At 72.7% G+C, this 56,785-nt stretch carries 49 protein-coding genes, 2 tRNA genes and 1 riboswitch (1 of these 52 cut by a window edge); of the genes, 34 read left to right on the top strand and 17 right to left on the bottom strand.

What is annotated here, in order from left to right; genetic code table 11:
- On the bottom strand, positions 1-57 hold the 5' portion of the coding sequence (locus ACZ3ZD_RS35420) for a lysylphosphatidylglycerol synthase transmembrane domain-containing protein (RefSeq protein ID WP_467407009.1). The gene continues 2,841 nt to the left of window position 1, outside the view; the window shows 57 of its 2,898 coding nt (coding positions 1-57); it begins with the start codon at positions 55-57; its stop codon lies off the left edge, out of view.
- A 201-nt stretch (positions 58-258) separates the two neighbouring features.
- Here ACZ3ZD_RS35420 and ACZ3ZD_RS35415 point away from each other — a divergent pair, with 201 nt between their 5' ends.
- The 5 genes from ACZ3ZD_RS35415 (at position 259) to nudC (ending at position 10,830) form a co-directional block, all read left to right on the top strand.
- Positions 259-645 (top strand): MGMT family protein, encoded by a 387-nt coding sequence (locus ACZ3ZD_RS35415; RefSeq protein WP_467407007.1) that lies wholly within the window; start codon positions 259-261, stop codon positions 643-645.
- Positions 646-902: 257 nt separating this feature from the next.
- The gene (locus ACZ3ZD_RS35410; RefSeq protein WP_467407005.1) at positions 903-4,541 is read left to right on the top strand and encodes an ATP-dependent helicase; all 3,639 of its coding nucleotides are present in this window, start codon (positions 903-905) and stop codon (positions 4,539-4,541) included.
- A 113-nt stretch (positions 4,542-4,654) separates the two neighbouring features.
- A complete protein-coding gene (locus ACZ3ZD_RS35405) occupies positions 4,655-8,293 on the top strand; it encodes a UvrD-helicase domain-containing protein (RefSeq protein WP_467407001.1) in 3,639 nt (1,212 codons plus the stop codon).
- A 46-nt stretch (positions 8,294-8,339) separates the two neighbouring features.
- Complete coding sequence (locus ACZ3ZD_RS35400) at positions 8,340-9,743, top strand: dipeptidase (protein ID WP_467406999.1); 1,404 nt, start codon at positions 8,340-8,342, stop codon at positions 9,741-9,743.
- Positions 9,744-9,885: 142 nt separating this feature from the next.
- On the top strand, positions 9,886-10,830 hold the full coding sequence (gene nudC, locus ACZ3ZD_RS35395; RefSeq protein WP_467406996.1) for an NAD(+) diphosphatase: 945 nt from the start codon (positions 9,886-9,888) through the stop codon (positions 10,828-10,830).
- Positions 10,831-10,895: 65 nt separating this feature from the next.
- Here nudC and ACZ3ZD_RS35390 read toward each other — a convergent pair whose 3' ends face one another.
- Positions 10,896-11,138, bottom strand: coding sequence for a mycoredoxin (locus tag ACZ3ZD_RS35390; RefSeq protein WP_467406993.1), 243 nt, complete (start codon positions 11,136-11,138; stop codon positions 10,896-10,898).
- A gap of 206 nt (positions 11,139-11,344) precedes the next feature.
- Between ACZ3ZD_RS35390 and ACZ3ZD_RS35385 the strand changes: the two genes are divergently transcribed.
- From ACZ3ZD_RS35385 to ACZ3ZD_RS35370, 4 genes are all read left to right on the top strand, one after another.
- Positions 11,345-13,564 (top strand): ATP-dependent DNA helicase UvrD2, encoded by a 2,220-nt coding sequence (locus ACZ3ZD_RS35385; protein ID WP_467406990.1) that lies wholly within the window; start codon positions 11,345-11,347, stop codon positions 13,562-13,564.
- A gap of 163 nt (positions 13,565-13,727) precedes the next feature.
- On the top strand, positions 13,728-14,051 hold the full coding sequence (locus ACZ3ZD_RS35380) for a hypothetical protein (protein WP_467406988.1): 324 nt from the start codon (positions 13,728-13,730) through the stop codon (positions 14,049-14,051).
- A gap of 174 nt (positions 14,052-14,225) precedes the next feature.
- The gene (locus ACZ3ZD_RS35375) at positions 14,226-14,594 is read left to right on the top strand and encodes a WhiB family transcriptional regulator (RefSeq protein WP_070026864.1); all 369 of its coding nucleotides are present in this window, start codon (positions 14,226-14,228) and stop codon (positions 14,592-14,594) included.
- The gene (locus tag ACZ3ZD_RS35370) at positions 14,591-14,914 is read left to right on the top strand and encodes a hypothetical protein (RefSeq protein ID WP_467406985.1); all 324 of its coding nucleotides are present in this window, start codon (positions 14,591-14,593) and stop codon (positions 14,912-14,914) included. Before ACZ3ZD_RS35375 ends, ACZ3ZD_RS35370 begins: the two co-directional genes overlap by 4 nt.
- 214 nt (positions 14,915-15,128) lie before the next feature.
- Here the strand turns inward: ACZ3ZD_RS35370 and ACZ3ZD_RS35365 are convergent, their stop codons facing one another.
- A complete protein-coding gene (locus tag ACZ3ZD_RS35365; protein ID WP_467406983.1) occupies positions 15,129-16,571 on the bottom strand; it encodes an ABC1 kinase family protein in 1,443 nt (480 codons plus the stop codon).
- Positions 16,564-17,778: a TOMM precursor leader peptide-binding protein gene (locus ACZ3ZD_RS35360; protein WP_467406980.1), complete on the bottom strand. Its 1,215-nt coding sequence runs from the start codon at positions 17,776-17,778 to the stop codon at positions 16,564-16,566. The genes ACZ3ZD_RS35365 and ACZ3ZD_RS35360 overlap by 8 nt, the downstream gene beginning before the upstream one ends.
- A gap of 297 nt (positions 17,779-18,075) precedes the next feature.
- On the opposite strand from ACZ3ZD_RS35360, the gene ACZ3ZD_RS35355 reads away from it, so the two are divergent.
- The 4 genes from ACZ3ZD_RS35355 (at position 18,076) to ACZ3ZD_RS35340 (ending at position 22,003) form a co-directional block, all read left to right on the top strand.
- Entirely contained in the window at positions 18,076-18,681 is a 606-nt protein-coding gene (locus ACZ3ZD_RS35355) for a M48 metallopeptidase family protein (RefSeq protein WP_467406977.1), read from the top strand.
- 195 nt (positions 18,682-18,876) lie between these two features.
- Positions 18,877-20,538 carry a TerD family protein gene (locus tag ACZ3ZD_RS35350; protein WP_467406974.1) on the top strand — a complete coding sequence of 554 codons (1,662 nt, stop codon included), beginning with the start codon at positions 18,877-18,879 and terminating at the stop codon, positions 20,536-20,538.
- 11 nt (positions 20,539-20,549) lie between these two features.
- Entirely contained in the window at positions 20,550-21,230 is a 681-nt protein-coding gene (locus ACZ3ZD_RS35345) for an AIM24 family protein (RefSeq protein WP_467406971.1), read from the top strand.
- A gap of 17 nt (positions 21,231-21,247) precedes the next feature.
- Positions 21,248-22,003 carry an AIM24 family protein gene (locus ACZ3ZD_RS35340; protein WP_467406968.1) on the top strand — a complete coding sequence of 252 codons (756 nt, stop codon included), beginning with the start codon at positions 21,248-21,250 and terminating at the stop codon, positions 22,001-22,003.
- Between the two features lie 67 nt (positions 22,004-22,070).
- Here the strand turns inward: ACZ3ZD_RS35340 and ACZ3ZD_RS35335 are convergent, their stop codons facing one another.
- The gene (locus tag ACZ3ZD_RS35335; RefSeq protein ID WP_467406964.1) at positions 22,071-22,586 is read right to left on the bottom strand and encodes an NUDIX hydrolase; all 516 of its coding nucleotides are present in this window, start codon (positions 22,584-22,586) and stop codon (positions 22,071-22,073) included.
- Complete coding sequence (locus ACZ3ZD_RS35330) at positions 22,583-24,001, bottom strand: zinc-dependent metalloprotease (protein WP_467406960.1); 1,419 nt, start codon at positions 23,999-24,001, stop codon at positions 22,583-22,585. The genes ACZ3ZD_RS35335 and ACZ3ZD_RS35330 overlap by 4 nt, the downstream gene beginning before the upstream one ends.
- A gap of 192 nt (positions 24,002-24,193) precedes the next feature.
- Here ACZ3ZD_RS35330 and ACZ3ZD_RS35325 point away from each other — a divergent pair, with 192 nt between their 5' ends.
- The 4 genes from ACZ3ZD_RS35325 to ACZ3ZD_RS35310 all read left to right on the top strand — a co-directional run bounded on the left by ACZ3ZD_RS35325 (position 24,194) and on the right by ACZ3ZD_RS35310 (position 27,668).
- Complete coding sequence (locus ACZ3ZD_RS35325; protein WP_467406957.1) at positions 24,194-25,303, top strand: SDR family oxidoreductase; 1,110 nt, start codon at positions 24,194-24,196, stop codon at positions 25,301-25,303.
- A 442-nt stretch (positions 25,304-25,745) separates the two neighbouring features.
- Positions 25,746-26,207, top strand: a complete 462-nt coding sequence (locus tag ACZ3ZD_RS35320; RefSeq protein WP_467406954.1) for a molybdenum cofactor biosynthesis protein MoaE — start codon at positions 25,746-25,748, stop codon at positions 26,205-26,207.
- 139 nt (positions 26,208-26,346) lie between these two features.
- Complete coding sequence (locus ACZ3ZD_RS35315; RefSeq protein ID WP_467406950.1) at positions 26,347-26,520, top strand: hypothetical protein; 174 nt, start codon at positions 26,347-26,349, stop codon at positions 26,518-26,520.
- A gap of 50 nt (positions 26,521-26,570) precedes the next feature.
- Positions 26,571-27,668 carry a YlbL family protein gene (locus ACZ3ZD_RS35310; RefSeq protein ID WP_467406947.1) on the top strand — a complete coding sequence of 366 codons (1,098 nt, stop codon included), beginning with the start codon at positions 26,571-26,573 and terminating at the stop codon, positions 27,666-27,668.
- A 94-nt stretch (positions 27,669-27,762) separates the two neighbouring features.
- Here the strand turns inward: ACZ3ZD_RS35310 and ACZ3ZD_RS35305 are convergent, their stop codons facing one another.
- Positions 27,763-28,305, bottom strand: a complete 543-nt coding sequence (locus tag ACZ3ZD_RS35305) for a PPA1309 family protein (protein WP_467406946.1) — start codon at positions 28,303-28,305, stop codon at positions 27,763-27,765.
- A 164-nt stretch (positions 28,306-28,469) separates the two neighbouring features.
- Between ACZ3ZD_RS35305 and ACZ3ZD_RS35300 the strand changes: the two genes are divergently transcribed.
- The 4 genes from ACZ3ZD_RS35300 to ACZ3ZD_RS35285 all read left to right on the top strand — a co-directional run bounded on the left by ACZ3ZD_RS35300 (position 28,470) and on the right by ACZ3ZD_RS35285 (position 33,613).
- Positions 28,470-31,343, top strand: coding sequence for a UPF0182 family membrane protein (locus tag ACZ3ZD_RS35300; RefSeq protein ID WP_467407037.1), 2,874 nt, complete (start codon positions 28,470-28,472; stop codon positions 31,341-31,343).
- Positions 31,344-31,384: 41 nt separating this feature from the next.
- Positions 31,385-31,458 (top strand) — tRNA-Met (locus ACZ3ZD_RS35295).
- A 207-nt stretch (positions 31,459-31,665) separates the two neighbouring features.
- Complete coding sequence (locus tag ACZ3ZD_RS35290; protein ID WP_467406944.1) at positions 31,666-33,480, top strand: tetratricopeptide repeat protein; 1,815 nt, start codon at positions 31,666-31,668, stop codon at positions 33,478-33,480.
- A gap of 59 nt (positions 33,481-33,539) precedes the next feature.
- Positions 33,540-33,613 (top strand) — tRNA-Met (locus ACZ3ZD_RS35285).
- Positions 33,614-33,722: 109 nt separating this feature from the next.
- Here ACZ3ZD_RS35285 and ACZ3ZD_RS35280 read toward each other — a convergent pair.
- Positions 33,723-34,139: a Fur family transcriptional regulator gene (locus ACZ3ZD_RS35280; RefSeq protein WP_467406941.1), complete on the bottom strand. Its 417-nt coding sequence runs from the start codon at positions 34,137-34,139 to the stop codon at positions 33,723-33,725.
- Positions 34,140-34,284: 145 nt separating this feature from the next.
- On the opposite strand from ACZ3ZD_RS35280, the gene ACZ3ZD_RS35275 reads away from it, so the two are divergent.
- Positions 34,285-35,739, top strand: coding sequence for a catalase (locus tag ACZ3ZD_RS35275; RefSeq protein WP_467406939.1), 1,455 nt, complete (start codon positions 34,285-34,287; stop codon positions 35,737-35,739).
- Between the two features lie 67 nt (positions 35,740-35,806).
- Here ACZ3ZD_RS35275 and ACZ3ZD_RS35270 read toward each other — a convergent pair whose 3' ends face one another.
- Both ACZ3ZD_RS35270 and hisN read right to left on the bottom strand, forming a co-directional pair.
- A complete protein-coding gene (locus ACZ3ZD_RS35270) occupies positions 35,807-36,202 on the bottom strand; it encodes a CBS domain-containing protein (protein WP_467406935.1) in 396 nt (131 codons plus the stop codon).
- A gap of 145 nt (positions 36,203-36,347) precedes the next feature.
- Positions 36,348-37,148 (bottom strand): histidinol-phosphatase, encoded by an 801-nt coding sequence (hisN, locus tag ACZ3ZD_RS35265; RefSeq protein ID WP_467406931.1) that lies wholly within the window; start codon positions 37,146-37,148, stop codon positions 36,348-36,350.
- Between the two features lie 156 nt (positions 37,149-37,304).
- Between hisN and ACZ3ZD_RS35260 the strand changes: the two genes are divergently transcribed.
- Complete coding sequence (locus ACZ3ZD_RS35260; protein ID WP_467406929.1) at positions 37,305-37,910, top strand: TetR/AcrR family transcriptional regulator; 606 nt, start codon at positions 37,305-37,307, stop codon at positions 37,908-37,910.
- 24 nt (positions 37,911-37,934) lie between these two features.
- Here the strand turns inward: ACZ3ZD_RS35260 and ACZ3ZD_RS35255 are convergent, their stop codons facing one another.
- The 4 genes from ACZ3ZD_RS35255 to ACZ3ZD_RS35240 all read right to left on the bottom strand — a co-directional run bounded on the left by ACZ3ZD_RS35255 (position 37,935) and on the right by ACZ3ZD_RS35240 (position 41,443).
- Entirely contained in the window at positions 37,935-38,258 is a 324-nt protein-coding gene (locus tag ACZ3ZD_RS35255; protein WP_355071846.1) for a DMT family transporter, read from the bottom strand.
- 94 nt (positions 38,259-38,352) lie between these two features.
- Positions 38,353-39,363 (bottom strand): ribosome small subunit-dependent GTPase A, encoded by a 1,011-nt coding sequence (gene rsgA / locus ACZ3ZD_RS35250; RefSeq protein ID WP_467406924.1) that lies wholly within the window; start codon positions 39,361-39,363, stop codon positions 38,353-38,355.
- 12 nt (positions 39,364-39,375) lie between these two features.
- On the bottom strand, positions 39,376-40,692 hold the full coding sequence (gene aroA / locus ACZ3ZD_RS35245; protein WP_467406921.1) for a 3-phosphoshikimate 1-carboxyvinyltransferase: 1,317 nt from the start codon (positions 40,690-40,692) through the stop codon (positions 39,376-39,378).
- 28 nt (positions 40,693-40,720) lie between these two features.
- A complete protein-coding gene (locus ACZ3ZD_RS35240) occupies positions 40,721-41,443 on the bottom strand; it encodes a M50 family metallopeptidase (protein WP_467406918.1) in 723 nt (240 codons plus the stop codon).
- A gap of 50 nt (positions 41,444-41,493) precedes the next feature.
- Here ACZ3ZD_RS35240 and ACZ3ZD_RS35235 point away from each other — a divergent pair, with 50 nt between their 5' ends.
- The 10 genes from ACZ3ZD_RS35235 to ACZ3ZD_RS35190 all read left to right on the top strand — a co-directional run bounded on the left by ACZ3ZD_RS35235 (position 41,494) and on the right by ACZ3ZD_RS35190 (position 51,471).
- Entirely contained in the window at positions 41,494-42,309 is an 816-nt protein-coding gene (locus ACZ3ZD_RS35235) for an SOS response-associated peptidase (protein ID WP_467406915.1), read from the top strand.
- 1 nt (position 42,310) lies between these two features.
- Positions 42,311-42,958 carry an alpha/beta hydrolase family protein gene (locus tag ACZ3ZD_RS35230; RefSeq protein ID WP_467406913.1) on the top strand — a complete coding sequence of 216 codons (648 nt, stop codon included), beginning with the start codon at positions 42,311-42,313 and terminating at the stop codon, positions 42,956-42,958.
- A 255-nt stretch (positions 42,959-43,213) separates the two neighbouring features.
- Positions 43,214-43,909, top strand: coding sequence for an RNA polymerase sigma factor SigR (sigR, locus tag ACZ3ZD_RS35225; RefSeq protein ID WP_467406909.1), 696 nt, complete (start codon positions 43,214-43,216; stop codon positions 43,907-43,909).
- On the top strand, positions 43,906-44,217 hold the full coding sequence (gene rsrA / locus ACZ3ZD_RS35220; RefSeq protein ID WP_467406905.1) for a mycothiol system anti-sigma-R factor: 312 nt from the start codon (positions 43,906-43,908) through the stop codon (positions 44,215-44,217). Before sigR ends, rsrA begins: the two co-directional genes overlap by 4 nt.
- A gap of 164 nt (positions 44,218-44,381) precedes the next feature.
- A complete protein-coding gene (locus tag ACZ3ZD_RS35215) occupies positions 44,382-45,686 on the top strand; it encodes an HD-GYP domain-containing protein (RefSeq protein ID WP_467406902.1) in 1,305 nt (434 codons plus the stop codon).
- Positions 45,683-46,966, top strand: a complete 1,284-nt coding sequence (locus tag ACZ3ZD_RS35210; protein ID WP_467406899.1) for an HD-GYP domain-containing protein — start codon at positions 45,683-45,685, stop codon at positions 46,964-46,966. Before ACZ3ZD_RS35215 ends, ACZ3ZD_RS35210 begins: the two co-directional genes overlap by 4 nt.
- Positions 46,967-47,065: 99 nt before the next feature.
- A complete protein-coding gene (locus ACZ3ZD_RS35205) occupies positions 47,066-48,046 on the top strand; it encodes a hypothetical protein (protein WP_467406896.1) in 981 nt (326 codons plus the stop codon).
- 64 nt (positions 48,047-48,110) lie between these two features.
- On the top strand, positions 48,111-48,761 hold the full coding sequence (def, locus tag ACZ3ZD_RS35200; RefSeq protein ID WP_467406893.1) for a peptide deformylase: 651 nt from the start codon (positions 48,111-48,113) through the stop codon (positions 48,759-48,761).
- 242 nt (positions 48,762-49,003) lie between these two features.
- Positions 49,004-50,089, top strand: coding sequence for an epi-isozizaene synthase (gene cyc1, locus ACZ3ZD_RS35195; protein WP_467406890.1), 1,086 nt, complete (start codon positions 49,004-49,006; stop codon positions 50,087-50,089).
- Positions 50,086-51,471 (top strand): bifunctional albaflavenone monooxygenase/terpene synthase, encoded by a 1,386-nt coding sequence (locus ACZ3ZD_RS35190; RefSeq protein WP_467406887.1) that lies wholly within the window; start codon positions 50,086-50,088, stop codon positions 51,469-51,471. The genes cyc1 and ACZ3ZD_RS35190 overlap by 4 nt, the downstream gene beginning before the upstream one ends.
- 19 nt (positions 51,472-51,490) lie before the next feature.
- Here the strand turns inward: ACZ3ZD_RS35190 and ACZ3ZD_RS35185 are convergent, their stop codons facing one another.
- Positions 51,491-52,453: a GlxA family transcriptional regulator gene (locus ACZ3ZD_RS35185; RefSeq protein WP_467406884.1), complete on the bottom strand. Its 963-nt coding sequence runs from the start codon at positions 52,451-52,453 to the stop codon at positions 51,491-51,493.
- Positions 52,454-52,546: 93 nt separating this feature from the next.
- Here ACZ3ZD_RS35185 and ACZ3ZD_RS35180 point away from each other — a divergent pair, with 93 nt between their 5' ends.
- Positions 52,547-52,768 carry a hypothetical protein gene (locus ACZ3ZD_RS35180; RefSeq protein ID WP_467406881.1) on the top strand — a complete coding sequence of 74 codons (222 nt, stop codon included), beginning with the start codon at positions 52,547-52,549 and terminating at the stop codon, positions 52,766-52,768.
- Between the two features lie 36 nt (positions 52,769-52,804).
- Here ACZ3ZD_RS35180 and ACZ3ZD_RS35175 read toward each other — a convergent pair whose 3' ends face one another.
- On the bottom strand, positions 52,805-53,818 hold the full coding sequence (locus tag ACZ3ZD_RS35175) for a ribonucleotide-diphosphate reductase subunit beta (protein ID WP_467406878.1): 1,014 nt from the start codon (positions 53,816-53,818) through the stop codon (positions 52,805-52,807).
- Positions 53,818-56,187 (bottom strand): ribonucleoside-diphosphate reductase subunit alpha, encoded by a 2,370-nt coding sequence (locus tag ACZ3ZD_RS35170; RefSeq protein ID WP_467406876.1) that lies wholly within the window; start codon positions 56,185-56,187, stop codon positions 53,818-53,820. The genes ACZ3ZD_RS35175 and ACZ3ZD_RS35170 overlap by 1 nt, the downstream gene beginning before the upstream one ends.
- Before the next feature lie 125 nt (positions 56,188-56,312).
- Positions 56,313-56,436: riboswitch (cobalamin riboswitch) on the bottom strand.
- Between the last annotated feature and the right edge of the window lie 349 nt (positions 56,437-56,785).

Here is a 56,785-nt window from a genome sequence, read left to right as displayed (position 1 = left end):
GGCGGGGCCGGGGCGCGCGGAGGCGTCAGGAGTGCCCGCCGTTCCATCGGGGTGCACGCCCTGCTCCTTCGTGGTCTCTTCTCGGTCTCGTATCACCAGTCACCGCCCGCACGATGGTGGCATGCCCCACCGACACACACGGGCATCAGGGTCCGGATGCGCGGGCGCACAGTCTGCCCGATGCGTCGCCCGGGGGCGAGAGGACCGTTGCCCGCGTACCCCGCCGGAACGCCCGCGGGGTGCGGCAGGATGGGGGGAATGAGCGAGCACAGCCCTCCCCAGGACGCCCGCGCGGCGCACGCGGACGCGCTGCCGGAGTACGCCGAGCGGGTCCTCGACGTCGCCGAGCGGATTCCGCCGGGGCGGGTCATGACGTACGGCGATGTCGCCGAGTGGCTCGCGGAGGGAGGCCCCCGTCAGGTGGGCCGGGTGATGGCCCTGTACGGCGGTGCCGTCCCGTGGTGGCGTGTGGTGCGCTCCGACGGTGTCCTGCTGCCCGGACACGAACTGCGTGCCCTCGCCCACTACCGCGCGGAGGGCACGCCGCTGAAGCAGGCCGGCAGGAGCACCGAGGGCCATCTGCCGCGGCTCGACATGCGCAGGGCCCGGTGGGACGGTGACGCGGGCGCGGAGGGTCACATCTGACAGCTTCCGCCATCGGATGCCGCCGGGGCAGACCCATGGCCCGTTCGGGTGACACCGGGGACGTCCGTGGCATGCCGTACGTTCGAGGGGTGTGGGACACGCGTGGTCCGAGCGCCCCGAGGGAACGACGGGAAGCCCTGCTTCCGTCCGGAGGGGCGGCGTAGCGTCGGCGGCGCGTGTCCTCCTCACCCCGCGGTCACCGCCTCGCACGCGTGACCGCGCACCCGCCCGCACACCCACCAGGACCGGCCAACCACGTGAGCTCCTCTTCCTCCACCAGGCGCCTGCCGCACCTCCCGGTACGGCAGGGGAGCCGTGGCGCTTACCGACTGGTCCGTACGCCGCCGGCCGTCGTGGATCCCCCTCCTCTGGACGCGCCGCAGCGCGCCGTGGTTGACCACCGGAGCGGACCGTTGCTCGTGCTGGCCGGCCCCGGCACCGGCAAGACCACCACCCTGGTCGAGTCCGTGGCCGCGCGGATCGCCCGCGGCGGCGACCCCGAGCGCATCCTCGTGCTGACGTTCAGCCGCAAGGCCGCCGTCGACCTGCGCGACCGCATGGCCCTGCGCATGGGCGCCGCCCGCGCGCCCAGGGCGACCACGTTCCACTCGTACTGCTACGCGCTGGTCCGCGCCCACCAGGACAGCGACCGGTTCACCCAGCCGCTGCGGCTGCTCTCCGGCCCCGAACAGGACGTCGCCGTCCGTGAGCTGCTCGCCGGCCAGCCCGACCTGGAGCGGCTCGGCCTCACCCACGTGCGCTGGCCCGACGACCTGCGCGCCTGCCTGACCACGCGCGGGTTCGCCGACGAGGTACGCGCCGTCCTCGCCCGCAGCCGCGAACTGGGCCTCGGCCCGGACACCCTGGACGCCTTCGCGCGCCGCATCGGCCGCCCCGACTGGCGGGCGGCGGCCGCCTTCCTCGCCGAGTACCTCGACACCCTCGACCTCCAAGGCGTGATCGACTACGCGGAACTGGTCCACCGCGCGGTCCTGCTCGCCCGCCGCCCCGAGACCGCCGCACACCTCGCGGCCCGGTACGACGCGGTGTACGTCGACGAGTACCAGGACACCGACCCCGCCCAGGTCCGGCTCCTGCACGCCCTGGCCGGAGGGGGCCGCACCCTCGTCGCCTTCGGCGACCCCGACCAGTCGATCTACGCCTTCCGGGGCGCCGACGTGAACGGCATCCTGGAGTTCCCGGCCGCCTTCCCGCGCGCGGACGGCCGCCCCGCCCCCGTCGAGGTCCTGCGCACCTCCCGCCGCTCCGGCGCCGCCCTGCTGGCCGCGACCCGCCTGATCACCCGGAGCATGCCGCTGCCCCGGCTGCCCGCCGACAAGGCCCGCGCCCACCGGGAGCCGGCCGCCGCACGCGACGGCGGTCTGGTCGAGGCCCACACCTATCCGACGCCCGGCGCCGAACTGGACAACATCGCGGACCTGCTGCGCCGCGCGCACCTGGAGGACGGCGTCCCCTGGAGCGACATGGCCGTCCTGGTGCGCGCCGGCTCCCGCCTGCCGACCCTGCGCCGTGCCCTCACCGCCGCCGGCGTTCCGCTGGACATCGACGGCGACGACCTGCCCCTGCGGCACGAGCCGGCGGTGGCCCCGCTGCTCACGGCCCTGCGCGCGGTGGCCACAGCGGAAGCACCCCACCGCGAGGACCCCGCGCCGGGCGACGCCCCTACGACAGCGCCGACCGCCGCCGACCTCGGTACGCAGGCCGTATCCGCCCCCGTTACGCAAGCCGCCGCCGACCCTGAGGCGCAGGCTGCCGCCGACACCGGTACGGAGGCCGCCGCCGACCCTGAGGCACAGGCTGCCGCCGACACCGGTACGCAGGCCGCATCCGCCCCCGCTACGCAAGCCGCCGCCGACCCTGACGCGCAGGCCGCCGCCAACACCGGTACGGAGGCCGCCGCCGACCCTGAGGCACAGGCTTCCGCCGACCCCGGTACGCAGGCCGCCGCCGACCCGGCACCGCAAGCCGCCACCCACCCCGCACCCCAGGCCCCCGATACCTGCTGGCTGGACACCGAGACCGCCCTCACCCTGCTCACCTCCCCGCTCGCCGGCATGGACGCCGCCGACCTGCGCCGTCTCGGCCGGGCCCTGCGCGAGGAGGAGCGGGCCGCCGGGAACCCGCTGCCGCCCCCGTCCGACGAACTCCTCGCCCGGGCGCTCGCCGAACCGGAGCGCCTGGCCGTGCTCGACCCGGTGTACGCGCGCGGGGCGCAGCGCCTGGGCGCGCTGCTCCGCAAGGCCCGTGAGCGCCTCGCGGGCGGGGGTACGGCCGAGGAGGCGCTGTGGGACCTGTGGGAGGGCACGCCGTGGCCGGGTCGTCTGGAGCGGGCCGCCCGGCGCGGCGGCGCGGCCGGCCGCAACGCCGACCGGGACCTGGACGCCGTCTGCGCGCTGTTCGCCACCGCCGCGCGCGCGGAGGAGCGCACCGGGGGCCGCGGCGCCCTGAACTTCCTGGCGGAGATCGAGGCCGAGGACATAGCCGCCGACACGCTCACCCGCCGCGCGGTACGGCCCGACGCCGTCCGTGTCATGACCGCGCACCGCGCCAAGGGCCTGGAGTGGCCCCTGGTCGTCGTCGCCGGAGTCCAGGAGGGCCTGTGGCCCGACCTGCGGCGCCGCGGCTCGCTGCTGGAGGCCGACCGCATCGGCCGCGACGGGCTCGCCGAGCCGCTGACCCCGGGCGCGCTGCTCGCCGAGGAGCGCCGCCTGTTCTACGTCGCCGCCACGCGCGCGCGTGACCGCCTCGTCGTCACCGCCGTGAAGGCACCGGCCGACGACGGCGACCAGCCGTCGCGGTTCCTGAGCGAGCTGGGCGTCGAGCCCAAGGATGTCGCCGGCCGCCCCCGCCGCCCGCTGTCCGTCGCCGCGCTCGTCGCCGAACTGCGCGCCACCACCGTCGACCCGCGCGCGTCCGACGCGCTGCGGGAGGCCGCCGCCCACCGCCTCGCCCGTCTCGCCGCGCTCGCCGACGAGGAGGACCGCCCACTGGTGCCGTCCGCGCACCCCTACCGCTGGTGGGGCATGTTCGAGCCCACCGAGAGCAAGGTGCCGCTGCGCCACCGCGACCAGCCCGTGGTGCTCTCCGGCAGCGCCCTCGACCAGCTCGCCAACACCTGCGCGCTGCAGTGGTTCCTGGGCCGTGAGGTGAAGGCCGACGCCCCCGCCACGGCCGCGCAGGGCTTCGGCAACGTCGTCCACGTCCTCGCCGACGAGGTCGCCTCCGGCCGCACCCCCGCCGACCTCGACGTCCTCATGGAGCGCCTGGACTCCGTGTGGAACGCGCTCGCCTTCGACGCGCCCTGGAAGTCGCAGCAGGAGAAGGACAACGCGCGCGTGGCGCTCGAACGCTTCCTGAACTGGCACGTGCTGGACCGGACCGGCCGCACCCCGGTCGCCAGCGAGCAGGACTTCGACGTCACCCTGGAGACGGGCGGCTACCAGGTCCGCATCCGCGGCCAGATGGACCGCGTGGAGACGGACGCCGAGGGCCGGGCCTACGTGGTCGACTTCAAGACCGGCAAGCAGGCGCCCACCGCGCGCGAGGTGGAACGGCACCCCCAGCTCGCCGTCTACCAGCTCGCCGTCCGCGAAGGCGCCGTCGACACCGCCTTCGACGGCGTACGCCCCGAACCGGGCGGGGCCGAACTCGTCCACCTCAGGCAGGGCGCCGCCAAGCGCGACGGCGGCGAGGACCTGCCCAAGGTGCAGACCCAGGAGCCGCCGTCGGGGGAGTGGGTCGGCGAGCTGCTGGCCACCGCCGCCGGCAAGGTCCTCGACGAGCGGTTCACACCGAGCACCGGCCAGCACTGCACGCACTGCGCCTTCCGCGCCTCGTGCAGCGCGCGCCCGGAGGGACGGCACGTGGTGGAGTAACCGCCCCGTGGCCGGAGTGACGTACGGCACCACCCGCGCTGACCTGCGCTTCTTCCGCCCCGGGCGGTCACTTCGTCCTCGACTGTCAGTGCCCGCCGCTAGCCTCTTTCGACATGTCCGCCCGTATCACCGATCCCGAGCAGCTCAAGGAGCTCCTCGGCATCCCGTTCACCCCGGAGCAGACGGCCTGCATCACCGCGCCGCCCGCCCCGCAGGTGATCGTGGCCGGCGCCGGGTCGGGCAAGACCACCGTCATGGCGGCCCGCGTCGTCTGGCTGGTCGGCACCGGCCAGGTCGCCCCCGAACAGGTCCTCGGCCTGACCTTCACCAACAAGGCCGCCGGCGAGCTGGCCGAACGCGTCCGCAAGGCACTGGTCAGGGCCGGCGTCACCGACCCCGACGGCATCGACCCCGACAACCCGCCGGGCGAGCCCGTCATCTCGACGTACCACGCCTTCGCCGGCCGCCTGCTCACCGACCACGGCCTGCGCATCGGCCTGGAACCCAGCTCGCGGCTGCTGGCCGACGCCACCCGCTACCAGCTCGCCGCACGCGTGCTGCGCGAGGCCCCCGGCCCCTACCCGGCGCTGACCCGCTCCTTCGCCGACCTGGTCAGCGACCTGCTCACCCTCGACTCCGAACTCTCCGAACACCTCGTCGACCCCGAGGAACTGCGCGCCTTCGACGCCGGCCTGCTGGGCACCCTCGCAGGCGCCAGGCTCACCAACGCCGACCTGCGCAAGGTCCCCGAGACAGCCGCGGCCCGCCGCGAACTCGCCGCCCTCGTCCAGCGCTACCGCGCCGCGAAACGCGGGCGGGACCTGCTCGACTTCGGCGACCAGATCGCCCTGTCCGCCCGCCTCGCCCGCACCCCCGAGGTGGGCCGCCTGCTGCGCGAGGAGTTCCGCGTGGTCCTCCTGGACGAGTACCAGGACACCTCCGTGGCCCAGCGCGTCCTGCTCGCCGGCCTGTTCGGCGGCGGCACCGGCCACCCGGTGACCGCCGTCGGCGACCCCTGCCAGGCCATCTACGGCTGGCGCGGCGCCTCCGTCGCCAACCTGGACGACTTCCCCGCCCACTTCGCCCACGCCGACGGCCGGCCCGCCACCCGGCAGGCACTGAGCGAGAACCGGCGCAGCGGCGGGCGCCTGCTCGACCTCGCCAACGGCCTCGCCGCACCCCTGCGCGCCATGCACGCGGGCGTGGAGGCCCTCCGCCCGGCCCCCGGCGCCGAGTACGACGGCACGGTCCGCTGCGCCCTGCTGCCCACCCACGCCGAGGAGATCGACTGGCTCGCCGACTCCCTCGCCCACCTCGTGCGCACCGGCACGCCACCCGGCGAGATCGCCGTACTGTGCCGCACCGCCACCGACTTCGCCGAGATCCAGGGCGCCCTCGTCGCCCGCGAGGTCCCCGTCGAGGTCGTCGGCCTGTCCGGGCTGCTGCACCTGCCCGAGATCGCCGACCTCGTCGCCGTGTGCGAGGTCCTCCAGGACCCCGGCGCCAACGCCTCCCTGGTGCGCCTGCTGACCGGACCGCGCTGGCGCATCGGCCCCCGCGACCTCGCCCTCCTCGGCCGCCGGGCCCGCCTGCTGGTCGCCCACGCGCGCGTGGACGACGGCGACGACCCGGACCGCCGGCTCGCCGAGGCCGTCGAAGGCGTCGACCCGTCCGAGGTGATCTCGCTCGCCGACGCCCTCGACACCTTCCTGGAAGCGCCCCTGGAGGACGCCGCCGCCGACGGGCTGCCGTTCTCGCCGGACGCGCGCGTGCGCTTCGCCCGGCTCGCCGCCGAACTGCGCGACCTGCGCCGTTCGCTGTCCGACCCGCTCATGGACGTCCTGCACCGCGTCCTCGCCGTCACCGGTCTGGAGGTGGAACTGTCCGCCTCCCCGCACGCGCTCGCCGCCCGCCGCCGCGAGACCCTGTCCAACTTCCTGGACGTCGCCGCCTCCTTCGCCGCGAGCGACGGCGAGGCCACCCTGCTCGCCTTCCTCGGCTTCCTGCGCACCGCCGCCCAGTACGAGAAGGGCCTCGACAACGCCCTGCCCGGCGGCGAGAACACCGTCAAGGTGCTCACCGCCCACAGGTCCAAGGGCCTCGAATGGGACGTCGTGGCCGTCCCCGGCCTGGTCACCGGCACCTTCCCCAGCGGCCAGGGCCGCGAGAAGTGGACCGCCCAGGCCAAGGTGCTGCCGCACGCCCTGCGCGGCGACACCGACACCCTGCCCGACGTCGACAGCTGGGACGCGCGCGGGATGAAGGCCTTCCACGAGGCCATGAAGGACCACCAGCACACCGAGGAGCTCCGCCTCGGCTACGTCACCTTCACCCGACCCCGCTCGCTCCTGCTCGGCTCCGGCCACTGGTGGGGGCCCAGCCAGAAGAAGCCGCGCGGCCCCTCCGACTTCCTCCAGGCCCTCCACGACCACTGCGCGGCCGGACACGGCGAGATCGAGGCCTGGGCGGACGAGCCCGCCGAGGGCGAGGAGAACCCGGCCCTGCACACGGCCGACGCCGACCAGGTGTGGCCGCTCCCGCTGGACGCCGCCGCCCTGGCCCGCCGCCGCGCCGCCGCCGAGACGGTCCTCGCCCACCTGGACACCCTCGCCAGCCACCGCCCGGCCCTGCACGACCCCGCCGGCGACGAACACCCGGACTGGCCCGCACCACCGGACGACGACCCGTACGAGGAGCCGTACCCCGACCCGTACGACGAAGAGCCGTACGACGACTTCCCGTACGAGGACTCCCTCCACGAGGACTCCCTCCACGGGGACTCCCTCCACGAGGACGTGCCCTACGGCGAGGACCTGCCGCCCTACGACGAGGCCCCCCACGGCGAAGAGCCCTCGGCCGACGGACCCCCGGCCCACGCGCCTGCCTCCGCCGCCCCGAACACCAGCGCCCCGGGCAATCCCGCCCCGGACGCCCCCGCCGAACTGAACGCCCGAAACGCCGGCCGCCCCTTGGTCCCCCACCAGGCGCCCGCCCCCCGGCACCGTCCTGGGCCGCGGTCCGCCACCGGCCGCGCCACGCTCACCCCCGAGGAAGCCCGCACCGTCGCCGCCTGGGACCGCGACCTGGACGCGCTCACCGGAGAGCTGCTGCGCGCCCGCCGCGCCACCACCGACGTCCCCCTGCCCGTCACCCTCACCGCGTCCCAGCTGCTACGGCTCGCCGAGGACCCCGACGGGCTCGCGCAGGAACTCGCGCGCCCCATGCCGCGCCCCCCGCAACCGGCCGCACGCCGGGGCACCCGGTTCCACGCATGGGTGGAAACCCGCTTCGAGGAGCTGACGCTGCCCCTGCTGGAACCGGACGAGCTGCCCGGCAGCGACGCCGAGATCGCCGACGAACGCGACCTGGAAACCCTGAAGGAAGCCTTCGAACGCACCGAGTACGCCCACCGCACCCCGTACCGGGTCGAGGCCCCCTTCCAGTTCACCCTCGCCGGCCGTGTCGTCCGGGGCCGCATCGACGCCGTCTACCGGCACGGCGACGGCGACCAGACGACGTACGAGATCGTCGACTGGAAGACCAGCCGCACCCGCACCGCCGACCCGCTCCAGCTCGCCGTGTACCGGCTCGCCTGGGCCGAGCAGCAGGGCGTACCGCCCGAGTCCGTCACGGCCGCCTTCCTGTACGTACGCACCGGCGAGATCGTACGCCCCGACCTGCCCGACCGGGCCGCGCTCGAACGGCTCCTCACGGGTGAGACGGAGAGCACACGGGGGGCGACCGGAGTGTGACGAACGCCCGCCGACGATGTCGGTGCGGGCCGATAGGCTCGGGAGCATGAGCCAGACCCCGGACAGCGCCGTCCGCGCGTACATCGAGCAGCACCGCGCCGCCTTCCTCCACGACCTCGCCGCATGGCTGCGCATCCCCTCCGTGTCGGCCCAGCCCGACCACGCGCCCGATGTACGGCACAGCGCCGACTGGCTCGCCGCCAAGCTCAAGGAGACCGGGTTCCCGACCACCGAGGTCTGGCAGACCCCCGGCGCCCCCGCCGTCTTCGCCGAGTGGCCCTCGGACGACCCGGCGGCGCCCACGGTCCTGGTCTACGGCCACCACGACGTGCAGCCCGCCGCCCGCGAGGACGGCTGGGACAGCGACCCCTTCGAACCGGTCGTGCGCGACAACCGCCTCTACGCGCGCGGGGCGGCCGACGACAAGGGCCAGGTGTTCTTCCACACCCTCGGCGTCCGCGCCCACCTCGCCGCCACCGGCCGCACCACGCCGGCCGTCCACCTCAAGCTGCTCGTCGAGGGCGAGGAGGAATCCGGCTCCCCGCACTTCCGGGCCCTGGTCGAGGAGCGGGCGGGACGGCTCGCCGCCGACGCCGTGATCGTCTCCGACACCGGCATGTGGTCCGAGGACACCCCGACCGTGTGCACCGGCATGCGCGGCCTCGCCGAGTGCGAGATCCGGCTCCACGGCCCCGACCAGGACATCCACTCCGGTTCCTTCGGCGGCGCCGTACCCAACCCGGCCACCGCAGCCGCCCGCCTGGTCGCCGCCCTCCACGACGCACACGCGCGCGTGGCGATCCCCGGCTTCTACGACGGCATCGTCGAGCTGACCGACCGCGAGCGCGAGCTGTTCGCCGAGCTGCCCTTCGACGAGCAGCGCTGGCTGCGCACCGCCAAGTCCCACGCCACCCACGGCGAGGCCGGCCACACCACCCTGGAGCGCATCTGGGCCCGCCCGACCGCCGAGGTCAACGGCATCGGCGGCGGCTACCAGGGCCCCGGCAGCAAGACGATCATCCCCGCCACGGCCACGGTGAAGCTCTCCTTCCGGCTGGTCGCCGGCCAGGACCCCGCCCACATCGAGCAGGCCGTCCGCGCCTGGGCCGCCGACCAGGTGCCCGCCGGCATCCGCTGCGAGATCGACTTCGGCTCGGCCACACGCCCGTGCCTGACCCCGCTCGACCACCCCGCCCTGCAGTCCGTGGCCCGCGCCATGGGCCGCGCCTTCCAGCAGCCGGTCCGCTTCACCCGGGAGGGCGGCTCCGGACCCGCCGCCGACCTCCAGGAAGTCCTCGGCGCCCCCGTCCTCTTCCTCGGCATCTCCGTCCCCTCCGACGGCTGGCACGCGCCCAACGAGAAAGTCGAGCTCGACCTCCTCCTCAAGGGCGTCGAGACCAGCGCCTACCTGTGGGGTGACCTGGGCCGCACCTGGCGTACCGCACCCTGACCGGCCGGCGCCGTACGGAAGGGCGGCGCGCGCGGGGCACACTGGAAGGACCGCCCGCCCGCCCCGGCCCCGCCCGGCCCGGTGCCCTCCCGCCCTACATCCCGCCGAACCACCCGCTGCACTGGGGGAGTTGGAAGCACCCGTGACCACCTGGACCGACCACACAGCCGACCGACCCATCTCGCTGACCGCCCCGAGCGGCATCGACCGCGCCGCCCACCACCGGCTGGACGAGGCCTGGCTCGCGGCGGCGTGGAGCCACCCCACGACGCGCTGTTTCGTGGTCTCCGGCGGCCAGGTGCTCATCGACGAGACGCCGGACGGCCGGACGGAACTCGTCATGACACCGTCCTTCGAGGCCCCCCTCACCGAGGCGCACCGCTACTTCCTCGGCACCGACGAGGACGGCGTCAGCTACTTCGCGCTCCAGAAGGACGCGCTGCCCGGCCGCATCGACCAGTCCGCCCGCCCGGCGGGACTGCGGGAGGCCGGCCTGCTGCTGTCCCCGCGCGACGTCGGACTGATGGTCCACGCGGTCGGGCTGGAGAACTGGCAGCGCACCCACCGCTTCTGCTCCCGCTGCGGCGAGCGCACGGTCATCGCGGCGGCCGGCCACATCCGCCGCTGCCCGGCCTGCGGCGCCGAGCACTACCCGCGCACCGACCCGGCCGTGATCATGGCGGTCACCGACGAGGAGGACCGCATCCTGCTCGGCCGCCAGGTCCACTGGCCCGAGGGCCGCTTCTCCACGCTCGCCGGATTCGTCGAGCCCGGCGAGTCCATCGAGCAGGCGGTGCGCCGCGAGGTCGCCGAGGAGGTGGGGGTCGCCGTCGGCCGGGTCGAGTACGTCGCCAGCCAGCCCTGGCCCTTCCCGTCCAGCCTCATGCTCGGCTTCATGGCCCACGCCACCTCCACCGAGATCGACGTCGACGGCGACGAGATCCACGAGGCCCGCTGGTTCTCCCGCGAGGAACTGCACGCGGCCTTCGAGTCCGGCGAGGTGCTGCCGCCGTACGGCATCTCCATCGCGGCCCGCCTGATCGAGATGTGGTACGGCAAGCCCCTGCCGACCCGCAGCTTCGTCTGACACGGCGAACGGCGGCTCCCGAGCCCGGTGGGGACTCGGGAGCCGCCGTTCGGCGCAGCCCGGGCTTACGCGGCGAGCTTCTGCTTGACCTGCGCCAGCGACGGGTTCGTCAGCGTGGAGCCGTCACCGAAGAGCACGGTCGGGACGGTCTGGTTTCCGCCGTTCGCCTTCTCCACGAAAGCGGCGGACTCCGGGTCCTGCTCGATGTTGATCTCGGTGTAGGCGATGCCCTCCCGGTCCATCTGGCTCTTCAGCCTCCGGCAGTACCCGCACCAAGTCGTGCTGTACATCGTCACAGTGCCCTGCATCTCTAACTCGCTCTCCTCAGGCGGCTCGGAAAAGGTCGTACTGGAGGAGAACGTAAGCGACCGGTCCACCATTCCCCGACCGGGGCGCCGGCCGTGACCGACGGTTCGTGACCGAGCCGTGCCCGGGTCCGTGATAAGTACGACTACGAGGCCCCGCCTGTGGACAACCGGCGCAGCCGTCCCGGGCGACCTGGCAGCATGGCTGTGTGACAGCAGCAACGCACTCCACCCTCTTCCCACAGGGCACCGGTGGCTCCCCGGACCCGGGGCCGCCGAGTGACGCCGACGCGGTGCTCCAGGGGCTCGACCCCGAGCAGCGCGAGGTGGCCACCGCCCTGCACGGCCCGGTGTGCGTCCTGGCCGGAGCCGGCACGGGCAAGACCCGGGCCATCACCCACCGCATCGCCTACGGAGTGCGCGCGGGCATCCTGCAGCCCTCCAGCGTGCTCGCCGTCACCTTCACCAACCGCGCCGCCGGAGAGATGCGCGGCCGGCTGCGCCAGCTCGGCGCCCAGGGCGTCCAGGCCCGCACCTTCCACTCCGCCGCCCTCCGCCAGCTCCAGTACTTCTGGCCGAAAGCGGTCGGTGGCTCCCTGCCCCGGATCGTCGACCGCAAGATCCAACTCGTCGCCGACGCGGCCGCGGCCCTGGGCACCCGGCTCGACCGCAACGAGCTGCGGGACGTGACCGCCGAGATCGAATGGTCCAAGGTCACCCAGACCGTCCCCGCCGACTACCCGTACGCGGCTGCGAAGGCCGGCCGCGAGGCCCCCCGCGACCCGGCCGAGATCGCCCACCTCTACGCCGCCTACGAAGACCTCAAGCGCGACCGCGCGGTCATCGACTTCGAGGACGTCCTGCTGCTCACCGTCGCCATCCTCCAGGACCGACACGACATCGCCGACCAGGTCCGGGCGCAGTACCAGCACTTCGTCGTGGACGAGTACCAGGACGTCAGCCCGCTCCAGCAGCGGCTGCTGGACCTGTGGCTCGGCGACCGTGACAGCCTGTGCGTCGTCGGAGACGCCAGCCAGACCATCTACTCCTTCACGGGAGCAACGCCCGACCATCTCCTCGACTTCCGCGTCCGCCACCCCGCAGCCACCGTCGTCAAGCTGGTCCGCGACTACCGCTCCACCCCCCAGGTCGTCCACCTCGCCAACGCCCTGCTCACCCAGGCCCGCGGCCGCGCCGCCGACCACCGGCTGGAACTCCTCTCCCAGCGTCCCGCCGGTCCCGAGCCCGTCTACACCGAATACACCGACGAACCCGCCGAGGCCGAAGGCGCCGCCCGCCGCATCCGCGAACTGATCGACGCGGGCGTCCCCGCCGCCGAGATCGCCGTCCTGTTCCGTACGAACTCCCAGTCCGAGACCTACGAGCAGGCACTCGCCGACGCCGGCGTCCCCTACCAGCTGCGCGGCGCCGAGCGCTTCTTCGACCGGCCCGAGATCCGCAAGGCCCACCTCGCCCTGCGCGGCGCGGCCCGCTTCGGCGGCAACGACTCCCTCCTCGACGACGTGGTCGACCTGCCCTCCCAGGTGCGGGCCGTCCTGTCCGGCGAAGGCTGGACCAGCACACCGCCGGCCGGCTCCGGGGCCGTCAGGGAACGCTGGGAATCCCTGGCCGCCCTCGTCCACCTCGCCCACGACATGGCCGCCGGCCGGTCCCGGGCCACCCTCGCCGACTTCGTGACGGAGCTGGACGAGCGGAGCAACGCCCAGCACGCCCCGACCGTCCAGGGCGTCACCCTCGCCTCCCTGCACGCCGCCAAGGGACTGGAGTGGGACGTCGTCTTCCTCGTCGGCATCGCCGAGGGCATGCTGCCCATCACCTACGCCCGGACCGACGAGCAGATCGAGGAGGAACGCCGCCTGCTCTACGTCGGCGTCACCCGCGCGCGCGAACGCCTCCACCTCTCCTGGGCCCTGTCCCGCTCACCCGGCGGACGCCCCAACCGCCGGCCCAGCCGGTTCCTCGACGGACTGCGCCCCGGCACCACGCCGACCGTCGGTCACGCGGGCGCCGGCGCGGGCGGCGTCGAACGCGGCATCCCCGCGAGCGCGGCCCCGGCCCCCCGGCGCATCCAGCGGACCCCGGCCCGCTGCCGGGTCTGCGGCCGCACGCTCACCGACGCGGGCGAGATGAAGCTGATGCGCTGCGCCGACTGCCCGTCGGACATGGACGAGGGACTCTACGAACGGCTCCGGGAATGGCGCGCGGTGCAGGCCGAGCGCAGCGGCCAGCCGGACTTCTGCGTCTTCACCGACAGGACCCTGATGGCCATCGCCGAGGCCTGCCCGGAGAGCTCCGCCGAGCTGGCCCGCATCCCGGGCGTCCTCAGCCGCAAGCTGCGCAGCTACGGGGCCGAAGTTCTGGCCATCTGCGCAGGCCAGGAGCCCGGCCGGGACGGGGAAGGCGACTGACGCCAACTCGTCGCAAAAATAGTTTGCGCATGCCCCGGCAATCCCCATAGGTTCTAGGCACGGAAACGGCGGCCTTCTCGAAGGCCGGTCTCCGTGTTGTACTTGCATATCCGAACGGACTGGCTCACCCCGGTCCCAGAGACGCCGAGAGGAGGCGAGTCCAGTGATCAGCATCAACATCAGCACCCCCGTCAGCGCGGCCAAACTGACCGATCGCTCGACCGTCTCCATGTGCATGCTCGGCGCCTTCGACCAGGGCACCGGTCTGTCCGGCAGCTCTGCCGTGCGTCCGGCGTCCGCCGTCGCCCTCGCGGGTCTTCCCATCCGTGAGCGCAACGAGCGACCGACCAAGGCACTGGAAGCGGTAGCGGCACAGGCACACGCCTATGCCTTTGCGGCGGCCGGTGCCGGATTCCGGAAGCAGACGACGCAGCACCACCAGATGTGGGCCTTCCGTGGGCCAGAACCCTGGAGTGATCCAGCCTGATCGCCGATCAGGCCGGCGCCTTCAGGGCCGCGGAACCCCACCCGGGATCCGCGGCCCTTCTGTTTTCCCCGAACGGGGACGACGGAGCGAAGGGGCCTCGGGACAGGTAAAGAACCCGGTACCACGCCGCCACCCGGTCAACCGGCCGGAACGACCAGACGAGGAAGACCAACCGTGCAACTCGAAGCGCACGCCCCGTCCGTACCGCCTTCGCAAACGATCCCCCCGCCCGGCCTCACGGAGGACCCCGCCTTGATCCCGCTCACCGCGCTCACCGCGCTCGACGACGCCATCGAGAACCTCGGCGTACCCGTCCCCTGCCGCTCCTACGACCCGGAGGTCTTCTTCGCCGAGTCGCCGGCGGACGTCGAGTACGCCAAGTCCCTCTGCCGCACCTGCCCGCTGATCGAGGCCTGCCTCGCCGGCGCGAAGGAGCGGCGCGAGCCCTGGGGCGTCTGGGGTGGCGAGCTCTTCGTCCAGGGTGTCGTCGTCGCCCGGAAGCGGCCGCGTGGCCGCCCGCGGAAGAACCCGGTCACAGCATGAACACCGCAGGAACGATCGATCGCCCCCTCACGCACGACCCCAAGAAGCAGGCCCCGATGAAGCCGTCCACCAGCGAGCCCGCCGGCTCCGCGACCTCAGACTTCACCACCACCGGCGCGACCGAAGCGCGTCAGAACAGGAACCGTGAGATGCAACTCATGCAAGAAGCCCTGGCTCGTGCGCATATGCACGAGCGACTCCATGACGCCGTGAGCGAGCGCCGGGCCGTGCGCCTGGCCGCCGCCCGGCGGATGCAGCGCCGTGCCGAGCGCGCCTCGCTGCGCGCCCGCCGGGCGCTCGCCATGGCGGTCATGCAGTAGAGAACACACCTGAGCAGCGGTGGCCTCCCTCACGAGGGAGGCGAAGCTCCCCGCGGGGGCCGGTCCGGCCGAACGGACCGGCCCCCGCGGCACGTTGCGCAGGATGCCCCTCGGCCCGGTCCTCATCGGCCATGCGGCCGTCAACCGCGTCGTCTCCGACCACGGCGCCTCGGATGACGATGCCTGGGACGACGCCGCCCTGGACCAGGTCGCCTCAGACCACGTCGTCCTCGGCCACGTCCTCCTCGCCGGTGTCTGTCACCCCGTCGTGCTCGGTCACCCCGTCGTGCTCGGTCACCCGGTCGTCCTCGGCCGTCTCGGCGTCATCGGTCACGAAGCCCGGCAGCCACTCCTCCAGTTCGTCGCGCAGCCGTACCGTGGCGCCCAGCTGGCACAGGACGCCGATGGTGCTGAGGGTCACGCGGTGTATCAGCAGATAGGCCGGCGGCAGGTTGAGCTGCTTGCCGAGCTGGTAGGCGGGGGAGCGGGGGTCGGCGATCCGGGCGGCCTGGCTGCGCATCCAGGAACGGGTGAAGGTGAACGCCTCCACCCGGGCCGGTTCGATGATCGGCAGCAGGTAGTCCAGGACCGCGTCCGGGTCCAGTGCGATGGTCTCCTTGACGAACCCCTCGGTGCGGAGCATCTCGTAGACCGTCTCGGCGTCGCCGTCCAGTGTCATCCGCAGGGAGGCGCCGATCGGGACGGGCAGGCCGCCGGGGAGCCGGTCGACCGTGCCGAAGTCCAGGACGCCGAGGCGCCAGTCGTCCGCGCCGGCCGGGCCGCCCGGGAGCAGGCGGAAGTTGCCCGGGTGCGGATCCGCGTGCAGGAGGCCGGTGCGGGCCGGCCCCGAGAAGAGGAAGCGGGCCAGGAGCTGGCCGGCCCGGTCGCGCTGCTCCTGGGTGCCGTCCGCGATGATCTCGGACAGCGGGACGCCGTCGATCCACTCGGTCACCAGGACCTGCTCGCGCTGGTGCACCACGGCCGGGACGACCACGTCCGGGTCGTCGGCGAACTCCTCCGCGTGCGCGGCCTGGGCCTGGGCCTCCAGGCCGTAGTCCAGTTCCTCGGAGACGCGGTCCCGCAGCTCCGCGATCAGCGGCTTGATGTCCATGCCCGGGATCAGCGGGCCCAGCAGCCGGGCGAACCGGCTCAGTTGCCCGAGGTCGGACAGGAGCGCCTCGCCGGCTCCCGGATACTGCACCTTGACGGCCACCTCGCGGCCGTCGTGCCACACCGCCCGGTGCACCTGGCCGATCGAGGCCGCGGCGGCCGGCTTGTCCTCGAACTCCTCGAACAGGTCGCGCCAGTCCGCGCCCAGCCGCTGTTCGAGGACGGTGTGCACCGTGCGGGTCGGCATCGGCGGGGCGGCGTCCTGCAGCCTGGTCAGGGCCGCGCGGTAGGGGCCGGCGATCTCCTCCGGCAGCGCCGACTCGAAGACGGACAGTGCCTGTCCGAACTTCATCGCGCCGCCCTTCAGCTCGCCGAGCACCTTGAAGAGCTGCTCCGCCGTGCGCTGTTGCAGCTCGCGGCCGACGATCTCCGCGGACTCGCCCACGATCCGCTTGCCCAGCCCCCAGGTCGCCCGGCCGGCGAAGCCGAGCGGGAGCGCGGCGAGCTTGGCGGTACGGGTGACCGCCTTGCGGGGAAGATCAGACATGCGCCCTCCAGGTCCCAGTCGGCCGTGCCGCGCCCGCTTCGCGTCGCCGCTCCGTCGACGGCCGTTGCACCGCCATTGTCGCGCGTGGCCGCCCGGTGCCTGCGGAGTGCTCCCGATTACCTCGCTGCGCTGCCCCGCAGTCGCACTCCGGATGCGGCCGGACCGGCCGGGCGCGCCACTCCAGACCGGGCAGGGACACCTCCCAGCGGGTGCCGGCGCCGGACGGCGTCTCCCCGTCGAGGAAGGCCAGCGCATGGGCCGCCGCGAGTCCGGCCACCGCCGTGGCCAGGGTCAGATCGCAGGCGCCGACCCGGCGGGCCCTGCCCGAGCGCCACTGGGCGACCAGCCGGGGCCAGGCCGGATCCTGGTCCGTGCGGTCCCGGTGCAGACAGCCGGCGCAGGCCGACTCGCCGGGCAGCACGAGCGGGCCGACGACGCCCGTGCCCTCCACGACACCGGCGTACAGATGGGGGGTGCCGGCGGTCATGAGCGGCTCGGCGGTGAAGGGGTCCGGGGCGTGCACGGCGACATCGTCCCGTGGCGCGAAGACCACCAGGGAGAGGCCGGGGTCCTCGGCGCCGGATCCGGGGGTATGGGCGTGCCGGGGCGGGCGGTCCGGTGCCGCGCGGCGGACGGCGGCCCGCGCGGCCGTGTCCCGGCGCTCGCCGAGCGACCCGGCGGGCAGGCCGCCCGGCGCCACGTCCCACGGCTCGACGCGGCCCACGTCGCGTACGTCGACCTCACCGACGCCGGCGCCGGACAGGACGGATGCCAGCAGGGCGCCGACGCGGCCCGCTCCACGGACCCGCACCCGCAGGGCGCGCCGGGCCGCGAGCCGGGCCGGTGCGCCGCCGGGCTCGGATGTGAGGAGGGACAGCGAGGCCAGGTCGGGGCGCAGCCGCTGAAGGACGTCGGTCTTCTCGCGCAGCGCGTCCGCGGCCGGGCCGCCGCCGCGGGCGTCGTCGACGAGGCCCGCGCGGGCCAGCCGTTCGACCAGGGCGTCGACCTGGCGGGGCGGTACGTCCGCGCGGCGGCCCTCCTCGCGGAGCAGCGGCAGTCCGCGGGTCCCGTCGAGCAGGTCGAGGAAGCTGCCGGTCGCCGTGTCCATCGGGCCGAGCGTGAGGGCGTGCGCCGGGGTCATCCCGAACTGCACGGTGTTGAGATCGCGCCAGCCGCGCCGCAGCGCGGGCTTCACCACCGGATGCATGACTGCCCCCCCGTATCCGTATCCCCATGTGCCTGTGTGCCTGTGTGCCTGTGTCTTCTGACCCCGTCCTGATCAGGCGGCCGTGGCCCGTCGACGTCTGCCAGCATGCCCGGCCCCTGCGCCGGGCGTCGGAAGTTATCCACAGGCGGGGGATGATTGTCGTACCGGTCAGCCGGGGTGAAGTGGTGCAAACCGGATGTGCTGATCGGTCGTACGAATCAAACACATGGTGGGCGATCGGTAGCCAACCGTCCTGGAGCCGGGACTTTGCCCGCGCCCACCGGGTAACGTCGGGGCGTGCCCGCCGACCCACTGCAGAGCGCCGGTAAACCACAGCGCAGCACGACGAGCCAGCCGCCCGGCCGCTCGGGGGCGAGCGCGATCGAGGTCCGCAGAAGCGCCCGGCGCCGCCGGACGGTCTCCGCGTACCGCGAGGGCGATCGCACCGTCGTACTGATCCCCGCCCGGATGTCGAAGGCGGAGGAGCAGCGCTGGGTGAGCGTCATGCTCGACAAACTCGCCGCCCAGGAGAGCAGGCGGTCGCTGGGCGACGCCGATCTGGTCGAGCGCGCCCAGCGGCTGTCCGCCCAGTACTTCGACGGCCGGGCCCGGCCCGCCTCCGTGCGCTGGGTCACCAACCAGAACACCCGCTGGGGTTCGTGCACCCCGGCCGAGGGCAGCATCCGGCTCTCGCACCGCCTGCAGGGGATGCCGGAGTACGTCGTCGACTACGTGCTCTGCCACGAGCTGGCGCATCTGCTGGTGCCCGGTCACGGCCCCGACTTCTGGCGGCTGCTGGAGGCCTATCCGCGCACCGAGCGGGCCCGTGGCTACCTCGAGGGCGTGGTCGCCGCCGCGCGGCTGCCGCACGTGCCGGGCGCGCGGGACGACCACGACTCCTGAGCGACCCGGGCGAGCGACAGCGCCTGGTCGGCATCCCGCCTCCCCCGGTATGTGCGCCCGTTCCCCCGGTGTGTCCGGCCGGCTGCCGTTGTGTACCGGGTCTGTACCGACGACGACCCGTCGGGGCCGTTGTCGGTCTTTGCCGTTAGCCTGGCGCGACGCACTCGCATTCGGGATGGGGGACGGTCGTAACGCATGGCCAGGGAATTCCAACGCGGCCACAAGGCCAGGATCAGTGACCTCACGGCGGGCACGGATCTGTACGTAGGCGTGCAGATCTCCGCCCCCGGGCTGACCTTCGACATCAGCTGCTTCGGTCTGGACGCCGAGGAGCGCCTCTCGGACGACCGGTACTTCGTCTTCTTCAACCAGCCGAAGTCCCCGGAGGAGTCCATTCAGCTGCTGGGCGCCCAGGCGGGTGACACGGAGTCGTTCCGGGTCACGCTCGACCGGATCCCCTCGCACATCCGCAAGCTGTCCTTCACGGCGACCCTCGACGGCGCCGGGCAGATGTCCCGGATCGCTCCCGGCTACCTGCGCATCGTGGCGGGCGGCGAGGAGGTCGCGCGGTACTCCTTCAGCGGCGCGGAGTTCTCCACTGAGCGGGCCGTGATGCTCGGGGACATCTACTTCAAGGACGGGTGGCGGTTCGCCGCCGTCGGGCAGGGCTTCGACGGCGGTCTGGAGGCGCTGCTGAAGAACTTCGGCGGCGAGGTGCTGGAGGAGGAGGCCCCCGCCGCCCCCGAGCAGCCGCAGCAGCAGGCACAGCCGCAGCCCGGCGCGGCCCCCGGCTTCGCCCCGCCCGCCCAGACCACACCCCCGCCCGCGTTCGGCGCCCCGGCCGCCCCCACACCCGCCCCGGCCCCCGCCCCCCAGGGCTTCACCCCGCCCCCCGGCCACACGCCCCCGCCGCCGGCCCCCGCGCCGAACGTGCACGCCGCGCCGACGCTCGTCGCCCCCCTGACCCCGCCCGCCGGCGGCACCGTCCCGCCGCCGGCCGCCCCGGCCCCCGCGCCCTACGGCCAGCCGCCCCAGCAGCCGTCGTACGGCGGCGGCCCCGGCGCGCCGCTGCCGCCGGGCTACGGACAGGCCCCCGGCGGACAGCCCGCCCCGCCCATGCCCCCGGGCTACGGGCAGCAGGTCCCCGGCCGGCAGCCCGCCGCGTACGGCGTGCCGCAGGGCGCGCCCCAGGGCGGTGCCGGTGTGACGGCCGCGCTGCAGGCGTTCAAGGAGACGCCGACCGGGCAGCGCTGGACCCAGCAGAACAAGAAGCTGATCCGCGTCGACCTCGGAATCGGCGGCCAGCCCGTGCTGGCCAAGCAGGGCAGCATGGTGCTCTACCAGGGCAAGGTCGACTTCGGTTACAAGGGCGCCGGGTTCGCCGGGCGCATCGTCGGCAACGCCACCGGCCAGGAGATGCAGCTGATGCGCTGCACCGGCCAGGGCCAGGTGTTCCTCGCCGAGCGCTCCACGCATCTGCACCCGGTCGAGCTGCAGGGCGACGCGATCTGCGTGTCCGCCGAGAACGTCCTCGCCTTCGACGAGAGCCTCCAGTACGAGGTGCGCCGGATCGAGGGCCACGGCATCCCGGGCGGCGCGCTGTTCACCATGCAGTTCCAGGGCACCGGCACGATCGTCGTCAAGACCCACGGCACGCCCGTGGTGCTGCCGGTCACGCCGACCACCTTCGCCGACTGCAACGCCGTCGTCGCCTGGTCGGCCGCCTCGCAGGTGATCGTCTCCAGCCAGGTCCGGATGCGCCGCAACGCCTACCCCGGGGACACCGGCGAGAGCGTCAACCTCCAGTTCCGGGGCGCCCCCGGCAACTTCATCGTCGTCCAGCCCTACGAGGTCTGAGGGAGCCCGTCATGAACCAGCCGCTCGCGGGCTTCGCGCCCGCACCCGTCACCGCCCGCATGGAGAACCACGGCAACCACATGCTGAAGGTCGCCCTGCAGACAGGGAACGACCTCCTCGCGCGCGTGGGGTCGATGGTCGCCTACGAGGGCTTCGTCCAGTACGAGCCCAACCCGCCCGCCGTCCGCCAGATCGCCCGCGACTGGGTCACCGGCGAGGGCGCTCCGCTGATGAAGTGCACCGGCGACGGCCTGCTCTACCTCGCCGACTACGGCGCCGACGTCGTCGTGATCAACCTCGACGGCGACGGCATCTCCGTCAACGCCACCAACCTGCTCGCCTTCGACGCACACCTGACCTGGGGCGTGGAGCGCGTGAAGGGGCTCGCGAAGTTCGCCGGCCAGGGCCTGTGGAACACGAGGATCTCCGGGCAGGGCTGGGTCGCGCTGACCTCCCGGGGCAAGCCGATCGTCGTGGACTGCGGCGGCGGCGAGGACGAGACGTACGTCGACCCGGACGCGCTCGTCGCCTGGTCGCCCAACCTGAAGGTGAAGGGCAAGCGCAGCTTCAAGGCCCAGTCGCTGATCGGCCGGGGCAGCGGCGAGGCCTACCAGATGGCGTTCTCCGGCCAGGGCATCGTCGTCGTCCAGCCCAGCGAGGACAGCACCGACCGCCTCCGGTTCCGGGGCTGAGGGGGAGCCAGAACACCATGCAGAGCCCGCTTTTCGCGCACAACGACCTCCAGACCCAGGAACGCTGGAGCCTGCAGAACGCGCAGATGCTCCGGATCACCCTGGAGGGCCACGACGACCTCCTCGCCCGCAAGGGCACCATGGTCGCCTACCAGGGCCTGGTCGAGTTCGACGCCGAGTACCGCAGCAACAACCAGGCACGCGCGCGTGCGTACACCGGCGAGGGCCTGGACCTGATGCGCTGCCACGGCCAGGGCACCGTCTACCTCGCCAACCTGGCCCAGCACGTGCACATCATGGACGTCGAGCAGGACGGGCTGACCGTCGACAGCTCCTACGTCCTCGCCATGGACTCCTCGCTGCACCACGAGGTCATCGCCGTCGACAGCCTCTACGGCATCTCCGGCTCCGGGAAGTACCAGCTGAACATCACCGGGCGCGGCAAGGTGGCCCTGATGACCTCCGGGGCGCCGCTGCTGATGCAGGTCACGCCCGACCGGTACGTCAACTGCGACGCCGACGCGATCGTGGCCTGGTCCACCGGGCTGCGCGTGCAGATGCAGGCCCAGACGCACTCGTCCGGGGTGTGGCGGCGGCGCGGCAGCACCGGTGAGGGCTGGGAGCTGAGCTTCATGGGCACCGGTTTCGCGTTGGTGCAGCCCAGCGAGCTGCTGCCGCCGCAGAACGCCGTGATCGGGCAGGGCCTGGCCGCCCAGTTCGGCATGGGCCAGCAGGGCGCGCGCGGCCAGAACCAGGGCAACGTCTGGAGCTGACGACGAGGTGAGGGGTGAGGGGCGACCGCCTGGCCGGTCGCCCCTCACCCCCCTGTCGCCTACCCGTTCACAGTCGGGCGCGCGTCGCTTCCAGCAGTCGTACGACCGACTCGTCGGCTACGTCCCCCACCTCGTCGTAGCCGAACCAGCGCAGGTCGAGCGACTCGTCGCTGATGGCCGCCACGGACCCGCGCGGGGCGAGCGCGGCGTACTGCACGTCCAGGTGCCACGCGCAGGGCGTGTGGTGCCGGTCCAGGCGGACCGGGGCGGCCTGCAGCAGGCGCAGCGAGGAGATGCCGGACTCCTCCGTGGCCTCGCGGAGCGCGGCCTCGGCCAGCGTGCCGTCGCTCTTCTCGCAGTGCCCGCCCATCTGAAGCCACATGCGCAGCTTCTTGTGGAGCGTGAGCAGGACCCGCTCACGCTCCGGGTCGATCACCAGGGCGCTCGCCGTGAGGTGCCCGTCCGCGCAGCTCTTCCACATCCCGCCGGGATGCGCGTCCAGATGGTCCAGGTAGACCTGACGAAGGTCTTGCTGGTCCGGGTACTCCTCCAGCACCCGGACCGCGTCGCCGTGCAGAGTCACTCGGAGTCGTCGTCCTTCTCCGGCTTGTCGGCGGAGCCGCTCGCCGCCTCGCCGAGCATCTTGTCCAGCTCGGAGAAGTCCGGCTGCTCGCGGTGGACGAAGCCGTCCGGGTCGTCCAGGTCGGTCGCGGTGGGCAGCATGTCCGGGTGGTGCCACAGGGCGTCCCGGCCGTCGACCCCGCGCGCGTCCGTCAGCGACGCCCACAGGCGGGAGGCGTCCCGCAGCCGGCGCGGGCGCAGCTCCAGGCCGATCAGCGTGGCGAACGTCTGCTCCGCCGGGCCGCCGGTGGCGCGGCGGCGGCGCAGCGTCTCGCGCAGGGCGTCGGCGGACCCCAGACGCGGCTTCGCGGCGGCGTGGACCACCGCGTCCACCCAGCCCTCCACGAGCGCCAGGGCGGTCTCCAGCCGGGCCAGGGCGGCCTTCTGCTCGGGCGTGTCCTCCGGCTGGAACATGCCCTGCTGGAGCGCGTCCTGAAGCTGCTCGGGGTTCTGCGGGTCGAACTGGCCGACCACGTCCTCCAGCTTGGCCGTGTCGACCTTGATCCCGCGCGCGTAGCCGTCGACCGCGCCGAACAGGTGCGAGCGCAGCCACGGGACGTGCGCGAACAGGCGCTGGTGGGCGGCCTCGCGCAGCGCCAGGTAGAGCCGCACCTCCTCCTGCGGCACGCCCAGGTCCCGGCCGAACGCCTCCACGTTGGCCGGCAGCAGCGCCGCCTTGCCGGCCGGGCCCAGCGGCAGGCCGATGTCGGTCGAGCCGACGACCTCGCCCGCGAGCACGCCCACGGCCTGCCCGATCTGCGTGCCGAACATGGCGCCGCCCATGGAGCGCATCATGCCGATCAGCGGGCCCGCCATGGCCTGCATCTCCTCCGGCAGGACGTCGCCCATGGCCGCGCCCACCCGCTCGGCGACCGGGTCGACCAGCTCCTGCCAGGCGGGCAGGGTCGCCTCGACCCACTCCGCGCGCGACCAGGCCACCGCCGCGCCGGAGCCCGACGGCAGGGACGTCGCGTCGTCCAGCCACAGGTCGGCCAGGCGGACGGCGTCCTCGACCGCCTTGCGCTCGGCCGGGCCGACGCTGGCGTCCTTCGAGCCGTCCTGGGCGCCCTGGGCGACCGTCTGGCGGGCGATCTGCTTGGCCATGTCCCAGTTCACCGGCCCGCCCTCGTACGACAGCATCTGGCCGAGCTGCTGGAACGCGGCGCCCAGGTCGGTGGGGTTCAGCGAACCGAACATGGCTGCGAGCGGGTTGTCGGCGCCGGGGCCGCCAAAGCCGCCGGCTCCGGGCAGGCCGCCGAAACCGAACGGATTGGCCGGTCCCTGCCCACCACCGCTCTGCTGGTCCTTCTTCTTGCCCTCGTCGCCGTCTTCCGGCTCCTCCGGCGGAAGGCCGAAACCGAATGGGGTGTCACTCACGGGATTCCTCGGCTGGTAAGGCCACCGGTTGCGATCCGGCGGCGCGGCTGCCCGACAACACCACCCAGCGTAGACACCCGGACCCGATCGGGCCTCGGTGCTTCGCCTGAGGAAGGCCTGCGGCAGGATGGATGCACCTGGTACGTACGCGTCACTCGCGCCCGTACTGAAGACAACCGCTGGAGACGCCCGGTGAGTTCCCCAGATCCGCAGGTTCGCGCAGCGCGAAACCCCTCAACCCCTCCCGCCGTGCGCGGGCCCGTCGTCGCGGTGACCGGCGCCGCCACCGGGGTCGGCGCCCTGCTCACCGAGCGGCTCGCCGCCTCCGGGGAGGTCAGGCAGGTCCTCGCCATCGACGAGCGGCGCGGCGAGTGCGCCGACGCCTGCTGGCACATCCTCGACGTGCGCGACCCCGCCATCGCGGACAAGCTGCGCGGCGCCGACGTCGTCGTCCACCTCGCGCTCGACCTCGACCTGGAGACCGATCCGGCGGCACGTACGGCTTACAACGTCCGGGGGACCCAGACCGTCCTGACCGCCGCGGCGGCGGCCGGGGTGCACCGCGTGGTGCTGTGCACCTCCGCGATGGTCTACGGCGCGCTGCCGGACAACGAGCTGCCCCTGTCGGAGGACGCCGAGCTGCGCGCCACCGCCGAGGCGACCGGGGTCGGCGACCTGCTGGAGATCGAACGGCTGGCTCGCCGGGCGCCGCGCGCGCACCCGGGGCTCAACGTCACCGTGGTCCGGCCCGCCGTCCTCGTCGGGGGCACCGACACCGCGCTGACCAGGTACTTCGAGTCGCCGCGGCTGCTGGTCGTGGCCGGGTCGCGGCCCGCGTGGCAGTTCTGCCACGTCGAGGACCTGTGCGGGGCCCTGGAGTACGCCGTCCTGGAGAAGGTCGAGGGGGAGCTGGCCGTCGGCTGCGACGGGTGGCTGGAGCAGGAGGAGGTCGAGGAGCTGAGCGGCATCCGGCGGATGGAGCTGCCCTCGGCGGTCGCGCTCGGCGCGGCGGCCCGGCTGCACCGCATCGGCCTCACCCCCTCCCCGGCCGGCGACCTCGCTTACACGATGTACCCCTGGGTGGTCAGCGGGAGCCGGCTGCACGACGCCGGGTGGCGGCCGAAGTGGACCAACGAGGAGGTCCTCGCCGAACTGCTGGAGGAGGTGTCCGGGCGGCACACGGTGGCGGGCCGCCGGCTGGGGCGCAAGGACGCGACGGCGGCCGGCGCGGCCGGCGCGACGGTCGCCCTGCTGGGCGCGGCGGCGGTCGTACGCCGAGCCCGCAAGGCCCGCAGACGCTGACGGACCGGCCACCGGGGGCATGCCCGCGAGGCGGCGCCGGGGTCCTCTGGTGGTTCCGCAGGGCCCGTGCAGGCGCCCGTCCCCGCCGGCACCGCAGGCGTGCGGAAGGCCCGGCGGGGCCTTGGCGGTGCCGGCACGGTTGCCGGGCGGGGCAGGGGGCGAAGGCCGTGCCCGCGGTGCCGCGCCGGGGATCCCCTGGTGGATGCCGCAGGGCCCGTCCACGCGCCCGCTGCCCGCCGGCACCGCGGGCATGCGGAAGGCCCGGCGGGCCCGGCCGCGACGGGCGCCGTCGCCCGGGATGCCGGCCTCATGGGGGCGGCCTCGGCACCGCTGAAGGCCGGGACGGCCCCCGTCGTCTCGTAGGACACTCCAAACCGCCCCGCGCGCGTGCCTGGTGAATCTCGCATTTCCCGGTGTCCGGGGCGTGCGGCACGATGGACGCATGCCACACACGAACCACCACCCCGGTGAGCGGGCGGCCCTGGATCCCATCAAGCTGATCGCCGTCCGCGAGACGCCGCTCTCCGTCGACGAGGTGTTCCGGGCCGTCGGGGACGACGCGGCCGGCGGGATCGCGCTTTTCGTGGGCACCGTGCGCAACCACGACGGGGGCGCCGACGTGGACGGGCTCGGGTACTCGTGCCATCCCAGCGCCGAGGCCGAGATGCGGCGGATCGCCGAGAAGGTCGTCGCCGACCACCCCGTGCGGGCGCTGGCCGCCGTCCACCGGGTGGGTGACCTGCGGGTGGGGGACATCGCCGTCGTCGTCGCCGTGGCCTGCCCGCACCGCGCGGAGGCCTTCGACGCCTGCCGCAGGCTGATCGACGACATCAAGCACGAGGTGCCCGTCTGGAAGCACCAGAAGTTCTCCGACGGAACCGAGGAGTGGGTCGGCGCCTGCTGAGGGCGGCCCGCGACGCGTCACACCCGGCACACGAACCCCTCCGGTTGCGTAACCGGCACCCTGGCGTGAGCGTTGTCGGTGCGGATGGTTAATCTGCTGATCAGTCAGTTGCGGACGCTCATGGCCCAGGGAGGTCGGCATGGGGGTGCTTGTCTGGCTGCTGATCCCGCTGGTGGCCGCGGTCGGCGGCGGGCTGTGGGGCACGTGGGCGAACCGGACCCGCAGGGCCCGCAGCGACGGCCCCGAGCTGGACGGGTACGCCCGGTTCCGCGAAGCCATGGAGAAGTCCCACACGGGCGCGCGCGGCGCGTGACGGGGGTGCCCTGACGGTGCGCTGACAGAGGCGTCCCGTACTGTCGTGACATGCCACGCCGCACCGCGACGATGCTCGCCTCGACCCTGATGCTGATCGCGCTCCTGTGCGCGGGAGTGCTCATCCCCGTGCCGTACGCGGAGATGTCTCCCGGCCCCACCGTGAACACGCTCGGCGAGCACGGCGGCGAGCCGGTGCTGCAGATCTCCGGCCACAAGACCTATCCGACGGACGGCCATCTGAACATGACCACCGTCCGGGTCACCAGCGCCGACTACCGGATGAACCTCGTCGAGGCCGTCTACGGCTGGCTCGCGCACGACAGCAAGATCGTCCCGCACGACACGCTCTACCCGGGCGGCAAGACGGAGCAGCAGTCCACCCAGGAGAACGCCGAGGAGTTCAGCCAGTCCCAGGAGAGCGCCAAGGTCGCCGCCCTGAAGGAGCTGGGCGTCCCGGTGCGGTCCTGGGTGATCGTCTCCACGGTCGTCAAGGGCTCCCCGGCCGAGGGCAGGCTGCACGCCGGTGACGTCATCAAGGCCGTCGACGGCGCCGCCGTCAAGCAGCCTGCCGACGTCGCCAAGCTGGTGACCAGGCGCAAGCCCGGGCAGAAGGTCGTCTTCACCGTCGTCCCGGCCAAGGAGCAGGCCGCCGCCGAGAAGGCCGACAGGACGGCGACCAGGACGCAGGACGTCACGATCACCACCGCGACCTCCGACGACACCGGCGCCAAGCGGGCCATCGTCGGCATCTCCGCCGGGACCGACCACACCTTCCCGTTCAATATCGACATCAAGCTCGCCGACGTCGGCGGGCCCAGCGCGGGCCTGATGTTCGCCCTGGGGATCTACGACAAGCTCACCCCGGGCGACCTCACCGGCGGCGCGTTCGTCGCCGGCACCGGCACCATCGACGACGACGGCACGGTCGGCCCGATCGGCGGCGTCGAGATGAAGACCGTCGGCGCGCGCGACAAGGGCGCCCGGTACTTCCTGACCCCCGCCGACAACTGCGCCGCGGCCGCCGCGGACACCCCGAGCGGGCTCACCCTGGTCAAGGTCAAGACCATCGGTGACGCGCTCGCCGCGCTGAAGGACATCCGCAGCGGCGACACCACCGCCCTGCCCCGGTGCACCACCAAGGGCTGAGCGGGCCCCGACACGGCGGGGGGCGCTCCCTGGTCACCAGGGGCGCCCCCGTCGTCGTATGCGCCTGTGCGTGTGTGCGTGTGTGTGGGACGGATCAGTCCGCGAAGGTCGCCGCCAGGGCCTCCGCCAGGCCCGGTACCAGCTCGGGGCCGGTCAGGACCTCGGTCGGGGAGTCCTTCTCGCGCAGCCGCAGCGCCGACTCGCGGCTGCCGTCGCGCAGCACGGCCACCGTCATCCGGACCTCCTGGCGCTCGGGGTGCTCGGCCACCCACCGCGCCAGCCCGGCCTCGTCCAGACCGGACGGGACCTGGGCCTCGGCGGACGGCGGCAGCATCAGCCGCTCCACGGTGAGCGCGCAGCCGGCCACCGCGTCGGGCCAGGCGATGGTGCCGAGGAACTCGTCGAGCGGCTTGCCGGACGGGATCTCGTCCTGCTCGATCGGGGTGAGACCGACGGTCTCGGACTCGTCCTGAAGGCCCAGCTGGGCCGCGAGCGACGGTTCCTGGGCCCGCAGCCGTGCGGTGTCTACGAGGGCGAAGAGGCGAGCGGGCCGGTCCCAGCCGAGGCCGGAGACGTACTCGTCGATCTCGAGTACGGCCCGGGTGAGCGGGTTCGCTGCCATGGGAGTGTTGGACATGGTCACAATCCTGCCTCGTTCAGGGCCGGAATCGGGAACCGAGTAAACCGTGAGTAAGTTGCATAGGGTGTGGCCCGCGATCACGGGGGGCCACGGCGGGCCCGCGAACCCGAGGGCCTGACGGATCGACAGCGAACTTCGAGGTGCGCACCTTGGCTTTCCAGATGCCGGACCGCGGCGGAGGCCCGACGGGGCCACGGATCAGAGCGGGCCGCCCGTCCCGGAGGGTGAGGACCCTGCTCGTGACACTGGGCGTCCTCGCCGTCCTCGGCATGGCGTTCACCATGTTCGCGGGCTTCTGGACGGACTGGTTGTGGTACCGGTCGGTGCACTACTCGTCGGTGTTCACCACCACCCTGTCGACCAAGATCGGGCTGTTCTTCGTCTTCGGCCTGCTGATGGCCGTCGCGGTCGGCGTCAACGTCTGGCTCGCGCACCGGCTGCGGCCCCCGCTCAGCGCCATGTCCATGGAGCAGCAGAGCCTCGACCGCTACCGCATGGCGATCGCGCCGTACAAGAAGTGGCTGCTGCTCGCCGTCACCGCCCTGGTCGGGCTGATCGCGGGCGCCTCCGCGTCGAGCCAGTGGCGTACGTGGCTGATGTGGGTGAACGGCGTGCCCTTCCACGAGAAGGACCCGCAGTTCCACCTGGACGTCTCCTTCTACGCCTTCGACCTGCCCTGGTACCGCTTCCTGCTGGGCTTCGGCTTCGCGGCCGCCATCCTGTGCCTGATCGCCGCCGCGCTCACCCACTACCTGTACGGCGGGCTGCGCGTCACCAGCCCGGGCGCGCGCGCCACCGCCGCGGCGACCGGACACCTCTCGGTGCTGCTCGGCGTCTTCGTCGCCCTCAAGGCGGTCGCCTACTGGCTCGACCGGTACGGCCTCGCGGTCAAGTCCAGCGACTTCAAGGCGACCGACAACTGGACCGGCCTGCGCTACGTCGACGCCAACGCCTATCTGCCGGCCAAGACGATCCTGTTCTGCATCGCCGTCATCTGCGCGCTGCTGTTCTTCGCCACCCTGTGGCGGCGCACCTGGCAGCTGCCCGTCATCGGCTTCGGCCTGATGGTCCTGTCGGCGATCCTGATCGGCGGCCTCTACCCGGCCATCGTGCAGAAGTTCCAGGTCCAGCCGAACGAGCAGGCCAAGGAGTCGCCGTACGTCCAGAAGAACCTGAAGGCGACCCGCGAGGCGTACGGCATCGACGACGCCAAGGTCACCGAGTACGCGGGCAAGTCCACGACCTCGGACAACACGAAGCTGCGCAGCGACGCGAACGACGCGGCGAGCATCCGCATCATGGACCCGAACATCGTCTCGCCGACGTTCCAGCAGCTCCAGCAGATGAAGAACTACTACGGCTTCCCGACCAACCTGGACGTCGACCGGTACGCCACCAAGGACGGCAAGGACCAGGACACGGTCATCGGCCTGCGCGAGCTGAACCTGGACGGCATCCCGAAGAACAACTGGATCAACGACCACTTCCGCTACACGCACGGCTACGGCGCGGTCGCCGCCAAGGGCACCGAGGCCGACTCCCAGGGCCAGCCGGTCTTCACCGAGTACGACCTGCCGTCCCGCGGCGACCTCGGCACGTACGAACAGCGCATCTACTACGGCGAGAAGACCACCACCTACTCCATCGTCGGCGGTCCCCAGAAGGAGATCGACTACTCCGACGACAACGGGGAGAAGGCCACCAGCTACCGGGGCAGGAGCGGGGTCAACCTCGACAACCCGGTCAACCGGGCCGCGTACGCGGTGGCGTTCAACGAGCCGCAGATCCTCTACTCCGGCGCGATCGGCAAGGGCTCGCGGATCCTGTACAACCGCACCCCCAAGGAGCGCGTGGAGGCGGTCGCCCCCTGGCTAACCATCGACGGCGACGCCTACCCGGCGGTCGTCGACCACCGCATCCAGTGGATCGTCGACGCCTACACGACGTCGAACGGCTACCCGTACTCCTCGCGTACGACCCTCGGTGACACGACGGCCGACTCGCTGACCGCGACGAACAACTCGCGCGCGGTGGTGGCCCAGCAGAACCAGGTCAACTACATCCGCAACTCGGTGAAGGCGACCGTCGACGCGTACACCGGCGAGGTCAGGCTGTACCAGTGGGACACCAAGGACCCGGTGCTGAAGACCTGGATGAAGGCCTTCCCGGACACGGTGCAGCCGCGCAGCGCGATCTCCGGCGACCTGATGGCCCATCTGCGCTATCCGCAGGACCTGTTCAAGGTGCAGCGCGAACTGCTCACCCGCTACCACGTGACGGACGCGCAGACGTTCCTCACCGGCAGCGAGGTGTGGCAGGTGCCGGACGACCCGACCAACAGGTCGGGCAACGCGGTGCCGCCGTACTACCTGAGCATGAAGATGCCCGACCAGAGCAAGCAGGCGTTCTCGCTGTCGACGACGTTCACGCCCAACGGCCGGGACAACCTGAGCGCGTTCATGACGGTCGACGCCGAGGCCGGCACCGGTGACTACGGCAAGATCAGAATCCTGAAGCTGCCGACCAGCACGACGGTCGACGGCCCCAAACAGGTGCAGAGCCAGTTCAACTCCGAACAGGAGATCGCCGCCGCGATCAAACTCCTCAAGGGCGGCGACTCCGACATCGAGTACGGCAACCTGCTGACCGTGCCGCTGGACGGCGGACTGCTGTACGTGGAGCCCGTCTACGTACGCGGTGGTGGACTGAAGTACCCGTTGCTGCGCAAGGTGTTGGTCACCTACGAGGGCAAGCCCGCGTTCGAGAACACGCTCGGCGAGGCGCTCGACAAGGTCTTCGGCGCCAAGGGGCCGGCCACCACTCCACCGGAGACCGGCACCACCAACCCGCCCGCCACCGGCAACCCGACGGTCAGGCAGGCCCTGCAGGACGCTCAGAAGGCGTTCGACGCCGGGCAGCAGGCGCTGAAGGACGGGCCGGACTGGGACGCGTACGCCAAGGCGCAGAAGGATCTCCAGAACGCGTTGAAACGGGCCGAGGAGGCGCAGGCCAAGGCCGGCCGGAACAAGAGTTGATCAAAGCGCCTCCGCGCCGTGGTACGGTTGACCTGCAACGGCGCGGGGTGGAGCAGCTCGGTAGCTCGCTGGGCTCATAACCCAGAGGTCGCAGGTTCAAATCCTGTCCCCGCTACTGAAGTCGAAGGCCCGGATCCAACACGGATCCGGGCCTTCGTGGTGTGCGAACTCATGTACTAGAGGGCGGATCGGCCGCGCCATCGTGGGTAGTTGGGTGGGGTGTGTGTTTGACTTGTCTCTCTGTGGGCATGTCGACAAAACGCTGAAGTGACCTCACGGGCTGCGGTATACCGGGTGTACCCAGGTTGCAGGTGGTGCGACGATGGACGTTATGGGGGACAAGGCAACTCTGTTCGAGACAGGGCGATTTGTGCAGCCTTCCGGTACGGAGCCGGCCCGTGACGAGATGGTGGACATGGGGGAGGCCGCCGAGGAGGAGATGCGCCTCGCGCTCGCCGCGCAGAGCGGCGACGCCGAGGCGGCCAGCGTCCTCGGGGCCATGCTGCTGCGCCGCGGCGACCTCGACGGAGCCGAACCCCACCTGCGCGCGGCCACCGCGGCAGGTGACCGGGCCGCCGCCAACAACCTGGGCGTGCTGCTGCACCAGCGCGGCTACCCCGAGGAGGCGGCCGGCTGGTGGCGGATCGCCGCCGTGGCCGGCTCCGCCGCCGCCGCGCACGCGCTGGGCCGCCACCACCGCGAGCGCGGGGACGAGCCGGCCGCCGAGTACTGGCTGCGCCAGTCCGCCGAGCAGGGCCATGTCCTCGGCGCCTACGCGCTCGCCGACCTGCTGGAGCACCGCGGGGACGTCGGCGCCGAGCACTGGATGCGGGCCGCCGCCGAGCGCGGGCACCGCGAGGCCGCCTACCGGCTGGCGCGCGCCCTGGACCGCACGGCCGGGCCGGGGGAGGAGGCCGCCGCTGACAACGCTGTCGCCGAGGCCGAGCAGTGGTACCGGCAGGCCGCCGCGCGCGGCCACCGGCGGGCCGCGCTGCACCTCGGGGCGATCCTGGAGAAGCGCGGCGAGCTGAAGGAGGCCGGGCGCTGGTACCTGACCTCCGCCAAGGACGGCGAGCCGCGGGCCGCCTGCGCGCTGGGCTTCCTGCTGCGCGACGCCGGCGACAGCGAGAGCGCGGCCGTGTGGTGGCTGCGCGCCGCCCAGGAGGGCGACGGCAACGCGGCCAACGCGCTGGGCGCGCTGCACGCCGAGCGCGGCGAGACCCAGACCGCCGAACGCTGGTACCGGGCCGCGCTGGACGCCGGCGACGACAACGGCGCCTACAACCTCGGGCTGCTCTGCGCCGAGCAGGGGCGGACCGCCCAGGCCGAGCAGTGGTACCGGCGGGCCGCCTACGCCGGGCACCGCGAGGCCGCCAACGCGCTGGCCATCCTGCTGCTCCAGGGCGGTGACACGACGGGTGCCGAGCCGTGGTTCTCCAAGGCCGCCGAGGCCGGCAGCGTGGACGCCGCCTTCAACCTCGGCATCCTCTACGCCGGGCGCGGCGCCGAGGAGGCGGCGCTGTGCTGGTACGAGCGGGCGGCCGCCGCCGGGCACGCCGAGGCGGCGCTGCAGGTCGGCATCGCCCGGCTGCGCGAGGGCGACGAGCCCGAGGCCGAACGGCACCTGCGCTGCGCGGCGGGCGGCGGCAGCGCGGAGGGCGCGTACCGGCTGGCCGCCCTGCTCGACGCGCGCCGGCCCCCGGAGCCCGCGCACGAGCTGGGCGAGACCGTGCAGGAGAAGACCGAGTGCGAGGAGTGGTACGAGCGCGCCGCCTCGCAGGGACACCGGCGGGCGCAGGTCCGGGTCGGCATGCTCGCGGCGGCCCGGGGCGACGTGGTGGAGGCGGCGCGGTGGTACCGGGCGGCGGCCGAGGCCGGCTCCCGCAACGGCGCCTTCAACCTGGGGCTGCTGCTCGCCCGGGAGGGCAGCGAGCCGGAGGCCGCGGTGTGGTGGACCCGGGCCGCGGACGCCGGGCACGGCCGGGCGGCGCTGCGGCTGGCCCTGGTCTACGCGCGTCGCGGCGAGCTGGCCGAGGGGCAGAGATGGGCCGACCGCGCGGTGGCGCTGGGGCCGCCGGAGGTGGCCGAGCGGGCCGGGCGGCTGCGGGACGCGCTGCGCGAGGAGCTGTCGGCGTGAGCGGCCGGGGAAGCGATTTGCATCCCGGCGTCGGAGTCACGTAGTGTCGTGTTCACCGACGCGGGGTGGAGCAGCTCGGTAGCTCGCTGGGCTCATAACCCAGAGGTCGCAGGTTCAAATCCTGTCCCCGCTACTGAAGGCCGAGGGCCGGAATCCAGAGATGGGTTCCGGCCCTCGGTTTTTTCGTGCGCGCGAGAAGAGCCCCGGCGGTTGCCAGGGCTCCAGGGGGCGAGCGGGAGGGGCTACGCGCCCGCGCAGTCCGGGCACAGCCCCCGGTACGTCACCTCGACGTCCGACACCGTGAAGCCGAAGCGCTCGGTGTCGGGGAGGTCGGCGAGGGGGTTGCCGAGGGGGTGCACGTCACGGATCGCGCCGCACCGGGCGCAGACCAGGTGGTGGTGCGGGCGGTGGGCGTTCGGGTCGTACCGCTTGGCCCTCTTGTCCGTGGTGACTTCCAGCACCTCGCCGAGCGAGACCAGCTCGCCCAGGGTGTTGTACACGGTCGCCCGGGAGATCTCGGGCAGCTTCACCACGGCCCGCGCATGGACCTCGTCCGCCGTCAGATGCACGTGCTCGCCGTTCAGGACCTCGGCCACCACGCGCCGCTGCGCGGTCATCCGCCATCCGCGTCCACGCAGCCGTTCCAGAAGGTCGCTCATGGCTACCAGCCTAACAGGAACAGTCACCAGAACGGGAACAGGTGTGACTTTGGATCGTCGCTTGACTTAGACAAAGTCCATTATAGGATCGAGAACGACTTTGGTTACAGGACAGGACTAGTCAGTGATGACGCAGGAGGCGCACGTGACGCAGGGACCGCTCACCACGGAGGCCGGGGCTCCGGTCGCCGACAACCAGAACAGCGAGACGGCGGGCGTCGGCGGGCCGGTCCTGGTCCAGGACCAGCTGCTGCTGGAGAAGCTGGCCCACTTCAACCGGGAGCGGATCCCGGAGCGCGTGGTGCACGCCCGCGGCGCCGGCGCGTACGGCACCTTCACGGTGACCGGCGACGTCACCCCGTACACGCGCGCCGCCTTCCTCTCCGAGACCGGCAAGCAGACCGAGGTCTTCCTGCGCTTCTCGACCGTGGCCGGCAACCTCGGCGCGGCGGACGCCGTCCGCGACCCGCGGGGCTTCGCGCTGAAGTTCTACACCGAGGAGGGCAACTACGACCTCGTCGGCAACAACACGCCGGTCTTCTTCATCCGGGACGCGATCAAGTTCCCGGACTTCATCCACACCCAGAAGCGCGACCCGTACACCGGCTCCACGGAGGCCGACAACGTGTGGGACTTCTGGTCCCTGTCGCCGGAGTCGACCCACCAGGTGACCTGGCTGTTCGGCGACCGCGGCATCCCGGCGTCGTACCGCCACATGGACGGCTTCGGTTCGCACACCTACCAGTGGAACAACGGCAACGGCGAGGCCTTCTGGGTCAAGTACCACTTCAAGACCGACCAGGGGATCAGGAACCTCACCGCCGAGGAGGCCGACGTCCTCGCGGGCCGGGACCCCGACTCCCACCAGCGCGACCTGCGCGAGGCGATCGAGCGCGGCGAGTTCCCGAGCTGGACCGTGGGCGTGCAGATCATGCCGGCGGCGGACGCGGCGACGTACCGCTTCAACCCGTTCGACCTGACCAAGGTGTGGCCGCACGCGGACTACCCGGTCATCGAGATCGGCAGGCTGGAGCTGAACCGCAACCCGCGGAACATCTTCGCCGAGGTCGAGCAGTCGGTCTTCTCCCCGGCGCACTTCGTGCCCGGCATCGGCCCGTCCCCGGACAAGATGCTCCAGGGCCGGCTCTTCGCGTACGGCGACGCGCACCGCTACCGCGTCGGCGTCAACGCCGACCACCTGCCGGTGAACCGCCCGCACGCCACCGAGGCCCGCACCAACTCCCGGGACGGCCTCCTCTACGACGGCCGGCACGGCGGCGCCAAGAACTACGAGCCGAACAGCTTCGGCGGCCCGCGGCAGACCGGCCGCGCGCTGTGGCAGCCGTACGACGGGTTCGCCGGCGGCACCGGAACGCACCCGACCCCCGAGCACGCCGAGGACGACGACTTCGTGCAGGCCGGCAACCTCTACCGGCTGATGACGCAGGAGGAGAAGGAGCGGCTCGTCGCCAACCTGGCGCGGGCACTCTCCCAGGTGTCCCGCGAGGACATCGTCGAGCGCGCGATCGGCAACTTCCGCAACGCCGACGCCGACTTCGGCAAGCGGCTGGAGGCGGCGGTGCCGGCGCTGCGCGGCTGAGCCGGCCGCCTTCGCGGCTGGGCGGGCCGGACCCCACGGTGCTCGGGGTCCGGCCCGCTTCACGCGTTCAGGGCACGGGGTCCGGCTCGCGGGCAGGGGCCCAGCTGCGGATGATGTCGCGGACGGAGACGATGCCCGCCACGTCGCCGCGGTCGAGGACGACCAGGTGCCGGAAGCCGCCGTGCGTCATGGCGCGGGCCGCCTCCTCCAGGGTCCAGGTCGGGGCGGCGAAGACGACGTCGGTGGTGGTGTGGGCGTGGGTGCGTTCCGTGTCCGGGTTCTGGCCCAGGCCGACGGAGTTGAGGATGTCGCGTTCGGTGAGGATGCCGATGCCGCCGGCGTCCGGGTCGAGGACCACGGCCGCGCCGACGCGACGGGCGGACATCAGGGTTGCTGCCTGGCGGAGGGTGTGGGCGGGGCCGACGGTGAGGATCACCGAACTCATGGCATCGCGGACCAGCATGGATGGACCACCTCCTCGAACCCGTACGGGATGCACGGATTCACAAGTTCACATGTGGGGGTGGACCCAGGGTGACAGGTGGGGGGACGGTCACCAAGAGGGAGCGCGACGCGAGTTGAGGGCGTGCGCAAGCGCCTCCTGTGCCTCACTGGCGCTGGTTGAGATACCCCAGCAACTCGTCGTGCAGCAGGCCGTTGGACGCGGCCGCGTTGCCGCTGTGCGGACCCGGGCGGCCGTCGAGGCCGGTGAAGGTGCCGCCCGCCTCCGTCACGACGATCGCGGTCGCGGCCATGTCCCACAGGGACAGCTCGGGCTCCGCGCACAGGTCGACCGACCCCTCGGCGACCATCATGTACGGCCAGAAGTCGCCGTACGCGCGCGTGCGCCACACCTGGCGGGTGAGGTCAAGGAAGCCCTCCAGGCGGCCCTGCTCCTCCCAGCCGGACAGCGAGGAGTACGCGAACGAGGCGTCCGCGAGCTTGCCGACGCGGGAGGCGTGGATGCGGGTCGCGGCGGTGAGGTTGCGGCCGGTGAACGCGCCGTAGCCCTTCGCGGCCCACCAGCGGCGGCCGAGGGCGGGGGCGGAGACGAGACCGACGACGGGCTGGTAGCCCTCCTCGCCCGCCTCCATCAGGGAGATCAGCGTCGCCCAGACGGGCACACCGCGGACGTAGTTCTTGGTGCCGTCGATCGGGTCGATCACCCACCGGCGGGGGCCGGTGCCCTCGACGCCGTACTCCTCGCCGAGGACGGCGTCCCTCGGGCGGGCGCGCTGGAGCTGGCCGCGGATCAGTTCCTCCGCCGCCTTGTCCGCTTCGCTCACCGGGGTCATGTCCGGCTTCGTCTCCACCTTCAGGTCGAGGGCCTTGAAGCGGGCCATGGTGGTGGCGTCGGCCGCGTCCGCGAGGACGTGCGCGAGACGGAGGTCGTCCAGGTAGTCGGGCATGCAACGAACGGTAACCGCCACGACCGCCACGAAGCCACAGGGGCCGCCCCGGCGTGGTGCGCGGCGAGCGCCTGCGGGGTTCGGCGGGGGCTCTTGACAGTGCGTGAAAGGGCGTCAAATCTGGGCCGAAGGGTGCTGTGGTCCAGGGAGGCGTGGATGCCTGCTGCCCGGGAATCGCTGTTGGAGGCCGCCTACACGGCGCTGACGCGCCGGCCGTGGTCGGCGGTGCGGATGGTGGACGTGGCGGCGTCCGCGGGCGTGTCCCGGCAGACCCTGTACAACGAGTTCGGCAGCAAGGACGGCCTGGCCCGGGCGCTGGTGCTCCGGGAGGCCGACGGATATCTCGCCGGTGTCGAGCGGGCCCTGGCCGGCTCCGCCGAGGCGCGCGCCCGGCTGACCGCCACCGCCGAGTGGACGGCCGCCGCCGCCCGGGACAACGCGCTGGTCCGGGCGATGCTCACCGGCTGCTGGACCGAGCGGCTGCCGAGCCCCCCGCTCACCGCCGTACGCTCCGCCTCCCCGGTGCCGGCGCAGCGCCGGGCGGACGGGCCGCTGCCGGCACCCCGCGACTTCGTGCGGATGGTCCGGGACCGCGCGGCGACCGCGCTGGCCGGTCCCGGCGCCGCCCCCGCCGACACCGCGGAGCTGCTGCGCTCCTGCGAACTGGTCGTCCGCCTCGCCCTGTCCTGCGTGGCGGCGCCGCCGGGGGAGGGCGGAATGGAGGCGCTGGTGCGGGCGGTGCTCCCGCGGCACCTGGTGTGACGGCCACCCCCTGCCCGGCGCGGTTCAGTGCGCGGAGCCGGACAGTTGCAGGCCGATGACCCCGACGATGACCAGGCTGATGGAGACGATCTTCAGGGTGGAGACCAGGTCGCCGAGGAAGACCATGCCGTAGATCGCGGTGCCCGCCGCGCCGATGCCGGTCCACACGGCGTAGGCGGGGCCGACGTCCAGCTTCCTCAGGGACAGGGTGAGCAGACCGAAGCTGCCCAGCGCGAACGACGCGAAGGCGACCGTCGGCCACAGGCGGGTGAACCCGTGCGAGAGCTTCAGGCACACGGCGAAGCCGGTCTCCAGAATCCCGGCCACTATGACCAGCAGCCACGCCATGTGCGGTCCTCCCGTTGGATCCGGATCACCGGTTCGGTGCGATTATGCACTTACCGAACCCAGGGGCCCGCAAACAACGCCAGCCACAGGAGCCTCAGTCGCCCTCCGTGCGCTCCCGGGTGGCCAGCAGCCGGCGCAGCGAGTACAGCCGCGCCGGGTCCGCGTGCCCCTCCTCGACCCACGCGTCCAGCGCGCAGTCCGGCTCGTCGTGGCTGCACGCGCGCGGACAGCCCTCCGTACCCGCGGCGAGGTCGGGGAAGGCGTGGATCACCCGTGACGGATCGACGTGCGCGAGACCGAACGAGCGGACGCCCGGGGTGTCGACGACCCAGCCGTCCGCGCCGGCCAGCGGCAGCGCCAGGGCCGAGGTGGTGGTGTGCCGGCCGCGGCCCGTCACCGCGTTCACATGACCCGTCAGACGCCGGCGCTCCAGCGGCACCAGCGCGTTGACCAGGGTCGTCTTGCCGACGCCCGAGTGCCCCACGAACGCGGTGATCTTGCCGGCCAGGTGTTCGCGCACCCGGTCCGCCGCGCCGCCGCTCTCCAGTTCCTCCCGGCTGGTGACGACGTAGGGGATGTCCAGGTCGCCGTACAGCTCCAGCAGCGTGTCCGGCGGGGCCAGGTCCGACTTGGTCAGCACCAGCAGCGGCTCCAGACCGCCGTCGAAGGCCGCGACCAGACAGCGGTCGATCAGCCGGGGCCGCGGCTCCGGGTCGGCCAGGGCCGTGACGATCGCCAGCTGGTCGGCGTTGGCGACGACCACCCGCTCGTAGGGATCGTCGTCGTCGGCGGTACGGCGCAGCACCGACGACCGCTCCTCGATGCGCACGATCCGCGCGAGGGTGTCCTTCCGGCCGGACAGGTCGCCGACCAGGGCCACCCGGTCGCCCACCACGGCCGCCTTGCGGCCCAGTTCGCGGGCCTTCATCGCCAGCACGGGCCGGTCCTCCACCAGGCAGGTCAGCCGCCCCCGGTCGACGGTGAGGACCATGCCCTCGGCCGCGTCCTCGTGCTTGGGCCGGATGTTCGTCCGCGGCCGGTTGCCCTTGCGGTGGGGACGGCTGCGGATGTCGTCCTCGTCGGTGTGCTTGCCGTAGCGGCGCATGGCGTGACGTCCCTACTGCCCGAGCATCCCGGTCCACAGCTCGGGGAAGTCCGGCAGGGTCTTCGCCGTCGTCGCCACGTTCTCGATCCGCACCCCCGGCACGGCCAGGCCGATGACCGCGCCGGCGGTGGCCATGCGGTGGTCCTCGTAGGTGTGGAAGACCCCGGCGTGCAGCGGGCGCGGGCGGATGTGCAGGCCGTCGGCGGTCTCCGTGACGTCACCGCCCAGCTCGTTGATCTCCTTGGTGAGCGCGGCCAGCCGGTCCGTCTCGTGCAGCCGCAGGTGGGCCACGCCCCGCAGGGTCGACGGCGAGTCCGCGAGCGCGGCCACCGCCGCGATGCCCGGAGTCAGCTCACCCACCTCGCCCAGGTCCACGTCGATGCCGTGGATCGCGCCGGAGCCGCTGAACTCCAGCCCGTACTCGGTGAGTTCGCAGGAACCGCCCATCTCGGTGAAGATCTCCCGCAGCCGGTCACCCGGCTGGGTGGTGCGGGCCGGCCAGTCCGGCACCAGCACCCGGCCGCCGGTGACCAGGGCCGCCGCCAGGAACGGCTGCGCGTTGGACAGGTCGGGCTCGATGGTCAGGTCCCGGCCGAGCAGCGCGCCCGGCGTCACCCGCCACACGTTCGGCTCGCCGCCCGACTCCGGGGTGTCCACCTGGGCGCCGACCGCGCGCAGCATGTCCACCGTCATCCGGATGTGCGGCATCGAGGGCAGCGTCGACCCGGTGTGCCGGACCTCCACCCCCTGGTTGAAGCGCGGGCCGGACAGCAGCAGCGCCGAGACGAACTGGGACGAGGAGGAGGCGTCGACCGACACCGGGCCGCCGTCCAGGGCCCCGCCGCCGTGCACGGTCAGCGGCAGCGCGCCCCGGCCGTCGTCGTCGATCCGGGCGCCGAGCACGCGCAGCGCGTCGATCACCCCGTGGAGCGGGCGCTCGTACGACCGCGGGTCCCCGTCGAACCGGATCGGGCCGTCGGCCAGCGCGGCCACCGGCGGCAGGAACCGCATCACCGTGCCCGCGTTGCCGACGTCGACCGTGGCCGGGCCGCGCAGCTCGGTGGGCAGCACCCGCCAGGCCTCACCGGTGCCGTCCGGGCCCACCCCCTCCTCGATCTCCACGCCCAGGGCCCTGAGGGCCCCGGCCATCAGCAGGGTGTCCCGGGAGCGCAGCGGGCGGCGCAGCCAGCCGGGCTCGGAGGCGAGGGCGGCCAGGACCAGGGCGCGGTTGGTGACCGACTTGGACCCCGGCACGTGGACCGTCGCGTCGACGGCTCCGCTCGCGTGCGGGGCGGGCCAGAGGGCGGTGGAGGAGGTGTTGGGGGCCATGGGGCCACTTTATAAGGAGGGCCCGGTCTCAACCTTCCAGCAGCCAGCGCCCGCCGCCGATCAGCGAGCACAGGGACACCGCGTGGAACAGGAACAGCCACAGGCCCGCCGGGACGTGCGTCAGCCGGGACAGCTGGTCCGCGTCCGAGTCCCCGGCCCCGCCCCGGGACCGCTTGGCCTGCAGCTCGAACGGCGGCCGTACCCCGCCGAGCAGCAGGAACCACACCACCGCGTACGCGAACGCCGCCTGCACCTGGGGCCCCGCCAGCCACGACACCAGCAGGAACGCCCCGCCCGTGAGGACCACGGTCAGCACGCCGTACGCGTTGCGGATCATCACCAGCATCGCCACCAGCAGGGCGGTGGCCGCCCACAGCAGCAGGGTGATGCGGCCGGTGGCCAGCAGCGCGGCCCCGCCCAGGCCGAGCAGCGAGGGCGCGGTGTACCCGGCGGCGGCCGTCAGGATCATGCCGAGCCCGTAGGGCTTGCCCCGGCTCACGGTGAGCCCGCTGGTGTCCGAGTGCAGCCGGATGCCGGTGAGCTGCCGGCCGGTGAGCAGGGCGATCAGACCGTGGCCGCCCTCGTGCGCGATGGTGACCGCGTTGCGGGATATCCGCCACACCGGGTGCGGGACGATCACGGCGAGGGCCGCGGCGGCGGTGGCCAGCACCACCCACAGGTCGGGGTCGGGCTGGGTGCCGGTGAGCCGGTCCCAGAGGTCGGGCAGCGCGGTGGCGGCGAGGCTGGCCATATCTGGCGGGGGCTCCTTCTCGGGGTGCGGAATCTGGCAGTGTGGCACGTATGTGCGGACGGTATGCATCGAGTCGTAGGCCCGAGGATCTCGCAGGAATCTTCGAGGTCGAGAAGTGGGAGCCCGAGGAGGCCCTGGAGCCCGACTACAACGTGGCGCCGACCAAGGAGGTCCACGCCGTCCTGGACCGCCCCCTGAAAGACGCGGACTCCCCGCGTCCGGTTCGCCAGCTGCGCCGGCTGAAGTGGGGTCTGGTGCCGTCCTGGGCGAAGACCCCGGAGAGCGGCGCCCGGATGATCAACGCCCGGGCGGAGACCGTGCACGAGAAGCCCGCCTACCGGCGCGCCTTCGCCGCCCGCCGCTGCATCCTGCCGGCCGACGGCTACTACGAGTGGGTCACCGGCTCGCAGGAGCGCGAGCTGGAGGTGGAGGGCAGGAAGAAGCGCCCGCGCAAGCAGCCGTACTTCGTGCTGCCCGCCGACGGCTCGGTGTTCGCCATGGCCGGGCTGTACGAGTTCTGGCGCGACCGGACCCTGCCCGACGACCACCCGGGAGCCTGGTGGGTCACCTGCTCGGTGATCACCACCGAGGCGGAGCGGACCCCGCTGGCCGTCGCCCCCGCCGAAGGCCCCCGCTCCCTCGCCGACATCCACCCCCGGATGCCGCTCATGCTCACCCCGGACCGCTGGGACGCCTGGCTCGACCCCTCCCGCACCGACCCCGACAGCCTGCGCGAGCTGCTCGCCCCGCCGCCGGCCGGCCTGATGCGCGCCTACCCGGTCGCCACCGCCGTCAGCAACGTCCGCAACAACGGCCCGGAGCTGCTGAAGGAGCTGGAGGCACCGGAAGAGGGCACACTCTTCTGACGTGACTACCGCGACACCCCCGACCGCGCAGACGGTCGGTACGGACGCCGGGGACGCCCGGATCACCTGGCACCCGGCGCGTGGGGCGCGGCTGGTGCTCGCCCTCGGCCACGGCGCCGGCGGCGGCATCGAGGCCCGCGACCTCCAGGCCCTCGCCGCCGCGCTGCCCGCGCACGGCGTCACCGTCGCCCTCGTCGAGCAGCCCTGGCGGGTCGCCGGCAGGAAGGTCGCGCCCGCGCCGAAGACCCTGGACACGGGGTGGCGCGGGGTGTGGCCCGCGCTCGCCGCGCCCGGCCTGCCGGTGATCTCCGGCGGTCGCAGCGCGGGCGCCCGGGTCGCCTGCCGTACGGCCGCCGGGCTGGGCGCGCACGCCGTGCTCGCCCTAAGTTTCCCGCTGCACCCGCCGGGCCGGCCGGAGAGGTCACGGGCCGAGGAACTGCTGGGCGCCGGGGTGCCCACGCTGGTCGTCCAGGGCGGGAACGACCCCTTCGGCAGGCCGGCGGAGTTCCCCGAGGGCGACTTCGAACTGGTCGAGGTGGCGTACGGCGATCACGGCTTCGCCGTGCCCAAGCGCGCGCCGCTCACCCAGGAGCGGGCCCTGGAGATCATCACCGGCGCGGTGCGGGAGTGGGTGGTGTCACTCGGGTGACCCGGGAATGGCGCGCGGCGGCGCGGTGTTGAGCCCCACAGAAGTGCTCAAAGCCTTGGCACCGACGTCGTGGGAGAGGAAGACCGCCGCATGGGTTCGACCGTATGCCCGAGCCGTTCGCGTAGCGCTGACCTGGACTGGACGGTGCTGCACGCGGCGAAGACCGCGCCTATTCGAGGGGCGGCAGGCACGGGTCGTGTTCTATCCTCCGAATCGAGTGGGGCCGGTCTCGGTCCCGCCCGGGATCTTGAGGAGGTGGGTCCGGTCACTGGGACCGACGCAGGGACCGACAACGGCCAGGCGGAGTTGCCCGAGGGCCAGGGCGCCGGCGCGGACGCGTCCGACGAGTCGACCGCGGAGCGCAGCGCGCGCTTCGAACGGGACGCGCTCGAGTTCCTCGACCAGATGTACTCGGCCGCCCTGCGCATGACGCGCAACCCGGCCGACGCCGAGGACCTGGTGCAGGAGACCTACGCCAAGGCGTACGCGTCCTTCCACCAGTTCCGCGAGGGCACCAACCTCAAGGCGTGGCTCTACCGGATCCTCACGAACACCTTCATCAACTCCTACCGCAAGAAGCAGCGCGAGCCCCAGCGCTCCGCCGCGGAGGAGATCGAGGACTGGCAGCTCGCCCGCGCCGAGTCGCACATGTCGACGGGACTGCGCTCCGCCGAGTCGCAGGCGCTCGATCACCTGCCCGACTCGGACGTGAAGTCGGCACTGCAGGCGATCCCCGAGGAGTTCCGCATCGCCGTCTATCTCGCGGATGTCGAGGGCTTTGCGTACAAGGAGATCGCGGACATCATGGGGACACCCATCGGTACGGTGATGTCCCGGCTGCACCGGGGCCGCCGTCAACTGCGCGGCATGCTGGAGGACTACGCCCGTGAGCGGGGTCTGGTCCCGGCCGGCGCCGGAGAGTCGAACGAAGCGAAAGGCTCGGGCTCATGAGCTGCGGAGAGCCGCACGAGACGGACTGCAGTGAGGTCCTCGACCACCTGTACGAGTTCCTCGACAGCGAGATGCCGGACGTCGACCGCGACAAGTTCCAGCACCACTTCGAGGAATGCTCGCCGTGCCTGGAGAAGTACGGCCTGGAGCAGGCCGTGAAGAAGCTGGTCAAGCGGTGCTGCGGCCATGACGACGTGCCCGCCGACCTGCGCGCCAAGGTCATGGGCCGGATCGACCTGATCCGCTCCGGGCAGACCGTGCCGGAACACGACGTGACCCGGGCCCCGGCCGCGACGCAGGACTCCTGACCCCGGGCGGCCGACGGGCCGGGGCGCGGCAGGACGACGCAAGGGCCACGCAAGGGTCGTATCACCCGAACGTGCTAATCCTCAGGTCATAAGCCCCTAACCCCCCGATCCCGCCCTACGCTCCGAGCCTGGACAGGCACGGTCGGGCGAGCGGGAGGGGTGCGATGGACTCGGTACCGGCGCGGGCACGCGGCTATGTGGCCGCCGTCGCCCTCCTGGCCGCCCTCTGCCTGTCTCCCCTGCCGGCCGTACACCCCTCGTGGTGGGCGCTCGGCTTGCTCGCCGTGCTGTGCGCCGCCTGCGAGCACGCCGTACGCCGCCGCTTCGGGGGCACCTTCTACCCCGTCCTGCTCGCCGGCGCGTTCCTGCTGCCCCCGGCCGCCGCCGCGCTCGTCCCGGTGCCCGCCGGGCTGCTCTCCCCGGTCGAGAGACGGCCCGCCCTGCCCCGGCGGGTGTGGCGGGCCGCGCAGCCCGCGCTCGCCGTGTGGGCCGCCGCCCGGGTGCACGGCGCGCTCGGCGGCCGGGACACCGTCGCCGGCCCCGACTTCCCGCACGCCCTGCTGCCCGCCGGCGCGGCCGTGCTCGCCTTCTGCCTGGTGCTCACCGCGCTCGACGGCGGCCTGCGCGCGGCGGCGGGCCTGGTGCCGCCGCGCCGGGCCTGGCGCGGGCTGCTGGCCCGCACCCTCGCGCCCGTCGCGGTGCACGGACTCGCCGGCCTGATGATGGCCGTGCTGTGGCGCAGCCCCTACGGCCCGGTCGCCGCCCTGCTCGTGCTGCTGCCGATGTGCGTCTCCTGGTGGGTGTTCGCCCAGTACCACCGCGAACGCGCGGCCCACCAGGCCACCATCCGCGCCCTCGTCCAGGCCGTCGACATCAAGGACGGCTACACCCGCGGCCACGGCGAACGCGTCGGACAGGCCTCCGTCCTGATCGCCCGCGAACTCGGCATGGACGACGAACGCGTCGAGGTGCTGCGCTTCGCCGGCATCCTGCACGACGTCGGCAAACTGGGCGTCCCCACCCGGCTGCTGCGCAAGAACGGTCCGCTCACCCCGGAGGAACGGCGGATCATCGAGCTGCACCCCGAGTACGGCCACGAGATGGTCCGCGGCATCTCCTTCCTCGGCGAGGCCCGCGCGGCCATCCTCCACCACCACGAACGCCTCGACGGCAGCGGCTACCCCTACGGCCTGGCCGGCGAGCGCATCCCCGAGTCCGCCCGGGTCGTCGCCGTGGCGGACGCCTTCGACGCCATGACGTCGACCCGCTGCTACAGCCGGGCCCGCCCGGTCGAGGCCGCCGTCGCCGAACTGGAGCGCTGCGCCGGGACCCACTTCGACCCCCGCATGGTGGACGCGCTCGTCCGCGCCCTGGCCCGCTCCGGCTGGCACCCGGCGGTCACCGCCGACGAACCGGCCCCCGAGACGGCGTCCGCCGAGCGGGCCGCCGGCACCGGGGCGCCGCGATGACCGCCCTGCGGCTCATCCACGGCGCCGCCGCCCTCATCGCGGCCGGCTCCCTCGCCGACACCCTGTGGACCGGCCTCGGCGACCGGAGCGTCGCCCTCGCCTTCGGGCTGCTCGTCACCGCCGGCGAGCTGACCCGGTGGAGCGACCCGCAGACCCGGCGGCAGGCCGCGCCCCTCGGCGCCGCCGGCGCGCTGGCGTACGCCCTGCTGGGCGCCGACGCCGGGCGGCCCGGCCACCACGACGCCGCCCAGGTCGTCACCGTCGTCCTGGTCGCCACCGTGCTCGGCGCCGTCCCGCACATCTGGTCCGGCGCCGGCCCCACCACCGACCACCTGGCCCGCCGCCTGCTCACCGTCGGCTTCGCCGCCGTCTGCTTCCAACCCCTCTACAGCCAGGGCGTCTTCGACTCCTGGGGCGGTCCCGCCTACGCCCTGCTGCTGCTCACCCTGCTCGCCCTGACCTCCCTGTGCGGTGCGGTGCTGGCGGCCGCGCTCGCCCACAGCCGCACCGGCTGGCCGTTCGGCCCGCTGCTGCGCGAGGAACTGCGCGGGCTGCTCGGCATCGGCTCCACCGTCTGGGCGACCGGCGCGGTGATGGCGCTCGCGGTCGCCGTTGTCGGCCTGTGGGCGCTGCCCGTGTTCTGCCTGCCGATGTTGCTCGTCCAGCTGTCCCTGCGCCGGTACGCGGCCGTCCGCGCCACCTACCGGCAGACCATCGCCTCCCTGGCCCGCGCCACCGAGATCGCCGGCTGCACCCCCGCCGGGCACGCCCGCCGCGTCGCCGCGCTCAGCGAGGCCGTCGGCCGGGACCTCGGCCTGACCGGCCCCGAACTGACCGTGCTGGAGTACGCGGCCCTGATGCACGACATCGGCCAGCTCAGCCTGGTCGACCCGGTCCCGGGCGGCGCCACCGCGGACCTGCCCGCCGCCGAGCAGCGCCGCATCGCGCTGCTCGGCGGTGCCGTCGTCCGGCAGACCGGCGTGGACGCGGCCGTCGCCGTCGTCGTGGAGCGGCAGGCCGACCCCTACCGGGAACAGCCGCTCGCCGCCCGGATCGTCCGGGCCGTCAACGCCTACGACGAGCTGACCCGGGAAGCCGGTCCGGAGGGACCCCTGCGCGCACTGGAGGAGCTGCGGCTCGGCACCGCCGACGACTACGCTCCCGAGGTCGTGGAGTCGCTCGCCCGGGTGCTGGCCCGGCCGCCCGGCGGACGCGAGCGGGTGCCGGCGCGGCGAACAGGACTGTCTGACCCCGTGCCCGGCTGGGTAACCCATGGGTAATGAGCGCCTTTCCCGCCGTACGTGGTTGGATGCGAGGGAGAGGGTGTCCGGGGGCACAAGCCAGCCCACAGCGGGAAATGGAACTGGCAGGCGGGAATCGTGAGGATCTTCGGCAAGGGACGGCACCGGCCCTCCGCCTCCTGGCGGCAGGCCACCGACCGGGCGTTCACGCTCATCGGCGACGGCCGGTACGAGGACGCGGGCGAGCTGCTGACACGCGCCGCCGATCTGGAACCCTGGCTGTCGGAGTCCTGGTTCAACCTCGCCCTGCTGCACAAGTTCCGGCACGACTGGGAGCAGGCCCGCGCGGCCGGACTGCGCGCGGTCGCCCTGCTCGACCGGGAGACCGGGGCGCCCGACTGGTGGAACGTCGGCATCGCCGCGACCGCCCTGCAGGACTGGCCGCTGGCCCGCCGCGCCTGGCAGGCGTACGGGCTGAAGGTGCCCGGGGGCTCGGCGGCCACCGCGGAACCCGTCGGCATGGAGCTGGGCAGCGCGGCCGTACGGCTCTCCCCGGAGGGCGAGGCCGAGGTGGTGTGGGGCCGCCGGCTGGACCCGGCCCGGCTGGAGGTGCTCTCCATCCCGCTTCCCTCGTCCGGGCGGCGCTGGGGCGAGGTCGTGCTGCACGACGGTGTCCCGCACGGTGAGCGCACCACCTCCACCGGGCACTCCTACCCGGTCTTCGACGAGATCGAGTTGTGGGCGCCGTCGCCCGTGCCCACCTGGGTGGTCCTGCTGGAGGCGGCCACCGAGGCCGACCGGGACGCGCTGGAGCAGCTGGCCGCCGAAGCGGGGTTCGCGGCGGAGGACTGGTCGTCCTCGGTGCGGCTGCTGTGCCGGTTGTGCAGCGAGTCCCGGATGCCGTCGGACGAGGGCGAGGGCGTCCACCTCGACCCGCACGACCACAGCGAGCCGGGACACCCCGGGCCGCTGGGGCACCGCACGGACGGGCAGCTGTGGGTCCCGGAGCGGGAGTGCGGCATCGCGGCCCCGGCGTCGCTGGTGCGGGGGCTGCTCGACGGGTGGGTCGCCGACAGCCCGGACTCGCGGGACTGGCGCGATCTGGAAGAGGTCTGCTGAGCGGGCGCCGTACCCTGTATCAGCAACATCTCCCCCTGTTCTTTGAGGAAGGCGTACGTCGGTCATGGCGCAGCAGGACACCGATCAGCAGCACGCGGGCGTGCTCCCCGTCGACGGCGAGGGCTATGTCGTCGACACGGAGGACTGCGAGGAGCGCGAGAGGGCCTGGCGCGAGCGCGGCACCTCGCGGCCGATCACGGTCGTCGGCAACCCGGTGCTGCACAAGGAGTGCGAGGACGTCACCGAGTTCGGCGAGGAGCTGCAGCAGCTGGTCGCCGACATGTTCGCCAGCCAGCGCACCGCCGAGGGCGTCGGCCTGGCCGCCAACCAGATCGGTGTCGACCGGAAGGTCTTCGTCTACGACTGCCAGGACGACGAGGGCGTCCGGCACGTCGGCGTGGTGTGCAACCCGAAGCTGGTCGACCTTCCCGCCGAGCGGCGCCGGCTGGACGACAGCAACGAGGGCTGCCTGTCCGTCCCCACGGCCTACGCCTCGCTCGCACGGCCCGACTACGCCGAGGTGACCGGGCAGGACGAGCAGGGCAACCCGATCAGGGTCCGCGGCACCGGCTACTTCGCACGCTGTTTGCAGCACGAGACCGACCACCTCTACGGCTACCTGTACATCGACCGGCTGTCGAAGCGGGACCGCAAGGACGCGCTGCGGCAGATGGCCGAGAACGAGCCACGCTACCCCGTCGTCGCCAACGACTGACCGACGCCGCGCGCATGGGGCGCCCGGCCGGGATCCTCCCTGGCCGGGCGCCTTTGTGCTGCCCGGGTTCGTTCGAACGTGCGTTGTACAACCGCTCCCTTCTCGGCATGTTGGGGTAGTGAGTGGAGCAAATCCGTTCCCACAGCGGTCAGTTGTGGTGCTGAATGGAAGCGCGGGGATACGCAACGGCGCACGCCCGGCACGGGGTGGGCGCTGCCTGGCGGCTGAGAGGGGTTTGTTCGGTGCAAGCTTTCCCACACAGCACCACAGCGACGCCGACGGCGGTCGTAGTCCCACCCTCACTGGCACTGCCGGTGATCGAGTCGGCCTTTCCCCGGCAACTGCACCCCTATTGGCCGCGACTCCAGGAGAAGACACGGCTCTGGCTCCTGGAAAAACGGCTCATGCCACCCGCCAAGGTGCAGGAATATGCCGATGGACTGTGCTACACGGACCTCATGGCGGGCTACTACACGGACGCCTCCGAGGAGGTCCTGCAGGCCATAGCCGACTACAGTGCCTGGTTCTTCGTCTGGGACGACCGCCACGACCGTGACATCGTGCACGGCCGGGCGGCCGACTGGCGGCGGCTGCGCCACCAGCTGCACGCGGCTCTCGACGCACCCCGGCACCACCTGTACCACCCCGACCCGCTGGTGGCGGGCTTCGCGGACAGCGTGCTGCGGCTGTACGGCTTCCTGCCGGGCACCTGGAACCGGCGGTTCGCCCGGCACTTCCACGCGGTGATCGAGGCCTACGACCGGGAATTCGGGAACCGCACCCGGGGACACGTACCCGGCGTCGAGGAGTATCTCGCCCTGCGCCGTCACACCTTCGCGCACTGGATATGGACGGACCTCCTCGAACCCAGCGCCGGATGCGAACTCCCGGACACCGTACGGAGAAATCCGGCGTACCGTCGGGCGGCACTTCTCAGTCAGGAATTCGCCGCCTGGTACAACGACCTCTGCTCGCTGCCGAAGGAAATCGCGGGCGACGAGGTGCACAATCTCGGAATCAGTCTCATCACCCACGAGGGGCTGACTCTCGAAGAAGCGGTGGACGACCTCAGGCGGCGCGTCGAGGAATGCGTCGCTGAATTCCTCGTCGCCGAGGAGAAGGCCCTGGAATTCGCCCGCGACCTCGACGACGGAACGGTCCGCGGCAAGGAACTGAGCGCCGCCGTCCGGTCCTGCGTCGGCGCCATGCGCAACTGGTTCAGCTCCGTCTACTGGTTCCACCACGAGTCCGGCCGGTACATGGTCGACGACTGGGACGACCGGTCCACGCCCCCGTACGTCTCGAACGAAACGGCAGGTGAGAAATGACCGTCGAGTCGGTGAGCCCCCGCCCCCGGACCCCCGCGGCCCCCGAGGTGCCCGCACCGCACGAACCCCCTCTGGCCGGGGGCGCCGTACCGGTCCTCGGCCACGGCCTGAAACTGGTCCGCGACCCGCTCGCCTTCATGGCCGCACTACGCGACCACGGGGACGTCGTACGCCTGAAACTGGGCCCCAAGACGGTGTACGCCGTCACCACTCCGGCCCTGACCGGAGCGCTGGCCCTCAGCCCCGACTTCAGGATCGACGGCCCGCTGTGGGAGTCCCTGGAGGGCCTGCTCGGCAAGGAGGGCGTGGCCACCGCGAACGGCCCCCGGCACCGCCGGCAGCGGCGCACCATCCAGCCCGCGTTCCGGCTCGACGCCCTGCCCGGCTACGGCCCGGTGATGGAGGAGGAGGCGCACGCGCTGACCGGGCGCTGGCGGCCCGGCGAGACCGTCGACTGCACCTCCGAGGCCTTCCGGGTCGCCGTCCGCATCGCCGCCCGCTGCCTGCTGCGCGGCGAGTACATGGACGAGCGCGCGGAACGGCTCAGTACCGACCTCGCCACCGTCTTCCGCGGTATGTACCGCAGGATGGTGATCCCGCTCGGGCCGCTCTACCGGCTGCCGTTCCCGGCCAACCGCGAATTCAACCGGGCGCTGGCCGATTTGCATCTGCTGGTGGACGAGATCGTCGCCGAGCGGAGGGCGTCTGGTCAAAAGCCGGACGATTTGCTGACGGCATTGCTGGAGGCGAAGGACGACAATGGCGACCCCATCGGGGAACAGGAGATCCACGACCAGGTCGTCGCCATACTCACCCCCGGAAGCGAAACAGTCGCTTCCACGATCATGTGGCTGCTGCACGTCCTCGCCGAACACCCGGAACACGCCGAGAAGGTACGGACCGAGGTCGAATCCGTGACCGGCGGCCGCCCCGTCGGGTTCCAGCACGTCCGCTCACTCACGCACACCAACAATGTCGTCGTGGAGGCCATGCGGCTCAGGCCCGCCGTATGGATACTGACCCGGCGCGCGGTGAGCGACACCGTACTCGGCGGCTGGCGCATCCCGGCCGGGGCGGACATCGTCTACAGCCCGTACGCCATCCAGCGTGACGGCCGCTCCTACGCCCGTCCCCTCGACTTCGACCCCGACCGCTGGCTGCCCGAGCGCGCCGGGGACGTGCCGAAGTACGCCATGAGCCCGTTCAGCGTGGGCAACCGCAAGTGCCCCAGCGACCACTTCTCCATGACCCAGCTCAGCCTGATCACCGCGGCGGTCTCGGCGAAGTACCGCTTCGAGCAGGCCGGCGGGTCCGACGACACCACCCGCGTGGGCATCACGCTCCGCCCGCAGAACCTGCTCCTGCGGGCGATCCCCTGGTAGGTCCGGTGCCGGCGCGCGCTCAGGCGGCCCGCGGGCCCCGGAACGCGCGCCGGTAGGCGTTCGGCGTCGTGCCCAGCGCCCGCACGAACTGGTGGCGCAGCGCGGCGGCCGTACCGAACCCGGTGCGCCAGGCGATGGCGTCCATCGTCTCGTCCGTGCCCTCCAGCAACTCCTGCGCCAGAAGCACCCGTTGGCGCAGAATCCAGCGGTAGGGGGTGGTGCCCGTCTCCTGCTGGAAGCGCCGGGCGAAGGTGCGCGGAGCCATGTGGGCGCGGGCGGCGAGCTGCTCGACCGTGACCTCCTGGTCGAGGTGGGCCTCCATCCAGGCCAGCACCTCCCCGACCGTGTCGCAGGGGGTCTTCGGCAGCGGCCGCTCGATGAACTGCGCCTGCCCGCCGTCCCGGTGCGGCGGCACCACCATCCGGCGGGCGATCTTGTTGGCCACCTCCGGGCCCTGCTCCTTGCGCACCAGGTGCAGACAGGCGTCGATCCCGGCGGCGGTGCCGGCCGAGGTGATCACCGGGTCCTCGTCCACGTACAACACGTCGGGCTCGGCCGTGACCCGGGGGTAGCGCCGGGAGAGCTGCTCGGCATGGTGCCAGTGCACCGCGCACCGCCGCCCGTCCAGCAGCCCGGCCGCGGCCAGCACGAACACCCCGGAGCAGACGCTCAGCACCCGTGAGCCGCGGTCCACGGCCCGCCGCAGCGCCGCGAGCAGCTCCGGCGGATACGCGCGCTCCGCATAGGCCTCACCGGCCGGCACGGCGATCAGATCGGCCTCCTCCAGCCGCTCCAGGCCGTACGGCGTGGACACGCTGAACCCGCAGTGCGTGCCCAGCTCGGGCCCCTCCGCCGACACCACGGCGAAGTCGTACACGGGCAGCCCCTCGTCGCTGCGGTCGATGCCGAACACCTCGCACACGACCCCCAGCTCGAAGGGGTGCACCCCGTCCAGCAGCACGGCGGCCACGTTCTTCAGCATGCTGCCAGTGTGCCTCGCCGCAGGCAGGAATTCGAGGGTCTACGGCAGTCCTGCCACTGCCGGTAAGGAGCATCCGGCGCGAGAGTGGTGTCCATGAACGGAAACCAGATCGAAGGCCTGATCGGAATGCTCGCGACCCTCGGGATCCTGGTCCTCCTGGTCCTGCCCTCCGTGCTCGGTGTCCTGCGCGACAGGCGCATCGACCGGCAGATCAGGCGGGCCCGGCAGCAGGAGCAGCCGCAGCCACGTTCGGGGCGGGCACCCGAGCCCCAGCCCGCCGGCGGGAGGCGTCACAGCGCGACCCGCCCCGCGTGAAGCGGGACGGGTCGCGGTGCGGGATGCCGGTGGCGGTCAGAAGTCCTCGTCCAGGTCGACCGTGCCCTCCACGGCGACCTGGTACGCCGACGGACGGCGCTCGAAGAAGTTCGTCAGCTCCTGGACGCCCTGCAGCTCCATGAAGGAGAAGGGGTTCTCGGAGCCGTAGACGGGGGCGAAGCCGAGCCGGGTCAGGCGCTGGTCGGCGACGCACTCCAGGTACTGGCGCATGGAGTCGGTGTTCATGCCGGGCAGGCCGTCACCGCACAGGTCACGCGCGAACTGCAACTCGGCCTCGACGGCCTCGTGCAGCATGTCGGTGACCTGCTGCCGGAGCTGGTCGTCGAAGAGCTCGGGCTCCTCCTTGCGGACGGTGTCGACGACGTCGAAGGCGAAGCTCATGTGCATGGTCTCGTCACGGAACACCCAGTTGGTGCCGGTGGCGAGGCCGTGCAGGAGACCGCGGCTGCGGAACCAGTAGACGTAGGCGAAGGCGCCGTAGAAGAACAGCCCCTCGATGCACGCGGCGAAGCAGATGAGGTTGAGCAGGAAACGGCGGCGGTCGGCCTTCGTCTCCAGGCGGTCGATCTTCTCGACCTCGTTGATCCACTTGAAGCAGAACTCGGCCTTCTCGCGGATGGAGGGGATGTTCTCCACGGCGTCGAAGGCGGCCGCGCGGTCGTCCGGGTCGGGCAGGTAGGTGTCCAGCAGGGTCAGGTAGAACTGGACGTGGACGGCTTCCTCGAAGAGCTGCCGGCTGAGGTACAGGCGGGCTTCGGGGGAGTTGATGTGCTTGTAGAGCGTGAGCACCAGGTTGTTGGCGACGATCGAGTCACCGGTCGCGAAGAACGCGACGAGGCGGCCGATGAGGTGCTGCTCCTCGGCGGAGAGCTTGGCGAGGTCGGCGACGTCCGAGTGGAGGTCGACCTCCTCGACGGTCCAGGTGTTCTTGATGGCGTCCCGGTAGCGCTCGTAGAAGTCCGGGTAGCGCATGGGACGCAGAGTCAACTCGAAGCCGGGGTCGAGCAGGTTGGTGTTGCGGCTGGACATTACTGGCAGGCCTCGCAGGACTCGGGGTTTTCCAGGGAGCAGGCGACCGCGTCGGGCTCGGCGATCTGCTGCACGGGGATGGGCGCGGCGGCCTGCGCCTGACCCTGGGCGGCGCGGGCGATGCGCGTCGCGGGACGGGAGCGCAGGTAGTACGTCGTCTTCAGCCCGGACTTCCAGGCGTAGGCGTACATCGAGGAGAGCTTGCCGATCGTCGGCGTCTCCAGGAACAGGTTCAGGGACTGGGCCTGGTCGAGGTACGGGGTGCGGGCGGCGGCCATGTCGATGAGGCCGCGCTGGGGGATCTCCCACGCCGTGCGGTACAGCGCGCGCACCTCCTCGGGGATCCAACGGAAGTCCTGCACCGAGCCGTTGGACTCACGCAGCGCCTCGCGGGTGCGGGCGTCCCAGACACCGAGGTCCTTCAGGTCCTGGACCAGGTAGGAGTTGACCTGGAGGAACTCGCCGGACAGCGTCTCGCGCTTGAACAGGTTGGAGACCTGCGGCTCGATGCACTCGTACACGCCCGCGATCGACGCGATGGTGGCCGTCGGCGCGATCGCGAGGAGCAGCGAGTTGCGCATGCCGGTCCGCGCGATGCGCTCGCGCAGCGCGTCCCAGCGCTCCGGCCAGGTCGGCTCCACGTCGTAGTGGTCGGGGTGCAGGACACCGCGCGCGGCACGGGTCTGCTCCCAGGCCGGCAGCGGGCCGTTGCGCTCGGCGAGGTCGGCGGAGGCCTCGTAGGCGGCGAGCATGATCCGCTCGGCGATCCGCGTGGACAGGGCCTTGGCCTCGGCGGAGTCGAACGGCAGGCGCAGCTTGAAGAAGACGTCCTGCAGACCCATCGCGCCCAGGCCGACCGGGCGCCACTTGGCGTTGGAGCGGCCCGCCTGCTCGGTCGGGTAGAAGTTGATGTCCACCACGCGGTCGAGGAAGGTCACGGCGGTGCGGACGGTCTCGTCCAGACGCTCCCAGTCGATGTCACCGCCCTGCACGAAGGCGCCCAGGTTGACCGAGCCCAGGTTGCACACGGCGGTCTCGCCGTCGTTGGTGACCTCCAGGATCTCGGTGCAGAGGTTGGAGGAGTGGATGACGCTGCCGGGCTCGGCGGTCTGGTTCGCGGTGCGGTTCGCCGCGTCCTTGAAGGTCATCCAGCCGTTGCCGGTCTGCGCGAGGGTGCGCATCATCCGGCCGTACAACTCCCGCGCCGGAAGCGTCTTCTTGGCCAGACCGGCGGCCTCGGCCCTGCGGTAGGCGGCGTCGAACTCCGCGCCCCACAGGTCCACCAGCTCCGGCACGTCGGAGGGGGAGAACAGCGACCACTGCTCGTCGGCGTTGACCCGGCGCATGAACTCGTCCGGGATCCAGTGCGCGAGGTTCAGGTTGTGGGTACGGCGGGCGTCCTCACCGGTGTTGTCCCGCAGCTCCAGGAACTCCTCGATGTCGGAGTGCCAGGTCTCCAGGTAGACCGCGGCCGCGCCCTTGCGCCGGCCGCCCTGGTTCACCGCGGCCACCGAGGCGTCCAGGGTCTTCAGGAACGGCACGATGCCGTTGGAGTGCCCGTTCGTGCCCCGGATCAGCGAACCCCGCGAGCGGATCCGCGAGTACGACAGGCCGATGCCGCCGGCGTGCTTCGACAGCCGGGCCACCTGGTGGTAGCGGTCGTAGATGGAGTCCAGCTCGTCCAGCGGCGAGTCCAGCAGGTAGCAGGACGACATCTGGGGGTGCCGGGTGCCGGAGTTGAACAGGGTGGGGGAGGACGGCAGGTAGTCCAGGCGGCTCATCAGGCCGTACAGCGCCGCGACCTCGTCCACCGAGCGGGTCGTGTCGTCCTCGGCGAGGCCGCTCGCCACGCGCAGCATGAAGTGCTGGGGGGTCTCGACGACCTTGCGGGTGATCGGGTGGCGCAGCAGGTAGCGGCTGTAGAGGGTGCGCAGGCCGAAGTAGCCGAAGCGGTCGTCGGCCGTGGTGTCGACCAGCGCGTCGAGCCGCTCGGCGTGCAGCCGCGCGAACTCGGCGGTGCGGTCGGCGATGAGGCCCTCGCGGTGCCCGACCTCGATGGACTCGGTGAAGGACGTCACGCCCTGGGAGGCGGCCTCGTCCCGGATGGTGAGCGTCAGCAGCCGGGCGGACAGCTTCGAGTAGGCGGGGTCCTCGGAGATCAGGCCGGCGGCCGCCTCCGTGGCCAGCTCACGCAGCTCCGCCTCGTCGGCCCGCGCGGACCGGCCGCGCAGCGCGGCGGCGGCGATCCGGCCCGGGGCGGCGTCGGGCAGGTCGGCGGTCAGCTCGGTCAGGGTCCGCAGCAGTGCGGTACCGGGACCGTCGGTCTCCAGCTCGCTGTCTGAAGCCGGTTCGGCTGGCGCGATGGTCACGTGAGGCTCTCCCTCGCTCGGCACGGGGGCCTGGCGGAGGGCAGGGGGCAGCCACGAGCGCACACGGCGTCGCGTCCACCGGCCCACTCCACGAGGCCCGGACGTCAGGACCCACCCGGACCGGACGTCCGGGTGTGCTGTCGGCAGGTCGTCGGACTCCGCGGGCGCGCGGATGCACGCGGCTACACCGTTGCGGGACAGTTCCGGACTCGCACCGGATTCCCCTGCGTCGACAGCGATCACGAGCATACATCTAGTGCCGGGTTCCCGTGGCACCCCCAGATGTTGTGTCGATCCGGTTTCGGAGGGTCGCTTCCCGATTGCGCTGCGGAGGCCGCGGGCTTCCGGGGAAACGGGCACCGGCGGGGGTTCTTGCGTGCCGGGTGCCGGGCCCGGCAGAAGCCCCGCCCGCCCCGGCACGGGACCCGCGAACGCCTCCGGCCGGGCGCCCGTGACGTGGGCGCCCGGCCGGAGGCGCAAATCCTGCTGTGGTGGAGGAACCCAGGCCCTCTCTTTCGGATCTTGCCGGCGTCGCGGGGCCTGGCACGCACATCTGCGGCGTTGTCGTCGGTCGCCGACGCTCCGCGTCGACTCCCTC

Source organism: Streptomyces sp. NPDC023481 (assembly GCF_055560195.1).
This window is presented reverse-complemented; position numbering and strand designations above follow the sequence as displayed.

Coding starts and splice junctions, on each gene's coding strand:
- ACZ3ZD_RS35390 (WP_467406993.1), bottom strand. CDS start 11,138: ATGCAGGGCACTGTGACGATGTACAGCACGACTTGGTGCGGGTACTGC.
- ACZ3ZD_RS35300 (WP_467407037.1), top strand. CDS start 28,470: ATGCCGGACCGCGGCGGAGGCCCGACGGGGCCACGGATCAGAGCGGGC.
- ACZ3ZD_RS35235 (WP_467406915.1), top strand. CDS start 41,494: ATGTGCGGACGGTATGCATCGAGTCGTAGGCCCGAGGATCTCGCAGGA.
- ACZ3ZD_RS35340 (WP_467406968.1), top strand. CDS start 21,248: ATGCAGAGCCCGCTTTTCGCGCACAACGACCTCCAGACCCAGGAACGC.
- ACZ3ZD_RS35175 (WP_467406878.1), bottom strand. CDS start 53,818: ATGTCCAGCCGCAACACCAACCTGCTCGACCCCGGCTTCGAGTTGACT.
- ACZ3ZD_RS35315 (WP_467406950.1), top strand. CDS start 26,347: ATGGGGGTGCTTGTCTGGCTGCTGATCCCGCTGGTGGCCGCGGTCGGC.
- ACZ3ZD_RS35215 (WP_467406902.1), top strand. CDS start 44,382: ATGGACTCGGTACCGGCGCGGGCACGCGGCTATGTGGCCGCCGTCGCC.
- ACZ3ZD_RS35190 (WP_467406887.1), top strand. CDS start 50,086: ATGACCGTCGAGTCGGTGAGCCCCCGCCCCCGGACCCCCGCGGCCCCC.
- ACZ3ZD_RS35405 (WP_467407001.1), top strand. CDS start 4,655: ATGTCCGCCCGTATCACCGATCCCGAGCAGCTCAAGGAGCTCCTCGGC.
- ACZ3ZD_RS35240 (WP_467406918.1), bottom strand. CDS start 41,443: ATGGCCAGCCTCGCCGCCACCGCGCTGCCCGACCTCTGGGACCGGCTC.
- ACZ3ZD_RS35350 (WP_467406974.1), top strand. CDS start 18,877: ATGGCCAGGGAATTCCAACGCGGCCACAAGGCCAGGATCAGTGACCTC.
- aroA (WP_467406921.1), bottom strand. CDS start 40,692: ATGGCCCCCAACACCTCCTCCACCGCCCTCTGGCCCGCCCCGCACGCG.
- ACZ3ZD_RS35180 (WP_467406881.1), top strand. CDS start 52,547: ATGAACGGAAACCAGATCGAAGGCCTGATCGGAATGCTCGCGACCCTC.
- rsgA (WP_467406924.1), bottom strand. CDS start 39,363: ATGCGCCGCTACGGCAAGCACACCGACGAGGACGACATCCGCAGCCGT.
- ACZ3ZD_RS35290 (WP_467406944.1), top strand. CDS start 31,666: ATGGACGTTATGGGGGACAAGGCAACTCTGTTCGAGACAGGGCGATTT.
- hisN (WP_467406931.1), bottom strand. CDS start 37,148: ATGCCCGACTACCTGGACGACCTCCGTCTCGCGCACGTCCTCGCGGAC.
- ACZ3ZD_RS35365 (WP_467406983.1), bottom strand. CDS start 16,571: ATGTCTGATCTTCCCCGCAAGGCGGTCACCCGTACCGCCAAGCTCGCC.
- ACZ3ZD_RS35360 (WP_467406980.1), bottom strand. CDS start 17,778: ATGCATCCGGTGGTGAAGCCCGCGCTGCGGCGCGGCTGGCGCGATCTC.
- ACZ3ZD_RS35415 (WP_467407007.1), top strand. CDS start 259: ATGAGCGAGCACAGCCCTCCCCAGGACGCCCGCGCGGCGCACGCGGAC.
- ACZ3ZD_RS35370 (WP_467406985.1), top strand. CDS start 14,591: ATGAACACCGCAGGAACGATCGATCGCCCCCTCACGCACGACCCCAAG.
- ACZ3ZD_RS35280 (WP_467406941.1), bottom strand. CDS start 34,139: ATGAGCGACCTTCTGGAACGGCTGCGTGGACGCGGATGGCGGATGACC.
- ACZ3ZD_RS35400 (WP_467406999.1), top strand. CDS start 8,340: ATGAGCCAGACCCCGGACAGCGCCGTCCGCGCGTACATCGAGCAGCAC.
- ACZ3ZD_RS35255 (WP_355071846.1), bottom strand. CDS start 38,258: ATGGCGTGGCTGCTGGTCATAGTGGCCGGGATTCTGGAGACCGGCTTC.
- rsrA (WP_467406905.1), top strand. CDS start 43,906: ATGAGCTGCGGAGAGCCGCACGAGACGGACTGCAGTGAGGTCCTCGAC.
- ACZ3ZD_RS35310 (WP_467406947.1), top strand. CDS start 26,571: ATGCCACGCCGCACCGCGACGATGCTCGCCTCGACCCTGATGCTGATC.
- ACZ3ZD_RS35305 (WP_467406946.1), bottom strand. CDS start 28,305: ATGTCCAACACTCCCATGGCAGCGAACCCGCTCACCCGGGCCGTACTC.
- def (WP_467406893.1), top strand. CDS start 48,111: ATGGCGCAGCAGGACACCGATCAGCAGCACGCGGGCGTGCTCCCCGTC.
- ACZ3ZD_RS35270 (WP_467406935.1), bottom strand. CDS start 36,202: ATGCTGGTCCGCGATGCCATGAGTTCGGTGATCCTCACCGTCGGCCCC.
- ACZ3ZD_RS35345 (WP_467406971.1), top strand. CDS start 20,550: ATGAACCAGCCGCTCGCGGGCTTCGCGCCCGCACCCGTCACCGCCCGC.
- ACZ3ZD_RS35320 (WP_467406954.1), top strand. CDS start 25,746: ATGCCACACACGAACCACCACCCCGGTGAGCGGGCGGCCCTGGATCCC.
- ACZ3ZD_RS35185 (WP_467406884.1), bottom strand. CDS start 52,453: ATGCTGAAGAACGTGGCCGCCGTGCTGCTGGACGGGGTGCACCCCTTC.
- ACZ3ZD_RS35260 (WP_467406929.1), top strand. CDS start 37,305: ATGCCTGCTGCCCGGGAATCGCTGTTGGAGGCCGCCTACACGGCGCTG.
- ACZ3ZD_RS35210 (WP_467406899.1), top strand. CDS start 45,683: ATGACCGCCCTGCGGCTCATCCACGGCGCCGCCGCCCTCATCGCGGCC.